The organism is Anaerobacillus sp. CMMVII (assembly GCF_025377685.1).
In the GTDB taxonomy this organism is placed as follows: domain Bacteria; phylum Bacillota; class Bacilli; order Bacillales; family Anaerobacillaceae; genus Anaerobacillus.
The window spans coordinates 1-57,671 of record NZ_JACEHK010000012.1 but is presented as its reverse complement, the minus strand read 5'-3'; the positions used below and the strand labels follow the sequence as shown (position 1 = coordinate 57,671).

Below are 57,671 nucleotides of genomic sequence, written 5' to 3'. Positions count from 1 at the left end.
GCTCAACTTTACATTGCTGATGGAGAATTAATTCATGGAAAAAAACTACGTATTCCTACTCAAGAAAAAATCATCTGCCATGGATTTGCAATTCAATCACGAGTAACAACAGAGGATCCAAGTAATAATTTTATGCCTGATACTGGTAAAATCATGGTTTATCGTTCTGGGGGTGGCTTTGGAGTTCGGCTCGATGCAGGTAACGGTTTCCAAGGTTCGGTAATTTCTCCATATTATGATTCTTTGTTAGTTAAATTATCAACTTGGGCCTTAACCTTTGAGGATGCAGCTTCAAAAATGTTGAGAAACTTACGTGAATTTCGAATTCGTGGGATTAAAACAAATATTGCTTTCTTAGAGAATGTTGTACAACATGAAAAGTTTTTAAATGGTGAATATAATACTTCTTTTATTGATACAACCCCTGAATTGTTCGTCTTTCCAAAAAGAAAGGACCGAGGAACAAAGATGCTTTCTTTTATTGGGGAAACGACAATTAACGGATATCCTGGCATTGAAAAAATGAAAAAACCTGTGTTTGATGAACCTGTTATACCAAAATTAAAGCTCTCTGACCCATATCCAAGTGGAACAAAGCAAATATTAGAAAAGCACGGTGCTGAAGGGGTCGCAAAATGGGTAAAGGAACAAAAAGAAGTACTACTAACTGATACGACTTTCCGCGATGCACACCAATCTTTATTAGCAACACGTGTAAGGACCCATGACCTAAAAAGAATTGCTGAACCGACTGCAAGAATGCTGCCAAACCTTTTCTCATCTGAAATGTGGGGTGGTGCAACCTTTGATGTAGCAATGAGATTTTTACACGAAGACCCGTGGGAACGTTTATTAACATTAAGAAAAAAAATGCCTAATTTATTATTACAAATGCTGTTCCGTTCATCTAATGCGGTAGGGTATACAAACTACCCAGACAACGTGATTAAAGAATTTGTACAAAAATCTGCAGATGCTGGAATTGATGTATTTCGAATTTTCGACTCCTTAAATTGGGTGCCGGGAATGACGCTATCAATAGAAGCAGTTCGTGACTCCGGAAAAATAGCTGAAGCGGCCATGTGTTACACTGGAGACATTTTAGATAATAGTCGTTTAAAATATGACTTAAAATACTATCTAGATTTAGCTAGTGAGTTAGAGCAATCCGGAGCCCATATTTTAGGGATTAAAGACATGGCAGGGTTGCTGAAGCCAGAAGCTGCCTACCGGTTAGTATCTACACTAAAAGAAACGATTTCAATTCCTATTCATTTGCATACTCACGATACAAGTGGAAATGGGATTTTCACCTATGCAAAGGCAATTGAAGCTGGTGTAGATATCGTTGATGTAGCTGTAGGTTCAATGGCTGGACTTACTTCGCAACCTAGTGCAAATAGTTTAATTTATGCTTTAACGGGTAGTGAGCGTCAACCAAACGTGAACATTGAAGCTATCGAGAAGCTAGGTCATTTCTGGGAAGATACGAGGAAGTTTTACCAAGGCTTTGAAAGTGGCATGGTGGCCCCTCATTCAGAGGTGTATGAACACGAAATGCCTGGAGGGCAATATAGTAATTTGCAACAGCAAGCGAAAGCAGTCGGGTTAAAAAGTCGTTGGGATGAAGTAAAACGAATGTACCGTACTGTAAATGACATGTTTGGTGATGTGGTTAAAGTGACTCCATCTTCAAAAATTGTTGGGGATATGGCGTTATTCATGGTGCAAAACAATTTAACAGAAGCAGATGTCTTTGATAGGGGAGAAACACTAGACTTTCCGGATTCAGTAGTAGAATTTTTCCAGGGGTATTTGGGTCAACCTTATCAAGGTTTCCCTAAGGATCTTCAAAAAATTATTCTAAAAGGAAGAGAAGAGATAATAGGAAGACCTGGTGAAAGCTTACCAGCAGTAGATTTTGAATTAATGAAAAGAGAGCTATTTGAGAAACTAAATAGACAGGTAACTGACTTCGATCTACTTTCATATGCAATTTATCCAAAAGTGTACTTAGATCATCAACGTTTTTATGAGCAGTTTGGTGATGTATCAGTTCTTGATACGCCAACCTTTTTATATGGTTTGCGCTTAGGGGAAGAAATAGAGGTTGAGATTGAACAAGGAAAAACGTTAATTGTTAAGTTAGTTTCGGTTGGGGAAGCACAAAAAGATGGAACTCGAGTGATTTATTTCGAATTAAATGGACAGCCAAGGGAAATCGTTATTAAAGATCAAAACGTTGAGACAACAGTCATTGCGAAAACGAAAGCCGATCAAGCAAATCCAAATCATATTGGAGCAACAATGCCTGGTACTGTTGTGAAAACCCTGGTTGAAAATGGGGATAAAGTTAAAAAAGGAGACCATCTCATGATCACTGAGGCAATGAAGATGGAAACGACAGTTCAAGCACCCTTTAATGGGGTTGTAAGTCGTGTTTACGTACAGAATGGAGAAGCAATTCAAACAGGCGATTTACTTATTGAGATACAAAAGTAACAAACAAAAAAACGGGCTCTTCAGCTCGTTTTTTTTGAAAGATAAGAATGTATAAAATTTCAACGTAATAACTGTCTAGCTCCACCGCCCAGCCCCTCGAGGTCAAATAACCTTCGAGAATAAAAGTGAAAGAGCACACTTTTTTTCTCGAAGAACATTTGCTAGTCGGGGCTTAACAGGGCGCTTGCGCTTTTCTTGTGTACTATAATTTAAATGAAAATTTTCTTTAAAAATAATTTTAATCCACCTAGTTTCAAATAATAGCGCCATTCTGTTACTTTCTTTAGGAATGAAGCAATTCGTCCTTTAACCCTTTTATTGTAGACGATTCCAGTAGCATTTTTTCTTCCTAATGACATTAGAGTTCCTCTATAAACATAGTTAAAAGGTTTTAGTGATTGTCCCCTAATAAGGGCAACAATGTTTTTAGCGCAGTGTTCACCTTGTTGAATTGCTATTTGGGCAGTAGGGGGCTCTTCTTTCCCATGAACATTGGTGAAAATACTGCTATCACCAATAAAGAAAACATTTTCTTCGTTAGGTACTTGCAAGAATTCATCAATTTTAACTCGACCGTTTACTACGTTGAACCCTGCTTCTGAAGCAATGTGGTGTCCTTTAATACCTACAGTCCAAACGATAGTATTGCCATACAGTTTTTCAGTAGAATTATTTAAAATTACACCGTCTTTTTCGCATTTAACAACTTTCTGGTTTTGTAGAATTTTTATGCCATATTGTTCTAGCACATAAAGTGAATAATTAATAATTTCAGGGTCAAATTCCCTTAATATTGTCGATCCCGCTTCGACACAAGTAATCTTTATTTTCTCCAAAGGCACACCGTACTTTTTAGATAAATAGGGAGCACTATAGGCTAGCTCAGATAGAAACTCAACACCTGTAAAACCACCACCGACAATAATAAAACTTAATAAATGATCATCAGGTTCTGAACTATAGGTCATAAACATACTTTCTATTTGTAACTTTAGTTGGTAAATACTATCAAAATTAAATATGAAATACGCGTGTTCTTTAACCCCAGGGGTTTCAAAAGTCTCTGGGACTGCACCGATTGCTACAACTAAATAATCATAATTAAGGGTTCCATTTTCCAAAAAGATTTTTTTATTATTCTTATCAATACCGATAACATTCTCTTGTTTAAATGTAACGATGTTTGTTTTAATGACTTCATGAATGCCAATTTTAATTTTCTCCGCATCCAAAGTACCTACAGGGGGTTCGTGTAATTTTGTTGTTAGATACTGATAATCTTTATTATTTATTAAGATAATTTCTGCCTCCTCTTTTTTAACTTCTTTTGCAGAGTTGTAGCAGTAATTAATCCCCCATACCCACCACCAAGAATAACAATTTTAGGCCTATTCATAGCTGCACCTTCCTTTATTTATTTTAATGAAAGGCTCTTTTCGTACTAGGGCTATTAAAAAATCAATTGGTCAAATAGTTATTTGTTCCCGTTAGACAAGTTGTAGGTTAGAAAAGATGCCTCTGAGACCTTGATAGATCTTGTCATTTCCACCTATTTTAAAAGCCCAAATCTTTGAGAACATACTCTACTTGAAAAACACTCCTATGCGAAAACAGCCTAATGAAAAGATTTAAGTTTGTGAAATTATTAACAAACTTTTTTCAATATATTCACGAAAGCAAGGTTTATGAACGGCTACTACTAACTTTTTTTTACATATATGAACAATATAGGAACTTTGGCTTATATCTATTGTCTGAAATGAAATTGAAGAATAATCTAAGATAAATAAAGATAAAAGAGAGGTGCTTTACTTGAAATTTGATTTAGTGCTTTTACATCCACCGAGTGTTTATGATTTCCGTAAGAAATCATTGTTAGTTGGGCCAATAAGTGATGTAGTACCATCTTCACCTGTCTTTGAAATGTATCCAATTGGATTAACAAGTATTGCTGATTATTTAGAAAGGTATGGATACCGGGTAAAAATAATAAATCTTGCAAATAGAATGCTATTAAATCCGAATTTTGACGTGGAAAAAAAGCTAAAAAAAATAAAAACAAAAGCGTTCGGTATAGATCTTCATTGGTTGCCACATGCTCATGGGAGTATAGAAATTGCTAAGTTAGTGAAGAAATACCATCCAGATAAACCGGTCTTTTTTGGCGGGTTGTCATCAACGTATTTTCATAAAGAATTAATTAAATCTCCTTATATTGATTTTGTGTTTCGTGGTGATTCTACAGAAAAACTAGTCCATCAGTTGATGGATCAATTAAAAACAGGTGAGGAAAACTACGAAATTATCCCAAATTTAACGTGGAAAAAAGATGATACTTATATATTTAATCCTCATACCTATGTGGCTGATAATATGGATGAGTTTGATATTCCTGGCTATCAATATGTTATTCGTTCTGTATTTAAGTACCGTAATTTTATAGATCCGCTCCCTTATGTAGATTGGTTAAAGTATCCAAACACTGCATTGTTAACTTCAAAAGGCTGTAATTTCAATTGTTTGATCTGTGGGGGTTCAAAAACATCTTATGAGTTAATGTGTAATAGAAGGAACATAGCGATGCGCTCACCAGAAAAATTGGAAAAGGATATTGTTTTTATTCAGAGGTTTAGCCGAGCCCCAATTTTTCTCCTCAATGATATCCGCCAAGGTGGGAAAGAATACGTTTCCGAACTCTTGAACCGATTCAAGCAAAGGGACTTAAAAAATGAGTTGGTATTTGAACTTTTTTATGCTGCAGGTGATGAGTTTTTTGGTGAATTAGATAAAGCATTACCTAAATACAGTATTGAAATTACTTTAGAGAGTCACGATGAAGAATTGCGACGCACCAATGGAAAATTTAATTGCACAAATGAGAAAGTTATAGAAACGATAAAATCAGCGCTAAAATATAACTGTTCGAAAATTGATCTCTTTTTTATGGTAGGAATTCCAGGGCAGGATTATGAAAGTGCTCTAAAAAATGTTGAATTTTGTGAAGAAATTCACTTGAAGTGTAATCAAGATACCAGATTGTCTTACTTTATAGCACCTTTGGCACCGTTTCTTGACCCAGCAAGTCCTGCTTTTGAGAATCCCGAGTTACATGGTTATAAAAAGTTTTGTCATACAGTTGAAGATCATCGAGAGGCACTTTTACAGCCGTCCTGGAAATATATGTTAAGTTATGAAACAGAATTTTTAACAAGAGATGAGATTGTTAGGGCAACCTATAATTCTGCCTTAGCTTTAAATTCTTTTAAGTTTAAATATAAGTTAATCGACGAGAAAACCTATGAGCAGGTAAAAACAAAAATTAATTATTCTTTGGAATTCATAGACAAGATTGATAGAATAATGGAATTGCCTGAAGAGCAGAAAACTTCTGCTTTGGAGGAAATCAAAAATGACGTTAGAGAACTGAACAGCTATAGTATTTGTGGTAAAGACGAACTAAAATGGGAAGTAAAGAAAAACTATGCCAATCCATTATCACTTACTATCGTTGGACTAGAGCTTCTTTTAAAAGATAAAATAAATTCATTAAAAAATATGAAGGAATATTTCAGTTAATTGAAGGTTGCATTACTAGATTATAGAATATGTACACGTTTACGGACTATAAGTAATAAATAAAATTATAGAAAATAAAATAGTAAGGGACAGAGGGTGTATGAACTCCTCTGTCCCTTTTTTTAGCGCGCTTGCGGCTTTTCTTAAGACTTTGATCTAGTTGCAAGCATCAAGAGATAACTTATAGAACCAAATAAGCAAGTAATAATAAATGCGTGGAGCATGGATGAAAATAAGCTCATTGCTGTAAAAACTACATAAGCACCACTTAGTACTTGGATGGTTACAAGTATAAAAGAGATTAGTACGGTATAACGTAGTGCAATTTCTTCTTTATAGTGTCTGTATACATGGACTAATAAAGCTAAAATAACTAGAAACATCACAGCAGCAGCAACTCGATGCCCAAACTGAACTGCAATGTTTCCTCTTAGTGGAGGAATAATTTGCCCATTGCATAGTGGCCAACCTGCACAAGCGAGACTTGAGTCGGTATGACGAACTAGAGCACCAGTATACACAACGATATATAAATATGTGAAAACAAAATAGATGAAGCTCCTGAACTGTGTGGTGATCTTAGTCGCACTTACTCTCGAGGGTTTCCCTTCCTCAAAGACGAGGATGGTTAGTAATAGGACACTTGCAAAAGACACTAATGAGAAACCAAAATGGAGAGCTAATACTGCTGAGGATTGTCCCCACATGACCGCGGCTGCACCTAACAATCCTTGGAAGATAATGAATAAAACTGCAATAATTGCCAAAAATTTTGTTTCACGAACGTGAGGTAACTTTCTCCACATCCAAATTGCTAGAATAATAACCATAATTCCTAAAATACCGGAAACAAAGCGATGACTATATTCAATAATCGTTTCTAGTGTAGTAATTGACTCTGGTATCACTTGTCCGTGACATAGTGGCCAAGAATCACCACAACCTTGTCCTGATTCTGTCTTCGTAACTAAAGCACCTTGGAGTAAAACGATAATCATTCCAATTGTGGTTAGTATGGAAAATATTTTTAAATTTTTATTCAAATTGTTCACCTAACCTTTAGTAAATATGAATTTTACCGTGTACATTGGTCCTTCTCATTTTAAGAACAAAACGGTAAAATGTCAATTTCTATTAGTAAGCATATTATTACCATTATTAAATTAAAAATGTTATTATCTAGGTACAAAAACAAAATTGGAAAATATAAGTGATGAAAATCACAGCATTATCATTTATAATGTGATTATTAAGTTGGTTAACACTAAGAAAATGTTATTTAAGTTGTTTATAGAATAAATAATACATGCTATAATAACTCCTTGAGTGTTTATGACTTTCTCATTTATAGTTTTTCAGTTTTATAGTTTATGGAGGTGAAGATCGTTGAATAAAACTGTATTAGAAGGAGCAAAGGTCCTTGAATCCTCAATTGCTAATACAAATACTTCAAACGTGACTTGGAGGGACTTCCTTGCCTTAACTAAAGTTGGCATTGTTATGTCTAACATGATTACAGCCTTTGCGGGTATGTTTTTAGCAGCTTACTATATGGATATACAATTGTTTGCAAATTTACATCTTGTTATTTTCGGTCTCTTAGGATCAGCATTAGTTATGGCTGGAGCATGTAGTTTAAATAACTATATCGATCGAGATATTGATCACCTAATGGAGCGTACTGTTGATAGACCAACAGTTACTGGGAAAATTCCAGAAAAGCAGGTGTTATTATTTGGGCTACTATTATCTGGTATAGGAATGTTATTTTTATTACTAGCATCCTTAACAGCTGCAGTAATAGGACTTGTAGGACTAGTTTTTTACGTTGTTATCTATACGATGTGGACAAAAAGAACGACATCATTAAATACAATTGTTGGTAGTGTTTCAGGGGCAGTTCCACCATTAATCGGGTGGGCAGCTATTGATCCAGGCTTACATTCGGTTGCGTGGGTACTATTTCTAATAATGTTCATCTGGCAACCTCCTCACTTTTTGGCTTTAGCAATGAAGCGTTGTGAGGAATATCGAAAAGCTGGGATCCCTATGCTTCCAGTAGTATCAGGCTTTGCAGTAACTAAACGTCAAATGGTTTTATATGTTGCAGCACTTATACCAATTTCACTGCTCTTATCACCGACGTTTGGTCCTGTATATACTACAATTGCAGCATTGCTAGGTGGCGGTTGGTTAGCACTAGGAATTGCTGGCTTTGTAATGAAGGATGATATGAAATGGGCTAGATTAATGTTTGTTTATTCATTAAACTACCTAACAATTATCTTTATCCTTATGATTGTTCTCCATGTTGTTTAGACATAAATAATCAAAATAAAAAAAGGGGAGGTTTACAACTTTGATGAAACAACTTAGCAGACTACTCCCGTTAACAGCACTCTTGTTGTTGCTTGCGGGCTGTGGTGAAGTGAATTTAACGGCTCTTGATCCTCAAGGACCAGTCGCAGAGATGCAATTATCACTAATTAAGCTTAGTCTTTACGTAATGATTTTTGTAATTGTGGTTGTGTTTGCTATCTTTGCATTTGTTCTTTGGCGTTATAGAGAGAAGCCGGGTGACACACATATTCCAAAACAAGTCGAAGGTAATCACACTCTAGAAATTATCTGGACAACAGTGCCAATTATCTTACTAATTATTATTGCAATCCCTAACGTCATGGACACGTTTACATTAGCAGATGTTGAACCTGACGAAAACTCAATTACGGTGAACGTAACAGGACACCAATTCTGGTGGGAATTTGAGTATCCAGATCATAATGTAGTCGCTGGTCAGGATATGTACATTCCAACAGGTACTAAAATTATTGTTAATCTTGAAGCTTCTGATGTCATGCATTCATTCTGGGTTCCGGCATTAGCTGGTAAACAGGATAATGTTCCTGGTATTACCAATGAAATGTGGATTAAAGCAGAAAACCCTGGAATTTATAAAGGGAAATGTACAGAGCTTTGTGGTGAAGCACACTGGTTAATGGATTTCAAGGTTATTGCAGTTGAACCTGAAGTTTTTGAAGCGTGGGCAACAAACATGAGTCAGCCAGAGCAAGAGCCTGCAACACAGGTAGCGGAAGCTGGCCGTGAAGTATTCCAAGCTAGCTGTATCGGCTGTCATGCTGTAGGTGGAGTTGGTGGGAATCCGGCTGTAGGTGGTCCTGATTTAACAAACTTTGGTGAAAGAACAGTAATTGCTGGATTTTTAGAATTCAATGATGAGAATTTGGAAGAATGGATTCGTTTTCCGGAAAAAACAAAACCTGGTAATAAAATGCCGGCGTTTAATCACTTAAATGATGAAGAAATGAAAGCTTTAATCGAATATATGAAGGGCTTAAAAGTCCTAGACTAACCGAGAGAAAAGGAGGTAAATATATTGTCGAACTCAGTGGCTATGAAAAAAAGCGCACTTTGGGATTGGCTAACAACGGTAGACCATAAGAAAATTGGAATTATGTATTTGGTTGCCGGTGCATTTTTCTTCGTGTTAGGTGGACTTGAAGCCATGTTAATACGAATTCAGCTAATGTTCCCAGAGTCAAACTTTGTTAGCGCGCAAGCGTTTAACGAGCTAATTACAATGCATGGTACAACAATGATCTTTTTAGCTGCTATGCCATTATTATTTGGGTTTATGAACTTTATTGTACCTTTACAAATTGGTGCAAGAGACGTTGCATTCCCATTCTTAAATTCGCTAGGTTTTTGGTTGTTTTTATCTGGTGGAATCTTGCTTAACCTCAGTTGGTTCTTTGGGGGAGCCCCTGATGCAGGTTGGACAGCATACGTTCCATTATCTAGTGCAGCATATGCAAGTACAGGTTTAGATTATTATGTACTTGGTCTACAAATTAGTGGTGCAGGAACATTAATCGGGGGGATTAACTTCCTTGTAACGATTATTACAATGAGAGCACCAGGCATGACAATGATGAAAATGCCTTTATTTACTTGGAGTACGTTTGTAGCTTCAGCACTAATTTTATTCGCATTCCCAGCTTTAACAGTTGGTTTATTCTTACTAATGTTTGAACGTCTATTCGGCGCTAACTACTTTATTGTTGAAGCGGGCGGTAACGTTGTTATTTGGCAACATTTATTCTGGATATTTGGGCATCCAGAAGTGTATATCTTAGTTTTACCAGCGTTTGGTATCTTCTCAGAAGTACTATCAACTTTTTCGAAAAAACGCTTATTCGGATACAGTGCAATGGTCTTTGCGACGTTAATTATCGGTTTCTTAGGATTTATGGTGTGGGCGCACCATATGTTCACAGTTGGTATGGGTCCTGTAGCTAATGCAATTTTTGCAGTAGCGACGATGGCGATTGCTGTTCCGACAGGGATTAAGATCTTTAACTGGTTACTGACACTTTGGGGTGGAAGAATCAGTTTTACAACAGCGAACTTGTTTGCTTTAGGATTTATTCCTTCATTCGTACTTGGTGGAGTTACTGGCGTAATGCTTGCTACATCAGCAGCTAACTACCAGTTCCACGACACGTACTTCGTAGTAGCTCACTTCCACTATGTAATTATTGGTGGTGTTGTGTTTGGTTTATTCGCCGGTACTTTCTACTGGTGGCCAAAAATATTTGGAACAATGCTTGACGAGAAATTAGGTAGATGGTTTTTCTGGTTATTCTTCATCGGGTTCCATTTAACGTTTTTTGTTCAGCACTTCCTTGGTCTTATGGGAATGCCAAGACGTGTAGCTTCATATTTAGATGGTCAAGGCTTAAACGACTTAAACTTTATTAGTACGATTGGTGCATTCTTTATGGCAGTTGCTTTCATCTTACTTCTTGTAAATATCTTTGTTTCAAGAAACAACAAAGCTGTTAGTGACCCATGGGATGGTCGTACGCTTGAGTGGGCAACTTCAACACCAGTAAAAGAATACAATTTTGCACAAACGCCAGTTGTACGTGAGTTAGACGCTTTATGGTATGAAAAATCAAAAGGCAATAAGAGATTACCTGTTGCAGAACCACTAGGTGAAATCCATATGCCAAATGGCTCAATTCTACCATTAATCATGTCTATCGGTTTGTTTATTGCAAGTTTTGGATTTATTTATCACACGTATGTAATTTCAATTATAGGACTTGGAATTACATTTGGTTGTATGTTTGTCAGATCTGTAAAAGAAGATCATGGATACCATATTCCTGTTGATCAAATTGAACCAGATAAGGAGGTAAGATAATATGGCTCATGTACATCATGAAAGTGGCGTACTACCTCCAAATCCTGAAAAGGCAACTCTTGAAGGGAAAAATAAATTCTTAGGGTTTTGGTTCTTCTTAGGTGGAGAAACAGTTCTTTTTGCAAGTTTATTTGGAACCTATTTAGGATTGCGTAATGGTACTGCAGGAGGTCCATCTGCTGCCGATTTATTCCACTTACCATTAGTATTTGTTGCAACAATGATTCTTTTAACAAGTAGTTTAACGAGTGTTTTTGCAATGATTGCGATGAAAAAGGGTAATTATAAAGGGATGCTCATTTGGATGTGGGTAACAGTTGCTTTAGGTTTATCATTCCTTGGGCTTGAAATTTATGAGTTTTATGATTATCTTAATAATGGCTTAGGATTTACGACTAGTGCATTTGGTTCTGCGTTTTACACATTAGTAGGTTTCCATGGTGCCCACGTTGCGTTTGGTGTAAGTTGGATTATTACCCTATTAATTCGTTACCGTAAAGGTGGTTTAACGTTAACTAATGCTCCTAAATTCTATTTAGCTAGTCTTTATTGGCACTTTATTGACGTAGTATGGGTATTCATCTTCACAGTTGTATATTTAATGGGAATAGGAGGATAGATGAATGGGATCAAATCTTAATTCAAATGAACCTCAGATCAAACTTTCAACAAGTGAGAAGTTAAAGCTTGAGCGGGAAATGAAACATCAAATTATTACATTTGCCTTAATGATTTTCTTTACAGCATTAGCTTTCTTAGCGATTGCAAGTGATATCATTCCTGCATCATTCGCGGTACCATTTATTTTAATTCTTGCTGCTGTTCAGGTTATTTTACAACTATACTATTTATGCACTTAAACCAAAAAGGCCATGAATGGCCAAATGCATTCATGTTATCAGGGATTGTAATTATCATTCCTATGGTAGCAGCATTAATGCTACTTTAGGTGTAGTAAAATTCTAATCTGTATATCAAAGAAGAAAGAGAAAGCTGACTACATTTTAAATGTGTCAGCTTCTTCTTTATGAGTGTAAAGGTAGAGTGAATAGTTTAGTGTTATCGAAGTAAACTACGAAGCAAAACTAAAAATGCACTGTAAATATGTTCGAAATATGTCAAACTCTACATGTGGTGTGACGAAAATCACATGGTAAAATAATAGTGGATAATTGACGGAAGGAGGAGTCGGATTTGTTATTGCCATTAATAAGTACAATTTTTATTGGAATTAGCGCTGTTTTTGTAGCTTTAGGATGGGTTACAGTTGCAAGAAGAAAGATAGAACAGCATAAAAAGATGATGTTCCTAGGAGCCCTATTTGCGACCATCTTCTTTATTACGTATGTAGCAAAAACTGTTTTTGTAGGAAGTACTGCTTTTGGTGGTCCAGAAGAAGTGAAAATCTACTACACGATCTTCTTGATTTTTCATATTAGTCTTGCAACTACTGCGGCAGTTTTAGGAATTATAGCGCTTGTTTCAGGATATAAAAATAATTTAAAGTTGCATCGTAAGATAGGGCCTATAACGTCTGTCATATGGTTTTTTAGTGCTTCTTCAGGAATTGCTGTGTATTTTCTGCTGTATGTGATCTATCCGCCTGGAGAAGTTACAAACGTCTTTAGAGCTATTTGGGGTTTTTAAGATTGTAGGAGATGTATGCATACTCCATGGAAGGCGGTTATGTAGTTACTATGGAGTTGGACAAGTTATTTATAAGAAAAAGGTCTGGCATCTTGCCAGACCTTTTATATTTTGAAGTTTAATTTAATTATACCTGCTTCTTCGCAGAGGTGAATAAAATAACGACAAGAGGTCCGACGATAAAACCAACGACGCCTAATAATTGCAAACCAATATACATTGCAATTAATGTTGCAAGCGGAGACAAACCGATTTGATGTCCCATTACTTAGGCTCTACTGTTCGTCTAATTACCAAGAGAATCGCAGCAAGAATAAGTAATTGTGTAGCTAGAGCCGTGTTACCAGCAATTAGATGATAAATAGCCCAAGGAGCTAAAATAGCAATGGATCCAATCAGTGGAATAAAGTCGATAATCCAGATGATAAATGCCATTAATAACGCTACTTCAGGTATGATTAACAAGAGCCCAATTAATGAAACGATAAAAATAATAATACTCACTAAAAACTGTGCTTTAATAAATCCAAATATCACATAAGAGAGTCTAGAACTCATAAATTGGACTTTGTCTTTGGTTCTATCAGATAAGTGAGAGAAAATTTGCTCTTTTAGTTTCGGTAACTCCAATAAAAATAAATAAAGAGCAATTAAATAAACAATAATTGAGACTAAATATGCAGGTATTTTTGTAATAAGAGAAGTTACATCTCCTACAATGTTCCTGCTACTTGCTGTACGTCTTAACGTCATAAAAGATTGTTCGACATAAATACTAATTTCATCTGTTAGATTTTTTGGAATATCTTCAAACTTATCGTTTATATTTGCTTCAAAATCCCACCAGGCATTATGAACATGCGAAATGTAGGTTGGTAGATTTTTTACAAAATAGTCAGCTTGGGTGATAGCTTTTGTGGTAATTAAGTAACCAGTCAAGCCTATGAAGCATAAAAATATCATAAACACAATGAAAACCGCAAAGCCTCTTTTGACTTTAATCTTCAATACAAAAAAGTTAACAATCGGAGCTAAGAGCAACGCAGTTACTAGTGCAGCGATAATTGGGACTGAGACCGGTAAAATAAAATACCCCACAATTAAAATTACTAGTATTGTTGTAAAAATAATAATGTTTTTCTTAGATAATAAAGCGGCCATTTTAAACTCCTCTCATACAAAAACAACATATCTTTATTATATTATTTATTTAAGTAAATTTACAGTGAAATGTCTAGAAACGTTATCGTTATATGAACAATTTGTTAAGGAGGGATTTTTATGTTAGAAATGAGCTTGGAAAAAGGTGAATTATCGATTGTAGATGAGGTCATCAAAATAATAGCAGAAATTGCGCTAACTGAAGTTGACGGCGTTACGGTATGTTCGTCATCTATAAAAGGGAAATTACTGGAGAAAGTAAAGATCGGTAAAAATGCTATCAAAATTCAAACTAATAACGGTAAGTTCACAATTACTATGCAAGTTGGGATTGTTTTACGGAAAGAACATACCAAAAACAATTCATGAACTACAACAAATCATTAAAAACCATGTAGAATTATTTACGGGCTTTCCTGTCGAGGAAGTAAACGTAATTGTCAATCAAATAATAAATGAGGCATAAAAAGGCGTATGAACTAAATAGCTCATACGCTTTTTTTATTTTTAGAACTTTATTATTTTAATAAAGTAGCAATTTGTTCTAGCTTCTTATTACATTTGTCTAAAATATGTTTTGGGAATTTTTCGTCAGCATATTCCACACCGTGTGGGTAGTAATGTTTCCCAAGAATAGGATCTAAAATTTAATTACGGAATACGGAGATGGAATTTCACCTTTAACAGCATAAGCTTGCACTCTTAAGTAATAGACATCTTCATTTACTAAATCGTCAAATTTATAGTCAAATGTTACGCGTTCATAGTCCCATTGTCCAGCATGAACAAAGCCTGCTTCAGCTAATACATGCTCGGCTTCAGAAAATTCAACTTCTTTACCTGTTAAACCTGTTTCTTCAAATTTCATATATAACCCTCCTATTATGTAAGCTAGCCTATTTAAATATGATAGTATGAAAAGAAAGAAGATGCAATTAAAATGACTGTATGTAAAAAAAAATGATTGAATTCAGAACAAAAAGGATGAGAAAAATGACAAAAAAGATATTTGAGAATGATCCTTATATGAAAGAATACACCGCGATTTTCAAAAATTCAAAAATGATAAACGATGAAAAGTGGTTTTCATTTGACCAAACCATTTTTTATCCAGAAGGCGGTGGTCAGCCTTCTGACTATGGTGTGATCGATGATAAGCCAGTATTAGATGTTCAACTTATTGGTGATGAAATTTACCATAAAATAGATGGAACCATTGAAAAAAAACGGATAAAAATGAAGGTTGATTTCGACCGCCGATTCGACCACATGCAACAACATACAGGACAACACCTTTTGTCAGCTGTCTGGCTTGAGTTGTTCGAAATTAAGACAGTTTCTTTTCATTTAGGAAAAGATGTTTGTACGATCGATCTAAATACAAGTGATTTGAAAAGTAATCAAATCTTAGAAGTTGAACGAAAAATTACCCAATACATATTTGAAAATCGACCTATTGAAACATATGTCTTACCTTATGATGAAGTAGAGCAAGAGAAATTATCCAAATTAAAAGAAACTCCCGCATTTGTACGATTTGTTGAAATTGAGGGGATTGACAGGTCTACATGCTGTGGCACTCATGTAACAATGTTAGGAGAGTTAGGTTTAATAAAAATTCTCGGTTGGGAAAAGTATAAACAGAATGTGCGTTTGTCCTTCGTTTGTGGATTAAGGGCATATACATATTTTCAAGAAATCTTCTCCGCCGTAACAGAGGTTAGTAAAAAATTAAATGTTTCTCCATCATTAGTGGCCGAAAGATTTTCTAACTTTCATCAAGGACACCAACTCCTAAAAAAGAATTATCAAACACTTTACGAAAAGGAAATATATCATGAGGCTGAAAGCTTGATGAACTTAGGGGAAGAAGTAGTTGAATATAGTTGGGAAGACAGGCCACTTCAGGAAATGAAGGATTTGGCAAAAATTGTGATCGAAGGTGGCAATAGAGTCGTTATTTTTCAAAATATAAAGCAAAAAACGTGGATCTTCGCATCCTCTAGCTCCCAATTATTTAATGTAGCGACGTGTATTCAGCTATTGAAGGAAAACGTTGGCGGTAAAGGAGGAGGAAATCCAGTTTTTGGACAATGGATTGGTGACGTTAATAAACCTGAATGGCTAAAAATAAAAAATAGCTTATTGCAGAACTCAATAAATTAAAAATCGCTTTATTAACGAAAGGAATATTTATAAAAATGTATCATGAGGACATATTAAGTAATGTATGTAATAATTTTTTAGGAGGCTTTAATATGAACCATGTACGTGATGTTATGACTTCAAATGTAGAGTATTGTACACCATTAGATAACGTTTATGAAGTCGCAGTAAAAATGAAGGATTTAGACGTTGGAGCTATTCCTATTTGTGAAAACGATCATTTATTAGGAATGATTACTGATCGAGATATCGTTATTAGAGGGGTAGCAGAAAAACGTCCCAATTCTACGAGAGTTACCGATATTATGAGTGAGCACTTAATAACTGCAGATCCTGGCATGAGTATTGAAGAGGCTGCAAATCTAATGGCTAAACATCAAATTAGACGATTACCAATTGTAGAAAACAACCGCTTAGTTGGTATTTGCTCATTAGGTGATTTAGCAGTAAACGACGGATCTGACGATGAGGCAGGATACGCTTTATCTGAGATTTCAGAAAGCCCACAGGTTCACCATTAAAATAATAGTAAATACCACCCAAATACGGGTGGTATTTTATTTTTCTAAGAAAATTCTCGAAATAACCAATTTATTAGCATAAAAAACTTGCAGGAAAATACATATATAGAGAAGAACAATGTTTGTATAAAGCTGTTTTCTAATAAATGTTGCTTTTCAACTATGCATCATAGGGTATAACACAAGGTTTGGTGGGCATCTTTTCTTCAAACTTGTTAGTTGACTGAGTAAGGCAAGTTACTGAGTCAACACATAAAGCTAGTGAATAGCAACAAAGTTTACGAAAAGAGCCTTTAATAAAGATATGCAGAATAATACGTAAAATTTCTTCACAGAGAGGAGAACTACATGAGAAAAATAGGGTATGGATTGTTTTTCATCTTTTTCTTCCTAGCAATCACTTTATTTTATGCCTTTTTTATGGACAAGCTACTGCAGAATGAAAACGAAAATGCCTTAATAAAGGGGGATATTGTTGAGGAAGATGAATTACCATTCTTTGTGCCTCAACCTGAATTAAGTGCTGAGCAAAATGATACTTATTTACATGAGGATGGCCTTCATAAACTAATTGGTAAGGATGTAGATTCCCTTGTACAATTGTACGGTGAACCAAGTAGGGTGGACTTATCAGCCTATGATTATGAATGGTGGATCTATCCTAAAGAAAATAGCTATATTCAGGTAGGGGTGGAAAACGATCGGATTGTCACTATTTATTTTATTGGAAACGATTTATTGGCCGCACCATTTATTATTGGACAAACATATGAAGAGTTAGAAAAGATGTTTCAATTTCGAGAACAAGTTTCATTTAATGTCTTAAATAATTCATATCAGTTTAATCTCTCGGAAGACGAACTTTCTACAAGACCACTTTTGCAAGTGGACCAAATCTTCATACAGTTATACTTTGATACATTTACACAAAGCTTATCTGGGATAAGATACCTTGACGGTAAAACGTTAGTAAAACATCGACCATATTCTGTAGTGTACCGAGGCGAATTAATCGAACCTAAACAGCTTACAGAACAGGAATGGCGTCAGGTTGAAAGCGGATCGTCAAAACAAATATTAGATATAACAAATGAAATTAGGAAAAGACATCAGCTTGGTGAGCTAGAATGGGATGAAGAAACGTCTATCGTGGCATATCAGCATAGTGAGGATATGAAAGTGAATGATTACTTCTCTCACACGTCTCCTATGTATGGCGAACTTAAGGATCGCTTAAAGAAACAAGGCATCTTCTACCAGCTAGCCGGGGAAAATATTGCAGCTAAATATGTAGACTCAATTGCTGTCGTTGAAGGTTGGTTAAATAGCGAAGGGCATCGAGTAAATTTATTACACGAAGACTTCACTCACTTAGGCGTTGGTGTTTATGAGCGATATTATACTCAAAACTTTATTACTCCATGGTAAGTGTAGGGGCCTTTTCGTAACCATTGTGGGTTTTATGGTCTAATTATAATAAGGCACGAATTCAGGCAGTTTTTATGCTTCCATCTTAATCCTTTTCGTTCTTAGCTTAGGTTCGCAACACTATTTTCCTTTTGCCCTAATCCGAACTTAGCTTAGGTTCGGAAAACTTTCCTTCTTCCAGCCCTAATCCATTCCGAACTTAGCTTAGGTTCGGAATGATTTCCTTTTTCAAGGCCTAATCCATTCCGATAGGTTCGGAGTTATTTTGGCGACCTAATAATAAAAAAGCTCCCAGTTGCAATCGCGATTAAACTATTTTTGTCATTATATACTTTTGCTTCACAGACATAAATTGATTTGCCTTTATTGAGAATTTTCGCAATACAGATTAATTCATCACCAATTCCTGGTTTTACATAATTCAGTTTTAGTTCTGTTGTTACGGCCGTTTGATGCTCAGGTAATGACTGGTGGACTAATGATCCCATAGCAATGTCAACTAAAGTTGCAGTAATTCCTCCATGAACAATATTTAGGGGGTTGTGTATTAAGGGACGAATAGGAATACGAACTTCATAGTCACCATCTTCGAGGAAATTACTTTCTACTTTCATTAGTGCTGATATATAAGAACGAAATTGACCATCTTGCTTTTCTTTTGCCGCTTTGAGAAGCGATGCAACAACATCAAGCTCCTCAGAGGAGGCATTCGCCAATAAATAGTTAACATCCTCTATTAACTTTTGTTTGTTATTCATCTTTGAAACCCACTTTCTATAAAATGAATTCATACTAAAAATAAATTAAAAAATAGGCGCACACATAGCTAGGCGCTTTTGTATGATGTAATAGAACTAACTAGATGAATTTCAGCTGTATTTTTTTAGAGGAGGTGCTGTTATGAGTAAGAAAACTGCATTACACCCATCTGTACAACAGTTTAAACAATTTGTTAAGAAACATCCACTATTAATTAAAGACGTTAGGGAAGGGAAAAAAACTTGGCAAGAATTCTATGAAGAATGGACACTTTTTGGTGAAAAAGATTCGATATGGGAAAAATATCGCAAAGTTAGTGCAGAGCATGGCGATGAGGAAGATCTAGAGGAAGAAGGCGAAAAAGCAACTAATGAAAGTCAAGGTTCCCAAGTTGGTGACTTACTATCGATGTTAAAATCGATTAACCTAAATGATATTCAAAATCATGTTCAAAATTTAAGTGGAATGATGGCAACGGTCCAAGGTTTATTACAAACCTTCCAGTCAAACCCATCGAATCAAAGTGGGCAAGGCCAACAACAACAAGGTCAGTCGAACCAACAAACTCCTTTTAACTTTCGTCAATTCTAAAAAGGTACGTGAAAAGGGGCTTAAATGATGAGACAAGAACTTCATATGTATATTAATCAGCGCCCAGAAATAAGGCAATTCGTTCGGCATAATCCATTGTGGTATCGATATTTATCGAGAGATCCACAATCATTATCTAAATTAGAAAATGAAGTAAAAGTTTATTACGGCAAGACATTTCCGCAAAAATTAGATCGGTTCCAATCAAACTTAAATATGGCAATGATGCTCTTAGAGATGGTTCGAGGGATGGGATCACCAAAATAGGTAGATGGATATTGCATTCATCTACCTATTTTTCTTTTCTTTATTGATCGTAGATGAATTAGGATAAATAAGGATAAATTAGGCAAAACTTTAACTATGATTATTTTAGAAAAGGATGAGGGTAAATGGCTAAATTTATTTTTACCATTTTAGTAATGTCTTTAGGTATTTCAAATGGTTTCTTTAGTAATGGGGAAATAAATGAGGTAGCGACTAGAACAATACCATTTGATGATGAATATGAGCTTATGATTTCAAATTCTGACGAAATGGGCGATCGACTGACTATTAAGTATGAGGTGAAAGAGAAAGATATTTATGTAGAATGTCTCGTCCAAAACTTTCGCTTCAATAAGGAAAAAGCGGGAACGGAAAAACAAGAAGGTGAAGGCCATGTACAATTATATATAAATGATCGTAAGGTTGATTCTATTTTTACACCTTCGTTTATTATTAAGGCTCTACCAGCAGGGACATATAAGATTAAAGTTGAGCTAGTACATAATGATTATGCTCCTTATGGTATTTTTAAGGAATTTGAAATTGAATTATAAAAATACTCTGAAGAAAGACTTGTCTTGGAAAGTTCACATACCTTTATCTTCAGGGGTTGTTCAATCATTTTACGTCATGTGTTAGTCATAGTGAACTTTCATGACTTATAGAAAGCGGAGCAATAAAGCTTACGAAAGAATTCTTAGAGTAGAATTAATTGATCGAAAGAGGGTCTTCCTATGCTTTTTAATTATGATAATCCATTAGTTGTCCAAAAGGATGGAACTATTATTGTTGAAGTAAATCATAAACAGTTTCCAATCATTCAGCCAATGTTATCGCAAATGGCGATTCTAGAAAAGGCTACTCTTTCTACACATACTTATAAATTATCACCTTATTCAATATGGTCAGCTCAAACCCAAGGCATTCAAGTAACTGAAATTATCAATTTTTTAGATGAATATTGTAAATTTCCTTTAGCACAAGCAGTTGTCCAGTACGTTGAAGATCAATATCAACGTTCAAATTCGATTCACATGGAGAAAAATCAAGGCAATTGTGTCATTATTTTTAAAAATGAGCAAGCACAACAGTTATTATTAAACGATCATACAATTAAAAAGCTTGTTACTAAAGAGAACGAGAATTGGTATTTCCAAGAAAAACACCGTGGAGAGATAAAAGCTCACTTTTCGAAATATGGCTATTTTATCAATGACCAAATTGGGTACGACAAAGGGCAGCAATTAAATATTAATATTTCAAAAACTGTTAATTTACGCCCTTATCAAGTAGAAGCTATCAAACATTTTTATAAATCTGGACAGGCGCTCGGCGGGAATGGCATTATCGTTATGCCATGTGGTTCTGGAAAAACAATTGTTGGTCTTGGAATCATGGAAAAAGTTAAGGAAGAAGTGCTCATTATCACTTCTAGTGAAACATCAATGAAACAATGGCAAAGAGAAATTTTAGAAAAAACCAATTTAAAGAATGAAGACGTTGGAATATATAGTAGTTCGTTGAAAGAAGTAAAACCAATAACGATTGCTTCGTACCAGATGATGGTCTATCGAGATCTTGAAACAAAACAGTTTATTCATTTACCTTTGTTTAACAAAAGAAATTGGGGGCTAATCATTTATGATGAAGTACATCTATTACCAGCTCCAGTATTTCGAACAACTGCTGGTATTCAAGGTAAAAAAAGATTGGGATTAACGGCTACTCTTGTTAGAGAAGATGGCAAAGAAGAAGAGGTATATAGCTTAATTGGTCCAAAGCAATATGAAGTTGGTTGGAAAGGGTTAGAAAATAACGGCTGGATTGCTAAAACATTGTGCAAAGAAATACGCATTGACTTGTCAGAACAAGAGCTTCAGCTATATTTTGAAAGCAATCAACAACAGCAATTTAAAATTGCATCAACGAACTCCTCGAAAGTAGAGGTCATCAAACATTTGTTAAAACAACATGTTGGACAACCTACACTTATCATTGGGCAGTATATTGATCAATTAGTCGATGTGGCAAAAAGACTTAAATTACCAATGATTACAGGGAAAACACCACAGAAAGAGCGAGAAGATCTTTATGAGAAGTTTAGACTAGGAGATATATCTGTTCTTGTTGTAAGCAAAGTAGCAAATTTCGCGGTTGATTTACCAGATGCTCAAGTTGCCATTCAAATATCTGGAGCGTTTGGTTCTAGGCAAGAGGAAGCACAAAGGGTAGGTAGAGTCCTCAGACCGAAGCAAAATCATAATGAAGCATACTTCTATTCAATCGTAACTAGAAATACGAAAGAGGAGCACTGTTCCGGGCACCGCCAACTATTTATGTTAGAGCAAGGATATACGTATGAGGTGGAAGAGTGGTTATCATAAGTTTAGAGCAATGTATAAAAGTTTTACAAGAGGAAGTTAAACAAAAAATCTTCGAAAAGCAAAATGAAGTTTGTCCAAACGATAGGAAGAACAATTTAGAGGAACGGTTATTTGACCTTGAATTTCGAAAAATGCTGCTTACGAATTTAAGTGAAGTTGAAAAAAAATATTTGCCATTGTTTCTGAATAAGTACAGTTTTTATTTAAAAAATAATTTAAGCCAAGAGCAAACTGTTTCTATCGAAGAGAAGCTTGCTCTTCTTTTGTTACGTCAAAAGGGAATTGTTTATAAAATGTCTGACCACAAACAGAACCAAACCTTTATAATTCCAGTGGAGTTCGTTGAAGCTTATTTTGAGCTTACGTTTCAACTAGAAGTCCAAGAAAAACTTTCGCAACCGCTGTCTGGGAAGCATTATCTTTATTATTTATTTGAGATAATATTTCTGATTAAAGATAAGACCATAAGACGTAACGGAGAATTAGGAATCCTAAAGGAAAAATTCTCAGAATTGATAAACTGGGAAGTTCTTGTTAAGTTTTTGATTAATGAGGGTTTAGTCATTGAGGAAAAACAAGAGCTTGTAGTTTTAGACCAAAAATGTCATGAGTTCTTTCAAAAGCCATCTACGGGTATCAAAAGGCAGTTAACTACGTTTATTTTATTGGAGAGTTTTAAAGATCCATTTGCAAGTCACTTTATATTGTGGACTTTATTCTCAGGGCTTAAAGTAACAAAACAAACAGCGATGGTCCACTATCTAAAAGAAAAGGGACACTACTTAGAAAGTGTATTTGTAGACATCATTAAGCAATTAACCTTGCTAGACATTATTTCAGTAACGGAAGATGTAATTATATTACCAAGTGAAGAGTTAGAAGAAGTTCAAGGGATGGAAGCTGGAATTTTAGAGTTTTTAGTTCCTATAACGGTAAAAAATGAGGCGCTTTGGATTTTTAGAAATTGGGGTCAATTTAAACATTGGGACATAATGATCCAAATTTCTATGACGAATAAAACGATAAAAAGAGCGCTAATCCAGGGACTTGATGTAAATGATTTATTCACTCATTTACAAAAATATCTACCGGAAATGGTTATTAATAAATGGGAAATAACGTTGAAACAATGGCTAATAGAAGGGAAACCAATAATAAAAAAAGAAGAACTTGTCTTTTATTCTTTAACTGAGAGATTGCACCTGAAATACATTGAGGAACATTGGTTACATTGGTGGGAAAAAACAACAAACGGTATCGTTATCGAAAAGAAAAACATGCGTTATTTTGAAGAAGTATTAAATAGGCTTGCAGTAAATGTTATTTGCAAAAAGGAAGAAAAATTTAGTGATCAAAATATTGAACTTGTGATTATTAATGAATTTCCGGAATTAACGATGGTTTTACCAGAAGTAGAAAAATTACCAAAACAATGGTTTGTTTTAACAGCATATGAAGAAAGGACAATTCAACGCATAGTAAAACAAGCAATTCTTTTACAGCTTTGGTTACAAATAGAAACTAAAAAAAAGGAACTAATTAAGCTTTTCCCTGAAAAACTTACAAATACTAACGGTAGATATGATGTCATATCTAAAGATAAAGTCAAGTTTGGCTTTAGTGAAATTGTGAAACTTTGTGTTATTCATCCTCTAAAAATTTAATTTTTTACTGAAGTCAAAATCAAAGGCTCTTTTCGTAAACTTGTGGATTTATGGTCAATCATTCATTAAATAATCGATAGTTAGAAAAGATGTCCCGGAGACCTGGATAGGTTTTGTCATTACACCAATCTTTAGAAAATAGCCAAATCAAAAATATTAGAGAGGATCAAGCTTATGATAGTTAGGTTTGGATATGTTGCAATGAGTGTGCATTTAAAAAATGCTTCACCTTCGCAAACAATGACTGTAAAACAATTTGAGCAAATTCAAGACAAAGAAGCTGCAATTAGAAGGTTAGAAAGGATAGCGGTATCCAATTTAGAAAATTGCTACCGACTTTTGAAGCATAACTTAGCCCATGACATTACGTTTTTTCGACTTTCCTCTAAACTAGTACCGTTGGTTAACCATCCGCATACTGTTGGTTGGAAGTACGAGGAAGCAATTTCCTCATTGTTAAAGAAATCGGGGAATTTATTTCAAAACATCAAATGCGTGTTGGATTTCATCCCGACCATTTTGTAGTCTTAAACAATTTAGATGAGGAGTTATTAAATCGCTCCTTACATACGCTCCTATATCATTATAAGTTATTGAGTGGCATGGGGATTGATCCAAGACATCGATGTGTTCTTCATGTCGGTGGAGCCAAAATGGAGTTGTTAATGGTTTAGAGGATTTTGTGGAAAATTTCGAAAAAATCCCAAAAGTACTTCAACAGATGCTGATTTTAGAAAATGATGATACCGTGTTCCACATAGAAGATGTTTTATATTTAGGAGAAAAGCTTCAGATCCCTGTTGTTTTCGATATTCACCATCATGACATTCATCATCCAGAAGACTATTCGCTACAAGATATATGGGGACGTGTTGTGCAAACGTGGAATCATAGCCCACTCCCGGTGAAAATTCATGTTTCATCTCCGAAAGAAGGGAAAGATGATAAACGTCATCATGACTTCATTGATGTTACCAGACTTATGAGCTTTTTAAACGATATTAAAGGAACCGTTGATCATGTTGATGTTATGATTGAGGCAAAAATGAAAGACGAAGCACTAATACAATTAATGCAAGATCTAAAAAAACGAGCGGATTGCTCGCTTATATCAGAGGCAAGTATTAAATTATAGTAGCGTCAAAACTCGCAATCTGGAAATGAACATGTTATAATTTATTACTTGAGGAGGGTTACTATGATGACAACTGTTACGCAAACAGACATTCTTGCACAATCATTTACTTTAGCAGAAATGATTATACAGTCACAGCAATTTAAGCAATATGAAGCTGCTAAAAGCGCTCTCCGAAGAGATATTGATGCACAAGAAATGATTTGGGAGTTCAATAAGCGAAAAGATGAATTTGAAGAAGTTCAGAGATTCGGTAAATATCACCCGGATTACAGTCGTGTTTCGAAGGAAGTGCGAGAGTTAAAGCGTAAATTAGACTTATATGAGCCAATTGCGCTATTTAAGAAATCAGAAAAGGAACTAGAGGAACTATTAAATGAAGTTAGTTTGATTGTTGCTCATTCAGTTTCTAAAACCATAAAAGTCCCAACGGGTAATCCGTTTTTTGACTCAATGTCATGCAGTGGTGGCTGTGCTTCAGGTGGCGGCTGCGGTTGTAAATAAATAGGTAATCCACTTAAAGGGGAAATTCCCAAGATATTATTTGTTTATACCTAGTATTTTAGAAGATATTATTGAAGTATTAGGTACCTCATGTTAGACTGAAATTGGTTAATGTGAGAAAAAAGGAGAAAATGGAAATGATAGGAAACCGTATCGGTCTAGCAGTATGGCTTCATTCTTTAAAATATGTAAGACAAATGAGGAAATACGGCAATGTTCATTATGCATCAAAGCGAATGAAATACGTTGTCTTATATTGTGATGAATCAACCATTGACGATACGATTGAACGTCTTGAATCATTGCATTATGTTAAATTAGTTAGCAAATCAATGCGTCCTTATTTAAAAACAGAATTTCAAAATGCACGTCCAGATAAAGCAAAAGAATATGATTATAAAATGGGTATTTAACTATAAAACAAGGCTGACCATATGTGTTACAAATGGTTAGTCTTTTCTATTTAAGGCTCTTTTTAACATTTTGGCTTTGTGGTAATTCAATAAAATATTCGATATTTCTGCGTTTACAACCTTCGATGTTAGAAAAGATACCCTATGACCTTGATAGATCTTGTCATTTTTCCATAAAAGCTTCACGCTAAGCGTGAGAGCCATACAAGTTTGGCTACGACAAAAAAACTGAAAGCAAATCTCTCAGAAAAGATGATAATAAAAGAAAAAATCCTCGTAGGTTTACCTACGAGGTGCCTAATGGCAAAAACAAAAAAGTTTCATTTTCCGTTTTTGCACAAGGCTATGGGAGAGGAGAAACCGGAGGAAGAACTTATGGGGAAACGTAAGCCTTCTCCGCGGTTGTCAGCAACACGAGATATTCATGTTGCTATTTTTATTATCACCATTGCGACTTGTTCTATACATCAGCTATCTTATTTAGAATTTTCTATTTATTTGAACGAATGTCATAATTACCTTAATCGACCTATATCAGTCTAAATGCAGTTGCGAATGGTTTCTACGCACCTACATTTAGAACTTAGTAGCGATAATAATGAATTATGAAATTCATTGATTTATCGAACAATTAATGGTAAATAGTTAAGCTTTTTCATCTTTTATGGTAGGATAGGAAAAGATATTGTCAAATAACTATGTCATAGTTTAAATTTTTTGAAAGAGGATGGTATTAAAACCGGGCCTTTTCTAAAATAAGGGTGAGTGAAAAAGAAATGAGAGTAATATCAGGTACGTGTAAAGGAAGACCATTAAAAGCAGTACCAGGTCAAACGACCCGACCTACTACAGATAAAGTAAAAGAGTCAATTTTTAATATCATAGGTCCATATTTTATTGGTGGACAAGCATTAGACTTATATGCAGGTAGTGGTGGTCTAGGTATTGAAGCGATAAGTAGAGGAATGGAAAGAGTGGTTTTTGTTGATCAAAATCCTAAAGCGATAGAAATTGTCCAGCTTAATCTAAAAGCCTGTCGCTTCGAAGCTCAAGCGGAGGTGTATCGCAATGATTCAAGAAGAGCCTTAAAAGCCATTGTGAAAAGAGAGCTTACATTTGATTGTATATTTCTAGATCCACCTTACGCAAAGCAGCAACTTGAGGAGGAAATCGCTTTTATATCTCGCAATCAGTTGCTAAGCGAACAAGGCGTAATTGTAGCTGAACATGATGCTTCGCTTACCTTAGCTGAGACTATTGAACTAATCACTTGTGAAAGACGAGAGCAGTATGGTGATACAGCGGTGTCAATTTATAAATTAATGTAGAATGTAAAATGCTTTCAAGTAAAACTTCGAAGCTTATCTTACAAAAAATTCTAAGTTAATCATTTTCCATTCAACATTACATAAAAGGGGGATTACAATGGCTAGTATTGCAGTTTGCCCAGGAAGTTTTGACCCAGTTACATTAGGGCACATTGATATTATTACTAGAGGAGCAAAGGTTTTTGATAAAGTGATTGTTGCAGTATTAAATAATCGTAGTAAACAACCACTTTTTACAGTTGAAGAAAGAGTCTCTTTACTTAAAGAAGTTACAAAAGATTTACCTAATGTTGAAATCGACAATTTTAATGGCTTGTTAATTGACTATGTTAGAGAAAAAGAGGCAAGTGCAATCATCAAGGGGCTAAGAGCTGTTTCTGATTTTGAATATGAAATGCAAATGGCTTCGATAAATCGGAAGCTTGATGAAGATGTTGAAACGTTTTTTATGATGACTAACAATAAATTCTCTTATTTAAGTTCTAGTATTGTTAAAGAAATAGCAAAATACAATGCCCCTGTAGGAGATCTCGTACCAGAAGTAGTCGAGAATGCCTTAAAAGTAAAGTTTTCTAAGTTAAAGTAAAAAACAAAGAGGTGGACAATTTGTCGACCTCTTTCTAGCATGCCTTATTTTTCGCATAGATTGTTGTTTTTCAATTAATAAGTAATGAACTTGAACCACTTAGGTCTCGGGGCATCTTTTCTAACTTACGATTTGTTTAACTGGGAAAAATATCTGTTTATGCGCCTGATTTCTTTAAAATTGCACAATGTTACGAAAAGAGCCTTTAGATAAGAGTGCATAACCATTTTAGTACTTGATGATTAGTGCAAGCACTCAAGGCAAAGTTGCATGTAGTAACTCTAGAAGTAACACATGTTTGAACGAGGTCAGTAGCTTTTGTCAGGGCAGGTATTCTTATCCAGAAAACTTTTTAAAAGTTAGAACGATATAAACCATCAATGTTACAAGGGTTATCATTGGACCAAATCTAATTAGAGAATTCCAAAGTTGTTCAAATATGCTATAGGTTTGAGCCTGTAAGAAAACGGGGATAGCATTGTTGTTATCAACGCTCAATTGTTGATTTACATATAAGGGTTTCCATAATAGAACCGTTAGGCAAGCGGCAAATACACCATGGAATATTCTTGCAATAAAAAATGGTTTAAATCTAATATCTGTTTCAGCGAGAATACTAGCTACTTGAGCCTGAACAGAGAAACCGCTAAAAGCTAAAATGAAACTAGTTATCACGACCTGTTGAAAGAGTGATGCAGCGCTAGTTTGACTCGCCATTTGACTACCTAACGTGATTTCAAAAATACCAGACAAGAGAGGTAAACTTAACTCATTTGGTATCTGGAAAAATGCTAGAATAATTGTTACAAATAATGATAAAAACGTTGTAATGTCTAATAAGCTTAGTAAGCGATTTAGAACTGAGAATAAAATAATAAATCCACCGATCATTAGTAAAGTAGAGACAGATGATTGAACCGCATCACCTAATATTTTTCCAATTGGTCTGCCGTCTTTTAGGCGTTCTTGATGAAGCATATGAAGAGCCGCTCTCAAAGAGAGTTTATTTTTGTTGTCTTTATGATTCGTTTCTTCCTTTGTCCTCCCATGGAATCTCATGAGCAATCCGACACAAATATTACCTAAATAGTGTGACAATGCGAAAACAATGCCAAGTGCAGGATTATGAAAAAAGCCTACTGCAATAGCTCCAAAAATAAATAGAGGATTTGATGAATTGGTGAATGATACTAGTCGCTCGGCCTCAATCGCTGTTAACTTATTTTCTTGTCTTAATCTTGCTGTCAGTTTGGCTCCAGCAGGATATCCTGATGCTAGGCCCATTGCCCAAACAAATCCACCTACTCCTGGTACTCGGAAAAGAGGACGCATGAGAGGTTCTAATAGGCTCCCAAGAAAGCTCACCACTCCAAATCCAATTAAAAATTCTGAAACAATAAAGAAAGGTAATAAAGAGGGGAATACAACATCCCACCACATCGTAAGTCCGCGCATTGAAGCTTCAAAGGATTCCTTTGGAAAAACCATTAACGAAGCAGCCATAGTAGTTGCGCAAAATGCAAGAATAATTGTTTTTAATTTTGAGGCGTTCAATGGCCTTGCCCCCTTGAGAATTTATGTATAGATACATGTCCTACTATTCAATATACGTATACAGGATCAAATTAGACCATATGATTTTATGAAGAGGAAACTGCTCGTAAGGAGTTTTTTATGATCATTTCATGAAATCATTGGAGGGAGAGCTGTGGACGGACCGAAGATTGGTTTAGCTTTAGGTTCTGGTGGAGCAAGGGGATTTGCTCACATTGGTGTAATAAAAGTTCTCGAAGAGGCAAATATACCGATACATTATATTGCTGGTAGTAGTATGGGGGCTCTCGTAGGAGCTTTTTATGGTGTAGGTTATACACCAGAACAAATGATAAAGATGGCAATCCACTTTCAAAGGAAATATTATTTAGATTTTACTGTTCCAAAGATGGGATTTATTCTAGGGGAAAAAGTGAAACAACTTATTAGAATATTAACGAAGAATAAAAAAATTGAAGATTTAACTCCTGTTCTCACGATTGTTGCCACAGACCTATTAAAAGGAGAAAAAGTCGTTTTTAAAGAAGGAGACATTTCTACGGCGGTAAGAGCTAGTATCTCTATTCCAGGTATTTTTGTTCCTGAAAAGGTTGGAGATACACTTTTAGTTGATGGAGCAGTCATTGATCGTGTTCCAGTCTCAGAGGTGAAAAAAATGGACGCTGACATCGTCATTGCTGTTGATGTGTCCTACTTTGAAGTCGAGCCTCAGATTAATTCGATTTTTGATGTCATCATGCAAAGCATGGACATAATGGAGAGAGAAATGATTCGCCATCGCGAAATAGAAAGTGATATTATGATAAAACCAATAATAAATCATCATAGTTCTACAGCTTTTAAATCTATTGAAAAAATAATTCAGCAGGGTGAAGATGCAGCACAAGAAAAGTTACCAGAAATTCAGCTCTTGTTAAAGAATTGGAAGGAGAAGTGAAATGGCAACGACGCAAAAATTTCCATCACTAAAAAAACGATGGATTGTCCTAATTGTTTTTGTTCTCATAATTAACTTTTATCAATTACCTTACTATTTTACGAAACCAGGTGATGCTCAAGTATTAGACTCTGTGATTGAAGTAGATGGTGGTTATGAAGATAAGGGAAGATTTATGTTAACAACCGTTAGAATGGGGAAGGCAAATGTCATCAATTATCTTTGGGCTAAATGGAGTGATCAAAGAGAGCTTATACATGAAGAATTCGTTCGACGTAGCGGTGAAACTGATGAAGAATATCATCACCGTCAACTAATGATGATGAGTTCATCACAAGATATAGCTACGCTTGTTGCTTATAACAAAGCAGGTAAAGAAGCTTACTATACTAATTTCGGTGTGATAGTTACAGGGAAAATTGAAAACATGCCAGCTTTTGATTTGTTGGAGTTAGGCGATTTAATTATTGCTGTTGACCAAAAGGAAATTACAACTGTCGATGAGTTATTAGCACAAGTTGGAGATAAGCAAAAAGATGATCTAGTTACGTTAACTATTTTTCGTGATGGTGCTAATAAAGAGGTCGACCTTTATGTGACGTCATTTCCTACAGAAATAGATCCTTCTGGAGAGAAGGTAGGTATTGGCATCACACAACCTGTAACTAAGCGTGAGCTTACTGTTAATCCTAAAATTACTATTGATACAAATAAAATAGGAGGTCCCTCAGCAGGATTAATGTTTAGTTTGGAGATTTATAATCAGCTGATTGAGACAGATATTAGTAAAGGTTACGCAATTGCTGGAACAGGGTCCTTAAATGAAGAAGGTGAGGTTGGCCGTATTGGTGGAGTAAAACAAAAGGTCATTGCAGCAAATCGTGCAGGCGCTGAGTATTTCCTTGCGCCTAATGAATTTGGTTCTCCCACATCCAATTATCTAGATGCAGTAGAAGTGGTCAAATCGTTGAAAACAACTATGAAAATCATTCCCATTGATACATTTGAACAAGCACTTGAGTTTTTAGAAAGCCTAGAACCAAAATAATTGATAATTAGTAATTAATAATTATTAATTACTAATTATCAACACACAAACCTTACAGAAGAATTGGTGGGTGCGAATATTCCTCTTTTATCAACTTATTTTGAATGATTGGGTCATAACCTAGTGAATAGCAGGTTGCGACCCTTTTTTCGATATCAAGATACGGATGCTTGTGTTTTGATACCGTAGAGATAAGGGGAATTTCCATTTCCTTTTTAAAATGATTGATATACTCTCGACCTTGTTTTGTCATACCTAATACTCGGATATAGGGTGCATAAGTTAGATGTTGCATCTCGACTTTTGTAGTGTTTGTTAAGATGTGTAAACAAAATCTCTGCAATCTTGTCCAAGTGTATCTCTTTGTTTTTAGTTTTTCCATTAGTTCTTGAAAAGAGGATGTATCTTTAATAGCCTGCAAAATACGATTTTCAAGTCCTTCTTCAGCCTCATAGACAGCTGCTAACTGTTCGACAGAAGCTGTTAAGACTTTGTACTTTAAAAATGGAAATAAACGTTCCCAGTGTTGGAAGCTACCAAATTTAACTTTGTAGCTTAGAAGTTCCTGATAGGTGTATTGGGGAACAACATGTTTGATTGCCTCTAAGTCGTTCTTCTGCTTAATCAAAGACTCTCTAATACTTGTAGCACTTGCTATCGTTTCGTTAGAGATGTTTTTATCGTGATATTGTGCGGTTGTTCGTTGTATTGTAAAAGGCTTTATTTTAGAACCGATTTTATAGATTGCTTTCATATAATGATAGCCTAAAATGTTATTGGGCTTTGATAAATCCAAGACGGTTTCACTATTTTCTAATTTTTTGAATGCTAAAGCTAATGCTTTTGGATAACTGTAGCCATCTTTTAAGGCATCTTGGAGGAATATGGTATAGGAAGTTTCATTTTCATCTAAAAAAGATACAAGCTGTTGAAATTGTTCGATATCTCCTGCTTCGCTACCGAAACAAATCGAGTTCACTCCAAAATTATCTAGGATCGAGATTGCCCCTTGAGCAAATACTTCTGCTTGTTGCGTTGCAAAAACATAGGGCAATTCTAAGACAATATCAACTCCAGTTGCCAGGGCCATCTTCGTTCGAGACCATTTTGAAACTAATGCTGGTTCGCCTCGCTGTAAAAAGTTACCACTCATCACAGCAACAACAAGATCTGCGTTTGTCTGTTTTTTCGATTCGTTTACATGAAGGGCATGTCCATTATGAAAAGGATTATATTCTACTACAATGCCTGTAATATTCATTTCTTGCTCCTTCCAACTTTTATTATGAAGAAAATTATACAAAAATAACTAGGTGAAAGTCTAATAAATCTATTTCAATTTATAATAGTAATATGGTAGAATTCATTTTATCTAGCTTAAATATGCCCATAACTTGTGCTCGGCTAAACTTTATTTATTAATATTTGAATAAGAATTCGTAATTAACATCATAAATAAAGAGAAATAGTGTAAAGAAGAAAGGTTGACAAAATATTATTCGAAGGCTATAATTACCTTTGTTGTCTTGAGGTGAAAACAATGAAATGGTCAGTTCAGCAACTAAATACGCTTAAGAGTAAGGGAATAAAAATTGATGAAATGGTTGACGTAAGTGAATTAAAAAAGTTAACCAAGAAATCCGAGATATTTCACAAGTACATGTCACAGGTGAGGCAAGTTTTTCAAACCATTCGGTAACATTTTTACTTGATGTAGATGGAGAAATGACTTTACCTTGTTCAAGAACACTTGTAGATGTATCATTTCCTTTTCAAGTTCAAACAGCGGAAACGTTTAAACTCCATGATTGGATAGGGTTTGATGATCATGATGATGAAATACATGAACCTGAGAACGATACAGTGGAGTTACTCCCTTATATTAAACAGGCTATCCTATTAGAAATTCCTATGCAAATTTTTTGTGAAGGGATAGAAGGTGAAGCTCCCCCTAAGGGTAATGATTGGGAATTATTGACAGAAGAAACAAAAAAGAACGCATTGATCCGCGTTTAGCGGATTTAGCTAAGTTCTTTGATGACAAGTAATGTGTTTAAAAATGTAAGTATCCGGCAATTCCGGCCTTCATTTTAACATATTTTATCACAGTTGAAGGAGGTGGGAATCATGGCAGTACCTTTTCGTAGAACGTCAAAAACTCGTAAAAACAAGCGTCGTACACACTTTAAGTTAGAGGTACCAGGAATGGTAAAATGCCCAGAGTGCGGCGAATTAAAACTTGCTCACCGCGTATGTAAAGAGTGTGGGTCTTATAAAGGAAATGAAGTAGTAAGTAAGTAAGTAATATTTTTGAGAAAAACAGGAAGGTAACCCCTTCCTGTTTTTCTTTTTTGAACTCTCTTTTCTAAAACATTGCTCCTGCGGTTACTCGTCGCACAAAAAAACTTGTTGCTTTTTAACCTAAAATAATTTGATAAATTCCTTAGGATGAAGATATCACCCAATAAATTAAGTTAGAAAAGAGCACTACTTACTAAATAAGTAGTGAAATCTTGTGATTTTAAGAAAGCAACAAACTTCGCGAAAACAGCCTTTCTAAAAGATTGTCGTTAATAGCTTTTAGGTCGTAACCAAGCGATGCTTGGTTCTTCACGCTTTGCGTGAAGTTTTTGATACCAAACTATTCACTCATTAATAATTAATATGTTCCTTATTTTCTTATATTTTGGTTGAACAAAGACAGGCCTTTCGTTGACTTAATTGTTTGTTAAACTATGTGAAAGCTCTATCTATTTAAATCTACATTTTATATTGTTTTTTGATGTATAATTAGAAAAATCTGATATTGAGGTGTGGATAAGGATGGACAAGGTTCAATTAACAATTCATAAAGAACAAGCGTGGATTACATTTAATCGACCGGAAAAAAGAAACGCAGTGATTACGATGTCATTGACCTATTAAATGAAAAATTAGATATTGTCAAATCTAGAAACGATGTGAAAATTGTTGTTTTAACAGGTGCAGGTACCGATGCGTTTTGTTCTGGTGGTGATCTGTCTATTTTTCATCATATACATACCAAAGGAGAAGCAAAAGAGATGCTTCTCAAGATGGCTAAAGTTCTCCATAAACTCTTTTTCTTTTCTAAACCGACAGTTGCTTACTTAAACGGCACTACAGTCGGAGGGGGTTGTGAAATTGCTACTGCGTGTGATTTTCGAATTGCAGAAAAGAAGCTAAAAATCGGTTTTATTCAAGGGAGGCTTGGTATTACAACTGGATGGGGAGGATCTACCTATTTAATGGAGAGGTCAATAAACAAGACGCACTTCAAATGTTATTATCAGCGGAATTAATTGACGAAGTTGAAGGTGTGAAAAAGGTTACATACAAAATATTTATAGTAGAGAGGAATTTGAGGGGTGGCTCTCCTTGTTTACGAGGCAACCTCTTGGAGTTTTACTGGCATACAAGCAACGGTTTTTAGCGCAATATGATCAAGAAGTTATGTACAAACGAGTACTAGATGAAATAGAAGATTGTTCTACCTTATGGGAAAGCCCAGAACATGATGAAGCTGTGAAGCGCTTTATGACTAAGTGAAAATCCTAAATTAGGACGAGCGAACTTGGACTGAATAAATCGTATTAATTAGGTAATAATTCCTTAATAGATCAAAAGAGTCTATCTTTTCTAGTAATTGCCATAAAGATAGTAAAAAAGGATTTTTATTGGAGGGATTAGATGTCTATCGTTCGTCAAGATGCTTGGACTAATGATGAGGATTTAGTGTTAGCGGAGGTTGTTTTAAGGCACATACGAGAAGGAAGTACGCAATTAGCTGCATTTGATGAAGTTGGGGAACGTTTGTCAAGAACTTCGGCAGCCTGTGGGTTTAGATGGAATTCAACAATTCGTAAAAAATACGAAGCTGCAATCGCTATCGCGAAAAAACAGCGGAAAAATTTAAAGAAAACGAAGTTAGATGATGCTACGAATGGATCACCAGTTGAACTCTCAAATGAGATAGCTGAAGAGATCAAACCAACGCTTGAAATTGTAAAACAAGATGTACAGGACACTGAGCAGTTAACGATAGATAAAGTTATAGAATTTTTGGCTTCGCAAAAAGAAGCGCTTAGCCTAAATGAGAATTTAGTTGATAAAAATAAAGAACTAACAGAAAAGCTTGAACAAGTTACGAATGAAAATAACAAGCTTGTAAAGGAACTTTCAGCTCTGCAAACAAATACGATGTAATGAAACAAGATTATAAACTACTTATTGATATTATGGATCGAGCGAAGCAAATGTCAGTAGCTAAAGGATAATATTAAATTGAAGTTTTTAAAAAGGTCTACTATACTAATACACAAACAAAATAGTAAGAAGGATCGGCACCATTATGGGCCGATCCTTTGTTAATTTTCAAAAATATATGTTACTCTTTCTCACTAACGCCTTCTGGGAACCATACATAAGGGTTCTCTCCACGATCTCTTTCTTGATGATATGTTAATGCGTTAAAGCCATTTTTGTCCAAAAATCATCTGAACGTTGGCGAGCATTTGTTTTAACAGGTAATTTAAAGCTCTTTGCAAATTAACCAGTGCTTCACCTAGACCTTTCCCACGATATGGCTCAAGAACTTCGAGTTTCCAAAGCTCAAAATAATCTTGTGGAGGTTCAAAGTAAACGTCGTATTTTTTATCAATTCGATATAAACTCATCCTAGCTACAAGGGAGTTTCCGTAATAAATACCGTAAAAAGGAGATTCGCTATCATCCTCAATGATATTTGCGCGTAAATCCTCCTTCATTGATAATTCTTGTGAGCCGTATTCGCGAAACTTTTCAAATTCTTCTAGAGTCTTATAATTAACAAGTAAACGTTTAACCTCAAAGTGTTCCATAACCATACCTCCGTAAGATCGCTATTTATATTTTTTAAAAATTCTTGTCCTCTTTATTTTACTATAAATTCAGAGCGGAGATATCAATAAATTTTAATTTTTTGAAAAATATATTTTATTTAGAGGGAATTATTACATTTTTGTTGGGTTTCTTCGCTTTGCATATGCTAATATTTAAATGTGGTCATTTATACCTACAAAGAGAATAAGTGTTTACTTATCTAGTTGAGAGAAAAGAACTTATGCTATTTATACAATCCTATAAAATAAAGGTGGAGTTTTCTTGAAAAGAGTAGGGATTATAGGTGGGGGAGCCGTCGGTTTGCTTTTAGCTGGATATTTGTGTAGAGCGAATTTTGATGTAACCGTTTATACGAATACAAAAGAGCAGGCGGATCAATTAAATGTTCTTGGTTTAACTTTACGAAGTAACTTCATTGATTATCATCTACCTGTCAAAAGTGAGCCCTTTGCTGATTTAAATCAATTATCTGCAGATTATCTTTTTATTGCTGTAAAACAATACCATCTAAAACAACTAGTTCCGAAGTTACTATTACTTCCTGGAAACATAAACTCGATTATTTTTATGCAAAATGGAATGGGGCATCTAAGCGAATTAGAGAAATTTCGTGAGAAAGTTGATAACCTCTTAGTAGCGATTGTAGAACATGGTGCTATGAAGGAAGCACAAACTTCTGTTTCTCATACTGGTGTTGGTGAAATGAAAATTGGCTTTTATCAAAAAGGGGAGTTCTCACAAATTATATGGGACAAGCTAAATGCTGTTGATTTTCAGTCGCTGTTTATAAAAGTTGGTTAGAGATCATGGGAAAAAAATTAGTTGTTAATGGTGTAGTCAATCCACTCACAGCTATTTTTAAAGTGACAAATGGTGAGTTGCTGACTAATCCTTATTATTTCCAACTGATGCGTAAAATTTTTGAGGAAATTTCCTCGGTTTTTAGTTGTAACGACTTAGAATGGCAACGTATCATCGAGGTGTGTAAGAAAACTTCTCAAAATCGCTCCTCAATGCTTAGCGACATTGAAGCGAAAAGAGAAACTGAAATAGAAGCGATTACGGGATATATCTTAGATAAAGCGGCTTTGCAGAATAAAGAACTTCCCTTAAATCAATTTATTTATAATAGTATAAAGGGCTTAGAATATCAAAGGAAGGAGGAAATAAGGTGAGTGAAGCTTTGGCTTGGTTAGTAGCGACTTTTGTAACGCTACCGATTTTTACGTTTTACATTATTTATATTATTACTGTTAAGACAACGAAAAATAAAAAGAAATCACTGAAACTAGCCGTTGATGTCTCAGCATGTTTTTTTATAATCGCAGTATATTTTATCGCGTATGAAATATGGTCTAAATCTTTATTGTGGGTAATTATTATATTTATCCTTATCGTAGCGATGATTTTTACAATTATTCATTGGAAGGTTTCAGATGATATTCAATTTGGAAAATTGCTGAAAGGTATTTGGAGGTTTAATTTTCTCTTGTTTGTTATTTTTTATTTAGTACTAAGTGCATATGGATTGTTTATTAGTATTTATCTAGTTACATAGATAATGTTAATCATTGGCGAAAATGTACTGAGTCTGCTATACTCTAAATTATTTCAGGAAAAGATTTTCAAGGGGAGGTGTATGCAGATTGTTACTAGAAGAATGTCAATTAAATCACTCAAAATTAATGAAGGATTACCTAAATAGCGTTCAACCTCTACAAACATTTTTTGATTATTCTTATAAAAATCAAGGGCATTACTTTGAGCGCCAAATGGAATTGAAGCAACGAAGTTTTCAAAGAGAGGCTCTTACTGAACATTTATTAGAATATAATAAGAAATATCATTGTTCTTCTGAAACTGTAACGAACATTGAAAAGTTATTAGATGAGAATGCAGTTGCTGTAGTAGGTGGCCAGCAGGCGGGAGTTTTAACCGGTCCTCTTTATACAATACATAAAATAATTACAATTTTAAAGCTAGCAAAAATCCAAGAAGCTAAGTTATCTGTACCTGTAGTTCCTGTGTTTTGGATTGCTGGTGAAGATCATGATTTTGATGAGATTAACCATATCTATAGTGTTGGGTCAGGGAAGCTTCAAAAGCGTAGGGTTAATCAAGAAAATAACCGAAAAAGATCTGTATCTGACCTTGAGTTAGATAAAGAAGCGATCAAGGATCTAGTTTTAAACGTCATGGTTGATAGTAACGAATCAAAAAATACAGGTGGATTGTTAAAGGAAATAAATGATTCTATTTTAACAAGTGAAACCTATGTTGATTTCTTTAGTTCTTTAATCCACAAACTATTTAAGCGTAGTGGGATTGTCTTGATCAATTCTCATCATAAACAGGTTAGGACGTTGGAAATTCCTTTTTTAAAAGAGCTTGTTGAAAACAATCGTTTAGTAAATGATTGTTTTCTCGATACTGCAGATTCTCTGGTGGACAATGATTATGGTGAGCCTATCGAACGTACTGAAAACAATGCACATCTTTTTTATCATTTTCAGGGGACAAGACTACTGTTAGAACGAAATAATCAAGGTTTATATATAGATAAACAACAGTTGTGTTCATTTACAAAAGAAGAATTACTGTCTTTAATTGAACAAGAACCAGAGAATTTTAGCAATAATGTTGTGACAAGACCTCTGATGCAGGAGTTTTTATTACCTGTATTGGCTTTTGTAGCCGGTCCGGGCGAAATAGCTTACTGGGCTTCTTTAAAGAAGGTATTTCATTTATTTGGGTATAAAGTTCCACCTGTAGTACCTAGACTTTCAATAACTCTTGTAGAGCCTCAGATTGCCAAATGGCTTAACGAAGATGGTTCAGCTGTCGCTGGTGTCGTAAGTGAAGGGCTTGGTAATATCCGGAGAAATATAGAGTTTTGGGAGAAAAAGGCTAGTATTGATGAAACGGTTCAGAAAGTCTTAAGTGAGGTGGAGAAAGCCCACAGACCTCTACGAGACCTTGTTATTCAATATGATAAAGGTTTAGAACAGCTTGCGCATAAAAATGAACAAATCATTAAAAAGGAAATTGCGTTTTTAGCACAAAAAGTAGAAAAAAGTGTTCGACAAAACTATGATCACCAATGGTTAAAATTTGACCTTATTGAAGCCAATATTCGTCCAATTGGTGGACTCCAGGAACGGAGTCTGAATATCGTTAGATACTTAAATGACTATGGTTTGGATTTTGTTGTTAAGTTAGCGGAACTACCATTTGAGTTAAACGATAACCACAAACTAGTTTATTTAAATTGACAAATAACGAGACTAATTTTAATCATTAATAAATAATGCCGAAAAAAATCCTGTTATGATTGCAGGATTTTTTTTTATTACCAAGAATTTTAAAAATTGAGTGGTAGAAAGTGGGGGAATGTGGTATTTAAATGTATAAAGTGGGGGAGAGGGGGAACTTCACATGTTTATGGGGGAATATCATCATACGATTGATGAAAAAGGAAGGATGATCATTCCTGCCAAATTTCGTGAAGAATTAGGCCCTAACTTTGTGATTACAAGAGGATTAGATCAGTGTTTATTCGTTTATCCTGAAAGTGAATGGAAGCTATTAGAACAGAAATTAAAAGCTTTACCGTTTACAAAAAAAGATGCTAGAGCTTTTACACGCTTTTTCTTTTCAGGAGCAACGGAATGTGAATTAGATAAACAAGGAAGAATTCTTGTTTCACAGCCATTGCGTCAATATGCAAGTTTGGAGAAGGAATGTGTTGTCATTGGTGTTTCCAATCGTGTGGAGGTATGGAGTAAGTCCACTTGGGAGGAGTACTTTGCTCAATCTGAAGATTCCTTTAGTGAAATTGCAGAAGGAATTGTTGATTTTGATTTATAAGTTTTTCGATAATCGAGGGTTCGTGTATTTGATTAGTAAACAAATTGGTCAATGTAGGATAAACAGCTCTCATTTGTTGCAACATAGAAAAAGTACATATCCATAAGAAGGTGTTTATTATGTTCGATCACATTACAGTTTTAAAGGAAGAATCCGTAGCTGGATTAAATATTAAGCGAGATGGCATTTATGTAGACTGTACTCTTGGGGGGGCAGGCCACTCAGAATTAATCTTGTCGCAATTATCAACCGAGGGACATTTATATGCTTTGATCAAGACGACATTGCTATTATGCATGCGAAAGAAAAGTTGTCAGAATACGAAGGTCGATTTACCATTATTAAAAGTAATTTTCGTTATTTAGTTCATGAATTAAATCAGCGTGGTGTTGAACGTGTAGATGGTGTACTTTTTGATCTGGGAGTATCATCTCCACAACTAGATGAAGCAGATCGAGGTTTTAGCTATAATCATGATGCTCCATTGGACATGCGAATGGATCAATCTTCACCACTAACCGCAGAAGAAATAGTTAATGAGTGGTCTTTTCATGAACTAATGCGGATTATTTCCAAATATGGTGAGGAGCGTTTTGCAAAACAAATTGCCCGGAAAATAGAAGCTTATCGAAATCATAAGCGTATTGAAACGACAGGGGAATTGGTTGAAATTATTAAAGACGCCATTCCGGCTCCGGCAAGGAGAACGGGTGGACATCCTGCAAAACGAACATTTCAGGCGATACGTATCGCTGTCAATGATGAACTTCAAGCGTTTGAGGATGCCGTTAAAGGGGCTATTGAGATTACCAAAGTTGGTGGTCGAATTGCTGTCATAACGTTCCACTCGCTAGAAGATCGTATTTGTAAAAGTGTTTTTAAGGAAGCTAGTACTGGTCCTGAAATCCCAAGGAATATGCCAGTAATTCCTGAAGGATACGAACCTATCCTAAAATTAATTACAAGAAAACCGATTGTACCGTCGGATGATGAGGTAGATGCAAATAAGCGGTCGCGCTCTGCAAAACTACGAATTGCTGAAAAACAAAAGGAGGTTTGATTGAATGAGCAATCTTGCAAGACAGCTAGAGAGAATTCAAATCATGATATTACTACGAGCAAACAAAAAGATCCAAGAGTTAAAAGTCGGATTACAAGCGGTGAAAAGTTTTTGTACTTCACAACGATTATTGGAGTTGCCTTTGCTGCCTATTTAATCATTTCAACCTATGCTTCTATCTACATAACAAATAGTGAAATTCATGCCCTAGAACGCTCAATTAACAACCAAGTTACGAATAATGAAGCACTACAGTTGCAAGTAACTGAACTTTCTGCGCCTGATCGGATACTACAAATTGCAACAGAACAGCTTGGGATGACGTTGAACGATAAAAATGTAAAGGTTGTGCAAAACTAGTTCAAATTTGGACTAGTTTTTCACATATAATAGGTGATCATCTTGGCTACTTTTAAATTTAATAAAATGAATGTTAGAGCAGTGGTGTTACTTGGTGTATTTATTTTACTATTTTCTTTATTATTTACTAGAATTGGGTATATACAGGTGAATAAGAGTGTGAACGGGCAGGAGCTCCAAACAATCGCCGAAAACCGCTGGACAACAAAACAGATTGTTGAAGGAAAACGTGGGACAATTTATGATCGATTTGGTGACGCACTTGCTGAAGAAATTCCATCATACACACTTGTTGCGATATTAGATAAAGACTCTAGGAATCGTGTTGAGGACCCAAAAGTAACAGCAGAGAAATTAGCACCTATTGTTGAAAGAAGTGCTGAAGATTTAGAGAGGCTACTTTCGGTAGATGGTCGTTTCCAAGTAGAATTAGGTATAGGGACAAAAAATTTAAGTTTAGAGAAAAAACGAGAAATTGAAGACCTAGAACTTAAAGGAATTACGTTTAGAAAAGAGCCCCGACGTTATTATCCTAAACAAACTTTTGCCTCACACGTCATTGGTTATACTGAACGAGATATGTCTAAAGCAAGGATGGGACTTGAGAGTAGTTTAAATGAACTGTTAGAAAAAGAAGATGGTTTTGTTCAATATTTAAGTGACCGTAAAAGAATTAAACTTCCAAATATTGAAGAAACCATTGAAATGCCGAAAAATGGATTTGATGTTTATTTAACCCTTGATGCGAACATCCAAATGGCTCTTGAGCAGGTCATGTCGCAAGTAGACGAGCGTTATAAACCAGAACGTATGATGGCAATTGTTGCAGATCCAAAAACGGGTGAAATTCTAGCAATGAGTAACAGACCAAGCTTTAATCCAAATTTTTATGAAGAAATAACAAATTATACGAATTTTGCAGTCTCATCTCGCTTTGAGCCTGGTTCTACAATGAAAATATTCTCGCTAGCAGCAGCAATTGAGGAAGGAGTATACAATGGCGAAGAACTCTTTCAATCTGGTAGTTATCAAATCGGTGGACGTAGAGTACGTGACCATAATCAAGGTTTAGGTTGGGGCAAAATCCCATTTGATGAAGGTTTTCAACGTTCTTCGAATGTTGCTTTCTCAATTTTAGCTATGGAGAGGTTAGGACCCGAACGTTTATACGATTACTTAGACCGATTCGGGTTTCGAAATCCAACAGGAATTGATCTTCCTAATGAAGCTAGTAGTTTAATTGCTGATTCGTACTTAATTGATGCGGCTACAACAGCATTTGGGCAAGGGTCAGCGATTACACCAATTCAACAAATTCAAGCTGCCACTGCTATAGCAAATGGCGGTAAAATGATGAAACCTTATATCATTAACAGCATCGTTAATCCACATACAGGCGAATTGGTAAAAACCACTGAACCAACGATTGTAGGTGAACCTATATCAATTAAAACAGCAGAAAAAGTATTGGAATTAATGGAGACTGTTGTTACCTCACCTGCAGGAACAGGTAAGCCGTATTATATTGAAGGATTTGAAATAGCAGGTAAAACTGGTACTGCTGAAATATCAAATCCGGAAGGACCAGGCTATCTAAGTGGCCATGGGCAATATATTTATTCATTTATCGGCGTTGCCCCTAAATCTAACCCACAGCTTATTGTTTATGTTGCTGTAGATCGTCCAAAAATTGAGCTTTATGAACAAGGTTCAGCTCCGGTTTCACAAATCTTCACATCGGTGATGAAGCATAGTCTTCAATATTTAAATATCTCTCCAAATGCTCATTCGAGTAATGGTGGGTATATCGATGAAGGGTCCCTTATTGTAGATTTTACGGGCAAGGATGTTGTTAGTAGTAGATCTGAATTGGCAGCTATAGGTTTAGATGTTCATATCGTTGGTTCAGGAACTAAAATTGTATCTCAAGTCCCGACTAGTGGAACGATGCTTTTACCCGGTGAGAAAATAATTTTGCAAACAGAAGGAACTTCCTTTACCATGCCCGATATTGTAGGTTGGTCCTTACGTGATGTAATGAAACTAGCTCATCTTTTAGATTTAAATGCTAATTTCATAGGAACTGGTTTCGTTGTAAAACAGAGTATACCTGCAAATCGTAAGTTAAACGAAGGTGACTATCTTGTTATTGAATTAGCTGCACCTGATACTATAAGCGAAGAGGACTTTTTGGGTGAAGAAGATGAGGATGACGATAAAGTAACCACGGAGTAATAAAGGACAAGTGGTCTAAATCTAATCGTACAAGCATAAAGTGAAACAAGCCTACAAATGTACCTAAGATAAGGGGGATATAGTTGTGCGTGTTTCAAATGTTACTGTACGAAGACGTTTAGTTTTCGTGTTATCTTTCGGTTTATTATTCTTTTTTGTAATTGTGTTAAGACTGGGATATGTCCAATTTGCACTGGGAAATGATTTGACGGATCGAGCTGAGGATTTATGGAGTCGTAATATTCCATTTGAGGCAAATAGAGGTGAAATTCTAGATCGCAATGGAATTCCGTTAGCAACGAATGTTAGTGCACCATCAGTATTAATCGTACCAAGGCAAATTAAAAATCCTGCAGAGGACTCGCAAAAGTTAGCAGATGTTTTAAGGATGGATCATACGAAAGTTTACGGGTTACTTACCAAAAAGGAATCAATCGTCCGTATCAACCCAGAAGGTAGAAAAATTAGCAATCAGCTAGCAAATGAAGTTCGTGCCCTTGGTATCCCGGGTGTCTACATTGCTGAAGATAATAAGCGCCACTATCCTTTTGGGAATTATTTATCTCACGTTCTAGGTTTCGCGGGTATTGATAATCAGGGTTTAACAGGTATTGAACTTTATTATGATGAGAAGTTAAGTGGCCAAAAAGGCTATGTGTCCTTTTTTTCTGACGCCAAAGGACGCAGGATGCCAAATTTAGCAGATGAATACACACAACCAGTCGACGGTTTGGATCTGAAATTAACCATTGATACAAAGGTACAAACCATCATTGAACGGGAACTTGATATTGCAGAAGCTATTTATAAGCCAGACGGTGCAATTGCCATTGCGATGAACCCTAATACAGGTGAGATATTAGGTATGTCTAGCAGACCAGACTATGATCCAGAAAATTTCCGAAACGTTCCACCTGAAATTTATAATCAAAACAAACCGGTTTGGATGCAATACGAGCCAGGGTCGACGTTTAAAATTATTACCCTTGCGGCGGCACTTGAAGAAGGCGAGGTAGATCTTGAAAAGGATACATTTAATGATCCAGGTTTTATTGAGGTCTCAGGACATCGTCTTCGCTGTTGGAAAAAAGGCGGACATGGACATCAAACGTTTTTAGAAGTTGTTCAAAATTCATGTAACCCAGGTTTTGTTGTGTTGGGTGAGCGTTTAGGTAAAGATCGTTTGTTTGATTATATCGAAAAGTTTGGGTTTGGAGAAAAGACAGGTATTGATTTACAAGGTGAAGGTAAAGGGATATTATTTAATCGTGACCGTGTCGGCCCGCTTGAACAAGCAACTACAGCTTTTGGTCAAGGTGTGGCAGTAACTCCGCTCCAACAAGTTACTGCTGTTTCGGCAGCGATTAATGGAGGGTATTTGTACACTCCGTTTATAGCTAAGGAATGGATAGATCCAATGACAGGAGAAACACTAGATTTCACTCAACCAGTTACTAAGCGAAGAGTCATCTCAGATGAAACGAGTGCTTTAGTTCGTTATGCTCTTGAAAATGTTGTGGCCAAAGGTACCGGAAAAGGTGCATTTGTCGAAGGTTATCGTGTAGGTGGGAAAACGGGTACTGCCCAAAAAGCGCAAGGTGGTCGCTATTTAGAAAATAATCATATTGTATCATTTATTGGTTTTGCCCCTGCAGATGATCCTCAAATTGTCGTGTACGTTGCAATCGATAATCCAAAAGGGACAGTTCAATTTGGTGGTGTTGTGGCGGCGCCTATTGTTGGGAAAATCATTGGTGATAGCTTAAGGGCCATGGGAATAGAAAAGCGAAAAGATCAGATAGAGAAAGAACGAATTTGGTCTGATCAACCTTTAGTCGTTGTACCAGATTTAGTAGGAAGAACGAGACGAGAAATAAATGAATCCTATTATGAATTGAAATTAGATATTAGTGGTGAAGGAGACATAGTATTAGCACAATCCCCAGATCCGGGTCTAAAAGTAAATCAATATTCCACAATCCGAATATTACTAGGTGACAAAACGGTAAGTGAAGATTAAAATGAATCTATGTGTTTTTGAAAGCTAACATAGGGACTAAGCGTCCCTATGTTAGTGAATTTAAATGTTGAATTTTCAATTTTGTTTTAAAGTTGAAACCAAAATTAAAAATTCAACATTTAATAGTAAAAGTAGAGTTTAAAATCTACTTTTATAAGTTACGATAGTAAGTAAGCAAACGATTGTGAGGTAAGTATTATGAAAAAACTAGATGAACTTATTAGCAGTTTATATGAATATAAAAAAACTGGCTCTACGAATCCTACTATTACGTCAATTGAAATGGACTCCCGGCAGGTGAAAGACGGAAGTCTATTTATTTGTGTTGAAGGATATACAGTAGATGGACACGATTACGCGGTGCAAGCTGTTGAGAATGGAGCGGTTGCTATTATCTCGCAAAAACCATTAAATGTAGATATTCCGGTTGTATTAGTTAAAGATACAAAGCGGGCAATGGCTATAGTCGCTAATTTCTTTTATGATCATCCGACAACAAAGTTAAGTCTAATTGGTGTGACAGGGACGAACGGGAAAACGACAACTACCCATCTAATCGAAAAGATATTGAATGATACGAACAAAAAAACTGGATTAATTGGCACGATGTATATGAAGATTGCTGATGAAACGTTTGATACAAAAAACACCACTCCGGAATCATTATCGTTACAACAAATTTTTGCTGAGATGGTTGACAGAAGAGTTGACACGGCCATTATGGAGGTATCAAGTCATGCGCTTCACCTAGGGAGGGTCAGGGGCTGTGATTTTAATATTGCCGTTTTTACAAATCTCACACAAGACCATCTTGATTACCATGAAACCATGGAAGCCTATCGAAATGCCAAAGGATTATTATTTGCTCAATTAGGAAATACCTATTCAAATCAAAAACTGAAAATAGCTGTTTTAAATGGAGATGATCCAGCTTCTCTTGAATACGAAAAAATGACTTCGGCACAAGTTGTTACATATGGAATTGATCGTGAATGCGACGTTAAAGCAACGAACATCCAAATTACTGCGCAAGGAACATCATTTGAGGTGATTGCTTTTGGTGAACGAACGTCTGTGCAATTAAAAATGATTGGCAAGTTTAGTGTCTATAATGCTCTAGCGGCAATGACAGTTGGTCTAGTTGAAAATGTCCCCTTATCAGCAATAATTGACTCATTAGAAGAAGTGGAAGGAGTCTCAGGTCGTTTTGAACCTGTTGATGCTGGACAAAGTTTTACGGTAATCGTCGATTATGCTCATACCCCAGATAGTTTAGAGAATGTTTTGAACACTGTACGTGAATTTGCAAAAGGAGAAATTCATGTTGTCGTCGGATGTGGTGGTGATCGTGACAAAACAAAACGACCACTAATGGCAAAGATTGCAAGCGAACTTAGTGATTTTGTGATATTAACTTCAGATAACCCACGAAGCGAAAATCCAGAGCAAATCATTGCCGATATGGAGTGTGGGTTAACAGATGCAAGTGATCACACGTCGCTTGTTGATCGTAAACAGGCTATTCAATTTGCTATAAAACAGGCGAAAGAACATGATGTAATTGTGATAGCAGGCAAAGGGCATGAGACATACCAAATCATCGGGAAAGAAACGAGCTTTTTTGATGATCGAATTGTAGCTCGTGAGGCGATAAAGGAGATGTTGAAAGGTGAGCTTTAATATCCACTTAGTCAAAGAAATTGCACTAAATTGTCATGGTACTGTGGACGAGGATATGAGAATTGATGAAGTTTTTATTGATAGCCGAAACGCAGTGGAAAATGGTTTATTTATACCTATTATAGGTGAGCGTTTTGACGGACATTCTTTTTTACAGGGTGCGATTGAAAAGGGTGCAATTGCTGCTTTGTGGGAAGACGGAAAAAAACTACCTGATGGGTTGGATGAAAGCTTCCCAATATTTTATGTGAAGGATACCCTAAAGGCATTAGAGCAACTGGCAAAGAAGTACTTGCAAAAAATCGCACCTAAAGTGATTGGTGTTACAGGAAGTAATGGAAAAACAACTACGAAAGATCTAATTGATGCAGTTTTATCTACATCTTTTAAAACTCATAAAACAGCCGGAAACTACAATAATCACATTGGGTTGCCTTTGACGATTTTGGCTATGCCAACTGATTGTGAGGTTGCTATTCTTGAGATGGGTATGAATAACTTTGGTGAGATATCTCACTTAAGTAACCTAGCTAAGCCTGATTTGGCGATAATTACGAACATTGGTGAATCACATATCGAGCAATTGGGTAGTCGCGAGGGAATTGCCAAAGCGAAATTAGAAATTGTTGATGGGCTAAAAGATAAAGGCGTTTTGATTATCGATGGTGATGAACCTTTGTTAACCAACAAAGACCATTTATCCGTATTAACATGTGGTTATGGCAGTGCTAATGACTTTCAGATTACAAATGTAGACCAATCAGCCGATGTGACTAATTTTTCCATTAATAATCAGGAACAATATACCCTTAATTTACTAGGGAAGCATAATATTAAAAATTCAACATATGCAATAGCTGTAGGTAAATATTTAGGTATAAACGAGCATAGGATTCAAATAGGTTTAGAAAATTGTGTCCTAACTGGAATGAGAATGGAGAAAAAACAAGGAATTAATAACTCTACAATTATTAATGACGCATATAATTCTAGTCCTACATCGATGAAAGCGGCAATTGAAACCATAAAACAACTACATGGTTTTAAGAAAAGAATTCTAGTGCTTGGTGATATGTATGAGTTAGGGGAAGATGAGCGAGAGCTTCATCGCTCAGTAGCAAATGTAATTTCTTCACCAATTACTCATCTTTTCACAGTAGGTGAACTAGGAAAATGGATTGCGGAGGCATTATTAGAGCATAACAACGATAAAATAGTAGTAAGCTCGTATAAAACAAAAGAAGATGTAAAAGAAAATTTATTACCTTTATTGGATAATGGAAGTATCGTTCTTATTAAAGCTTCACGAGGAATGAAGTTAGAAACGATCACCAAAGACCTATATAGCTAGGAAAGGGGGATTGGGTTATGCCTGAGAAATTAATGGTTATTACACTAGTTGTTTCATTTTTAATATCAGTGATATTGTCTCCGATAATTATTCCCTTTTTAAGGAGATTGAAATTTGGTCAAAGTATAAGGGAAGAAGGACCTAAATCTCACCAAAAAAAGAGTGGTACGCCTACAATGGGTGGAGTTATGATTTTGTTTTCAATTGTCATTACGACATTGATTATGGTGGGACAATTTGACAGTCTTTCAACGGAGATTTATTTGTTGCTATTGGTAACAGTTGGTTTTGGTCTTTTAGGATTTTTAGATGATTTTATAAAGGTAGTCTTAAAACGAAATCTAGGTCTAACTTCAAAACAAAAATTAGTTGGTCAGTTAATTATCGCTACTATCTTTTATATCGTGATTAAACAGTTAAACTTTTCAACCGTAATAGCGATTCCTGGAACAGATGTAGGTATCGATATTGGAGTATTATATTTAGTATTAATCGTTGTCATGCTTGTCGGTGCTTCTAATGCCGTCAACTTAACAGACGGCTTAGATGGTTTGCTTGCCGGAACAGCGGCTATCGCTTTTGGAGCATTTGCAATTATTGCCTTTAGTGCAGAACAAATGGATATTGCTATGTTTTGCGCGGCGGTGGTTGGTGGCGTGCTAGGATTTTTAGTTTTTAATGCTCACCCCGCAAAAGTATTTATGGGAGATACTGGTTCTCTCGCTTTAGGTGGAGCGATTGCTGCAGTAGCTATTTTAACAAAAATGGAAATTTTACTGGTGATTATTGGTGGCGTTTTTGTAATTGAAACCCTTTCTGTTATCATTCAAGTAATTTCCTTTAAGACTACAGGGAAACGTGTATTTAAAATGAGCCCCCTGCATCACCATTATGAATTGTCTGGATGGTCTGAATGGCGTGTAGTCGTTACTTTTTGGCTAGTTGGGCTAGTATTTGCAGTACTAGGAATTTACTTAGAGGTGTGGATGTAGAGATGAAGAATACTACGTATTTTAACGGTAAAGTAATTCTGGTTGTTGGCCTAGCTAAAAGTGGTTTAGCTGCTGGTAAGCTTTTACATAAGCTTGGAGCTGAAGTAATTGTCAATGATTACAAGCCATTAGCAGAAAACCCACAGGCTCTTGAACTTCAAGAACTTGGTATTGAGGTGATCTGTGGCGGACACCCTTTAGAAATTATGGATAGAAAATTTGATTTAGTTGTAAAAAACCCAGGAATTCCTTATTCTAACCCTTTAATTCAAAAAGCGTTGGAAAAAGGAATTTCTGTCGTGACAGAAATTGAAATAGCTTCAATCATATCAGAAGCTGAAATGATCGCAATAACTGGTTCAAATGGTAAAACAACCACAACAACTCTTATTTACGAAATGCTAAAGGAAAGCAAAAGAGTTCCTTTACTCGCAGGAAATATTGGTACAGTTTCTTGTGAAGTTGCAGAAAATGCAACGGCTGAGAATATTCTTGTTACAGAAGTTTCAAGTTTTCAGCTAATGGGCACTAGAGAGTTTCACCCGAAAATTGCCGTTTTCTTAAATTTATTTGATGCTCACCTAGACTATCATGGAACGAGAAACGATTATGGATTAGCTAAAGCAAAAATCTTTGAAAACCTAACTTCAGTAGATTTCTGTGTCGTAAATGAAGATGATCTAGAAGTTATGATGCTATCTGAAAAAGCATTAGGTACAAAAGTTCTCTTCTCTGTTAAGAAAAAAGTCGAGAATGGAGCTTATATTGAAAATAATTGTATTTATTTCCAAAACGAAGAAATCATTTCATTAGAAAAAGTTGTTCTTCCTGGTGCTCATAATTTAGAAAATATTTTAGCTGCTATTTGTGCTGCCAAGTTAGCTGGCGCTACTACTTCACAAATTGTTGAAGTGCTTTCCACCTTTGCAGGTGTAAAACATCGAACCCAATTTGTAACAGAGATTAATGATCGGAAATTCTATAATGATTCTAAAGCAACAAATATGTTAGCAACAAAGGTTGCTATTACAGCTTTCACGCAACCTGTAATTCTTCTTGCAGGTGGTTTAGATCGTGGAAATGAATTTGATGAATTAATTCCTGACTTAAAAAAGTTAAAAGGAATCGTTCTATATGGTGAAACTGCACCGAAGCTTGAACGAGCAGCCGTGAAAGCAGGGTTGACATTTATCAAAATCGTTAATAATGTTACCGAAGCAGTGAATTTGGCTTATCAGTATTCTGAGAGTGGCGACGTCATATTACTTTCACCCGCGTGTGCTAGTTGGGACCAATTTAAAACATTTGAAGAAAGAGGAGAGACCTTTATTGAAGCAGTTTATAAATTAGCAAAATAAAGGACATGTTTTCCTACCCGAGGCATAGATATAGGTAATAGGGGCTTGCCCAAATTCAAAATGAATGAGGTGTTCCATATTGCCTAAAACGAAATCTACACCAGACTTTGTTTTAATTATTACAACTCTAGCTTTGCTAACTGTAGGTATGATTATGGTTTATAGTGCTAGTGCTGTTTGGGCAACATATAAGTTTGATGATTCATTCTTCTTTGCGAAACGACAGTTGTTCTTTGCAGGACTAGGGGTTATAGCTATGTTTACAATTATGAATGTTGATTATTGGGTTTGGCGTAAACATGCAAAATTGATTGTAATCATTTGCTTTATTTTACTTATTATTGTTCTTATCCCCGGTGTAGGATTAGTGAGAGGTGGGGCCCGAAGTTGGTTAGGGGTTGGTGCTTTTTCTATTCAACCTTCGGAATTTATGAAATTTGCAATGATTGCTTTTCTTGCAAAATATCTATCTGAAAATCAAAGAAAATCACCAAATTTAAGCAAGGTTTACTCCCCTCGCTTTCGTTAGTCATGTTGGCTTTCGGGTTAATTATGCTTCAACCAGATTTAGGAACTGGTGCTGTTATGGTAGGCACCTGTATTGTCATGATCTATGTATCAGGAGCAAAGACGAGCCACTTTGTTGGTTTAGGGTTGCTAGGTTTAGGTGGACTTGCTGCATTAATCATCTCAGCACCGTATCGTATAAAACGGATTACTTCGTTTTTAGATCCATGGTCAGATCCATTAGGAAGTGGATTTCAAATTATCCAGTCATTGTATGCTATAGGTCCTGGAGGTTTAATGGGGCTAGGTTTAGGGGAAAGTCGTCAAAAGTTTTTTTACCTTCCTGAACCGCAAACAGACTTTATCTTTGCCATTCTTTCTGAGGAGCTCGGCTTTATTGGAGGTACGTTTGTTATTCTATTGTTTAGTATTTTACTTTGGCGGGGGATCCGTGTGGCCCTTGGTGCCCAAGATCTATTTGGAAGCTTGCTCGCTATTGGTATTATCGGTATGATCGCTATTCAAGTGATGATTAATATTGGTGTTGTTATTGGTCTCATGCCAGTTACAGGCATCACCTTACCATTTTTAAGCTATGGTGGGTCATCACTAACCTTAATGCTTGTTGCAGTTGGAGTATTGCTGAATGTTAGTAGATATGCAAGATATTGAGTGTAATGTAGAATTAAGAATGTAGAATTTTTAGAGAGTTAGCTCCGAAGCTTAACTTTTAGCACTTTACATTTTACATCCTACATCGTACATGTTAGATTTTACTTTCGCCCTAAATAGTAGGGCTTTTTTCTATTTAAATGTGATATTTACTAGTAATTTAAGATATAATGGAGAGATGAAAAGATTTTCTTTTCAAATGGAGGTGCGTGTATAAATGAAAGTTATTGTTAGTGGTGGCGGGACAGGTGGACATATTTATCCTGCATTAGCTCTTATTAAAGAAATTAAGAAAACAGAACCAAATGCGGAGTTTTTATATATAGGAACAGAAAAGGGGCTAGAAAGCACGTTAGTAAAAAGGGAAAAAATTCCCTTTAAGACTATTAATATTACCGGATTTAAACGGAAATTGTCACTTGATAATGTAAAGACAATCATCCGGTTTTTTCAAGGTGTTTCCCGCTCAAAGCAATTAATCAAGGAGTTTAAACCAGACATTGTTATTGGAACTGGAGGTTATGTTTGTGGGCCTGTTGTTTATGCAGCAGCAAAATTAAAGATTGCAACGATTGTTCATGAACAAAATAGTGTCCCCGGTTTAACAAATAAATTTTTAAGCAAATACGTCGATAAAGTAGCTATTTCGTTTAAGGAATCACAATCCTTTTTCCCAAAAGAGAAAGTTGTATATACTGGTAACCCTAGGGCAACTGAAGCAGCAATCGTGGCTGAAAAAGATCGTTTAACTGAGATGGGGTTAAATAGACATAAAAAAACAGTCTTAATAGTTGGTGGTAGTAGAGGTGCTAGACCAATTAATGAGGCTTTCTTAAATGTTTTAAAGGAAGCAGCAACTAGAGACTATCAATTTTTATATGTTACTGGAGAAGTGCATTATGACAATGTTATGGCAAAAGTAGAGGAGCAAGGCAACCCAGCTAATATGAGAATTGAACCATTCATTCATAATATGCCAGAAGTCCTTAAAAATGTTGATTTAATTGTCGCACGTGCAGGGGCTACAACTTTAGCCGAGATAACTGCCATCGGCTTGCCAAGTATATTAATTCCGAGTCCGTATGTAACGAATAATCACCAAGAGAAAAATGCTAGAGCTTTAAGTGATCATGGTGCTGCGGTTCTTAAATTAGAAAAAGAAATGTCAGGAGACATTTTGTTAAAGGAAATCGACAATATATTACTTAATGAAGCGAATTGGCAACAAATGCATAAAGCTGCTTTAAAACAAGGTATGCCAGAAGCAGGAAAAAACATGTATGAATTAATGAAGCAACTTACTTAATAGAGGCTCTTTTCGTAATAGTGCTACTTCTTGCAAGTTGAGAAGTGTAAAAATCAATTACGTGCTAACATTTTTATTAGCTTGACCTATTCAATTTAGGTGGCTAAGCCAACAACAAAAACACAACAAATCAATGTTCAAATAGTTTTTTAAAAGAATGGAGGATAAATATGGAGCGACTTCTTAAAAGGCTAGAAGAAGCTAATGTCGGCCTATTAAAGGAAAATGAGCTTTTGGCTAACCATACAACATGGAAAATTGGCGGCCCAGCCGAGGTTTTAGTTATTCCTAAAGATATTGAGGGTTTAATTACTACCCTTCAGCTCGCAAATGAAAGTAAAGTACCCGTTTTTATAATTGGTCGGGGATCAAACCTTTTGATTTCAGACGAAGGGATTAAAGGGGTAGTTATTAAGATTAGCGATGCTATCGACCATTTAGAAATAAATGGAGAAGAAGTTAGGGTGGGGGCAGGTTTCTCTTTAATTAAACTTGCTACCCTATTAAGTAAGCAGGGATTATCCGGCTTAGAGTTTGCAGGAGGCATTCCCGGTTCGGTTGGTGGTGCTGTTTTCATGAATGCTGGTGCACATAAATCGGATATTTCAAACATATTACAAAAGGCTAGAGTTCTTTATCCTGATGGTACTGTGAAATGGTATAGTAACACAGAGATGGAGTTTTCCTATCGAACTTCTAGACTACAAAGAGATCACGGTATTTGTTTAGAAGCCATTTTCCTTTTGCAGAAAGGAAACAGAGAAGAAATAATTGCTGAAATTCAAAAGAATAAGCAATATCGGAAAACTACTCAACCTTGGGACTATCCATGCTGTGGGAGTGTTTTCCGTAATCCTCTCCCTCATCATGCTGGAAAGCTAATTGAAGATGCAGGATTAAAAGGATACACAGTCGGTGGAGCTCAGGTTTCAACAATGCACGCCAATTTTATTGTGAACGTTGGCGGTGCAAAAGCAAGTGATGTATTAAATCTAATAGATCATATTAAAAAAGAAGTATATCGAAAATTTCAAGTTGAGATGGAAACTGAAGTAGAATTAGTTGGAAATTGAAGTGTGTAAAAACTTATAATTTATGGTACATTTAATTGTAATATAATTACTTTTAGCAAAACGGCATATTAATGTATGCCGTTTTGAAGTATTTCAAAGTAATTACTTGTTTACAAAACAGATAGAAGCTAAGATAATATTATATTGTTGCTATGTAACATGAAGTGTACTACTGAAAAATCTGATTTTCATCATTGGAAGGATAAACCTAAAGTTTTACGACGAGTGACAGGAGTATAAGGACTTCAGTCTCATTTATAATAAGTTAACATAGCTTACAATGGAGGAAGGCTGTTATGGATCAAAAAAAGGTGATAACCCTTGAAGATCGAATTCCAAAGCTTAGAATTCAACGAAAACAACGCTCAAATAGACGGCTAATATTCTATCTTTCATTCTTTTTCGTATTATTACTTACAGTTATCTATTTCCAATCATCATTAAGTGATGTTAAGAATATACGAATTGATGGCAATCGTTATGTATCTGATGAGACAATTATTACTGTTAGTGGGCTTAACGAAAGGACAAGCTTTTGGGGAGTTAATAAGGAATTGATAGAGGGGAAATTAAGAGAGTTGCACGAAATCAACGATGTCATGATTGAGCGCATATTTCCGAATACTCTGCAAATTAAAGTGAATGAATATGCAAGAGTAGCGTACTTAGTTGTAGATGGGAAAAACCATCCAATCTTGGAGTCGGGTATGATACTTGAGGAGGAAAAGGCTGTCAAGCGCTTTCCTACAGACGCGCCTTTATTAATTGGATGGAGTATAGATGAGGAATTAGCAGAAATGGCGGCAGAATTAAGTAATTTACCTGAGAGTTTAATTCATCGAATTTCAGAAATTTATTTCACACCTGTACCAGAAGATCCTTTAAGAATTACTCTCTACATGAATGATGGCTTTAAGGTTAGTTCGACTGTGCGACATTTTTCTCAAAAAATTGCTTCTTATCCCGCAATTATTAAGGAATTAGATCCAAATATTAAAGGGATTATCCATATGAAAATGAATCCTTATTTCGAACAATTTGATAATGAGGAGGAACAAGAAATTGAAAGTGAAGGGTAATCATGTCGTTCTCTCTGTTATCTTAATTATAACGGGTTTTATTCTTGCGCTATCGTATCAATTTGCTAATGAAACACCGAATAGTCAAGTCATTACCGAGAGACAATGGAAAAAAGAAGATGAATTACGAAACCAGGTTTTGTTTGAACAATCTGTAAACCGGAATTTATCTGAAGAATTACGAGCTATCCAAGCAGAAATTACTGCGATTGAGGAAGAAATAGCCTTCCAAGAACGTACTTATTTTAATCTAGTAGAAGATCTTGATAAACTTCGTATGGCAACAGGTAGTGTGGGTGTGAAGGGACCAGGTATTGAGGTTACGTTAACGGATGCCCATTACGTACCGGAAGGAGAAAATCCTAATTTTTATATTGTTCATGAGTTTCATATTCAAACAGTTATTCATGAGTTATTGGTAACTCAAGCTGAAGCAATTGCTGTAAATGGTCAAAGAATCTCAAACAGATCGTATATACAGTGTGTTGGTCCTGTTATACGGATTGACGGTAATACTTCTTTTGCACCTTTTGTTATAACTGCTATAGGAGATCCTGATAAGCTACATGACTCCTTGCATTTACCTGGTGGTGTACGGGATCAATTACTCTCTGATCAAATTGAAGTGAAAATTGAAAAGAAGGACTTGATTATCATGGATCCTTATTTATCAGAGAGAGGGTGAAACCAATGAAGGATAGGATGATCATTTTTGCAATTGTAACAACAATCATTGGTTTTATGGTCGCGATTCAATTTAAGACAACAAAGGAACCTGTAATCCGAGATACCCGAGATATATTACAGCTACAGCAAGATCTCAGGATTGAGAAAGAAAGACAGCAAGAGTTGAATCAAGAGATAGAAAAAACAGTTTTTATTACTAAGTCAGCTACAGGAAAAAGAAAACTTAGAAGATGTAATGATCGATGCATTAAATGGCTTAAAGGAACGAGCCGGGTTGACCCCAGTTAGTGGGGAAGGGATTATCATTGAAATTAAACCAATGTATACTGACTTCGGTTACGTACCCCAACAGGTTCCACCTCATTTATTAAGGATCTTAATTAACGAGTTGAATATATACAATGCAAAAGAAATCGCAATCGGAAACCAAAGGTTTATTTCTACATCAGCAATTCGAGATGTAAATGGTGTAACGCATGTTAACGCTAGAAGGATTCCAAATTTACCTTTAAAGGTAAAAGTACTAGCAAATGATGCAGAAAAGCTTCATCATGAGATGATTGTCTCCCAATCTGTAGAGTATTTTGCCATTGAAAATTTAAGTTTAACTTCTACACCAATTAATTTCACGACGGTACCTGGATACGATCAATCGTTCAGAATCCGTTATTTACAGCCAGTAAAGGAGGAAGTCATAACATGTGGTTGCCAGTTATTGGGCTACTTATAGGTCTTCTCCTGGGTTTTGGACGGAGTTTAGAATACCAGATGCATATACAAGCTACTTGTCGATAGCAGTACTCGCAGCTCTGGATACGCTATTTGGAGGAATAAGGGCCCATTTACAAAATACGTTTGAAGAAAATGTCTTTGTTACCGGTTTTTTCTCAAATATCCTTTTAGCTGCAAGTTTAGCTTTTCTAGGTGTTCATCTTGGTGTAGACTTATACTTAGCTGCAATCTTTGCTTTTGGAGTTCGTTTGTTCAATAATATTGCAGGTAATTAGACGAATTCTTCTATCAAAATGGACAGCAAGACAAGAAAAAGAAACTGAGTCATAGAATTAATTAGAAATGTAACATTATTTTCAAAAAAATTATGTAAAAAAAAGGGGAATGAAAGG

General features: G+C 35.6%; 52 protein-coding genes and 9 pseudogenes (1 of these 61 running past the window's edge). 53 read left to right on the top strand and 8 right to left on the bottom strand.

The features are described from left to right. Positions 1 to 2,502, top strand: partial view of a pyruvate carboxylase gene (gene pyc, locus H1D32_RS16330; RefSeq protein WP_261179341.1) — the 3' portion only. The gene continues 948 nt to the left of window position 1, outside the view; 2,502 of the gene's 3,450 nt are visible here — the last part of the coding sequence; the start codon falls outside the window, past its left edge; the stop codon is at positions 2,500 to 2,502. Between the two features lie 209 nt (positions 2,503 to 2,711). Here the strand turns inward: pyc and H1D32_RS16325 are convergent, their stop codons facing one another. Then, a complete protein-coding gene (locus H1D32_RS16325; RefSeq protein ID WP_261179388.1) occupies positions 2,712 to 3,794 on the bottom strand; it encodes an NAD(P)/FAD-dependent oxidoreductase in 1,083 nt (360 codons plus the stop codon). 520 nt (positions 3,795 to 4,314) lie between these two features. On the opposite strand from H1D32_RS16325, the gene H1D32_RS16320 reads away from it, so the two are divergent. After that, positions 4,315 to 6,078, top strand: coding sequence for a TIGR04190 family B12-binding domain/radical SAM domain protein (locus H1D32_RS16320; protein WP_261179340.1), 1,764 nt, complete (start codon positions 4,315 to 4,317; stop codon positions 6,076 to 6,078). A gap of 143 nt (positions 6,079 to 6,221) precedes the next feature. Here H1D32_RS16320 and H1D32_RS16315 read toward each other — a convergent pair whose 3' ends face one another. Beyond that, positions 6,222 to 7,130 (bottom strand): COX15/CtaA family protein, encoded by a 909-nt coding sequence (locus H1D32_RS16315; RefSeq protein ID WP_314733430.1) that lies wholly within the window; start codon positions 7,128 to 7,130, stop codon positions 6,222 to 6,224. 334 nt (positions 7,131 to 7,464) lie between these two features. Between H1D32_RS16315 and cyoE the strand changes: the two genes are divergently transcribed. From cyoE to H1D32_RS16285, 6 genes are all read left to right on the top strand, one after another. After that, positions 7,465 to 8,397 (top strand): heme o synthase, encoded by a 933-nt coding sequence (gene cyoE, locus H1D32_RS16310; protein ID WP_261179338.1) that lies wholly within the window; start codon positions 7,465 to 7,467, stop codon positions 8,395 to 8,397. Positions 8,398 to 8,440: 43 nt separating this feature from the next. Continuing rightward, positions 8,441 to 9,451, top strand: coding sequence for a cytochrome c oxidase subunit II (gene coxB, locus H1D32_RS16305; protein WP_261179387.1), 1,011 nt, complete (start codon positions 8,441 to 8,443; stop codon positions 9,449 to 9,451). A 42-nt stretch (positions 9,452 to 9,493) separates the two neighbouring features. Continuing rightward, positions 9,494 to 11,308, top strand: a complete 1,815-nt coding sequence (gene ctaD, locus H1D32_RS16300) for a cytochrome c oxidase subunit I (RefSeq protein ID WP_261179386.1) — start codon at positions 9,494 to 9,496, stop codon at positions 11,306 to 11,308. 1 nt (position 11,309) lies between these two features. Beyond that, positions 11,310 to 11,927 (top strand): cytochrome (ubi)quinol oxidase subunit III, encoded by a 618-nt coding sequence (locus tag H1D32_RS16295; protein WP_261179337.1) that lies wholly within the window; start codon positions 11,310 to 11,312, stop codon positions 11,925 to 11,927. Positions 11,928 to 11,931: 4 nt separating this feature from the next. After that, positions 11,932 to 12,168, top strand: a complete 237-nt coding sequence (locus H1D32_RS16290) for a hypothetical protein (protein ID WP_261179336.1) — start codon at positions 11,932 to 11,934, stop codon at positions 12,166 to 12,168. A gap of 334 nt (positions 12,169 to 12,502) precedes the next feature. Then, a complete protein-coding gene (locus tag H1D32_RS16285; RefSeq protein WP_261179335.1) occupies positions 12,503 to 12,955 on the top strand; it encodes a DUF420 domain-containing protein in 453 nt (150 codons plus the stop codon). A gap of 127 nt (positions 12,956 to 13,082) precedes the next feature. Here H1D32_RS16285 and ytvI read toward each other — a convergent pair. Continuing rightward, positions 13,083 to 14,116: pseudogene (gene ytvI / locus H1D32_RS16280) on the bottom strand (sporulation integral membrane protein YtvI). 120 nt (positions 14,117 to 14,236) lie between these two features. On the opposite strand from ytvI, the gene H1D32_RS16275 reads away from it, so the two are divergent. Continuing rightward, positions 14,237 to 14,485, top strand: a complete 249-nt coding sequence (locus H1D32_RS16275; protein ID WP_261179334.1) for an Asp23/Gls24 family envelope stress response protein — start codon at positions 14,237 to 14,239, stop codon at positions 14,483 to 14,485. Further along, a complete protein-coding gene (locus H1D32_RS25490; RefSeq protein WP_396126224.1) occupies positions 14,442 to 14,582 on the top strand; it encodes an Asp23/Gls24 family envelope stress response protein in 141 nt (46 codons plus the stop codon). The genes H1D32_RS16275 and H1D32_RS25490 overlap by 44 nt, the downstream gene beginning before the upstream one ends. A gap of 52 nt (positions 14,583 to 14,634) precedes the next feature. On the opposite strand, the pseudogene H1D32_RS16270 reads toward H1D32_RS25490, so the two are convergent. Beyond that, positions 14,635 to 14,984: pseudogene (locus H1D32_RS16270) on the bottom strand (YugN family protein). Positions 14,985 to 15,109: 125 nt separating this feature from the next. On the opposite strand from H1D32_RS16270, the gene H1D32_RS16265 reads away from it, so the two are divergent. From H1D32_RS16265 to H1D32_RS16255, 3 genes are all read left to right on the top strand, one after another. Then, the gene (locus H1D32_RS16265; protein ID WP_261179333.1) at positions 15,110 to 16,282 is read left to right on the top strand and encodes an alanyl-tRNA editing protein; all 1,173 of its coding nucleotides are present in this window, start codon (positions 15,110 to 15,112) and stop codon (positions 16,280 to 16,282) included. 92 nt (positions 16,283 to 16,374) lie between these two features. Then, entirely contained in the window at positions 16,375 to 16,803 is a 429-nt protein-coding gene (locus tag H1D32_RS16260; protein WP_261179332.1) for a CBS domain-containing protein, read from the top strand. Between the two features lie 348 nt (positions 16,804 to 17,151). Beyond that, a complete protein-coding gene (locus tag H1D32_RS16255; RefSeq protein ID WP_261179331.1) occupies positions 17,152 to 18,231 on the top strand; it encodes a CAP domain-containing protein in 1,080 nt (359 codons plus the stop codon). Positions 18,232 to 18,491: 260 nt separating this feature from the next. On the opposite strand, the gene H1D32_RS16250 is transcribed toward H1D32_RS16255, so the two are convergent. Further along, positions 18,492 to 18,989 carry a PaaI family thioesterase gene (locus H1D32_RS16250; RefSeq protein ID WP_261179330.1) on the bottom strand — a complete coding sequence of 166 codons (498 nt, stop codon included), beginning with the start codon at positions 18,987 to 18,989 and terminating at the stop codon, positions 18,492 to 18,494. Between the two features lie 142 nt (positions 18,990 to 19,131). Here H1D32_RS16250 and H1D32_RS16245 point away from each other — a divergent pair, with 142 nt between their 5' ends. The 12 genes and pseudogenes from H1D32_RS16245 to coaD all read left to right on the top strand — a co-directional run bounded on the left by H1D32_RS16245 (position 19,132) and on the right by coaD (position 27,862). Further along, entirely contained in the window at positions 19,132 to 19,581 is a 450-nt protein-coding gene (locus H1D32_RS16245; RefSeq protein WP_261179329.1) for a YlbD family protein, read from the top strand. Between the two features lie 24 nt (positions 19,582 to 19,605). Continuing rightward, a complete protein-coding gene (locus H1D32_RS16240) occupies positions 19,606 to 19,848 on the top strand; it encodes a YlbE-like family protein (RefSeq protein ID WP_261179328.1) in 243 nt (80 codons plus the stop codon). 125 nt (positions 19,849 to 19,973) lie between these two features. After that, on the top strand, positions 19,974 to 20,402 hold the full coding sequence (locus tag H1D32_RS16235; protein ID WP_261179327.1) for a hypothetical protein: 429 nt from the start codon (positions 19,974 to 19,976) through the stop codon (positions 20,400 to 20,402). Between the two features lie 180 nt (positions 20,403 to 20,582). Continuing rightward, a complete protein-coding gene (locus tag H1D32_RS16230) occupies positions 20,583 to 22,232 on the top strand; it encodes a DNA repair helicase XPB (protein WP_261179326.1) in 1,650 nt (549 codons plus the stop codon). Further along, positions 22,220 to 23,896 (top strand): hypothetical protein, encoded by a 1,677-nt coding sequence (locus H1D32_RS16225; protein WP_261179325.1) that lies wholly within the window; start codon positions 22,220 to 22,222, stop codon positions 23,894 to 23,896. Before H1D32_RS16230 ends, H1D32_RS16225 begins: the two co-directional genes overlap by 13 nt. Positions 23,897 to 24,070: 174 nt before the next feature. Continuing rightward, positions 24,071 to 24,570: pseudogene (locus H1D32_RS25485) on the top strand (hypothetical protein). Positions 24,571 to 24,578: 8 nt separating this feature from the next. Next, positions 24,579 to 25,031 (top strand): hypothetical protein, encoded by a 453-nt coding sequence (locus H1D32_RS25480; protein ID WP_396126223.1) that lies wholly within the window; start codon positions 24,579 to 24,581, stop codon positions 25,029 to 25,031. 63 nt (positions 25,032 to 25,094) lie between these two features. Further along, positions 25,095 to 25,535: a YlbF/YmcA family competence regulator gene (locus H1D32_RS16215; RefSeq protein WP_261179324.1), complete on the top strand. Its 441-nt coding sequence runs from the start codon at positions 25,095 to 25,097 to the stop codon at positions 25,533 to 25,535. Between the two features lie 137 nt (positions 25,536 to 25,672). Continuing rightward, positions 25,673 to 25,948 (top strand): YlbG family protein, encoded by a 276-nt coding sequence (locus H1D32_RS16210; RefSeq protein ID WP_261179323.1) that lies wholly within the window; start codon positions 25,673 to 25,675, stop codon positions 25,946 to 25,948. Between the two features lie 300 nt (positions 25,949 to 26,248). Further along, complete coding sequence (locus H1D32_RS16205; protein ID WP_261179322.1) at positions 26,249 to 26,491, top strand: hypothetical protein; 243 nt, start codon at positions 26,249 to 26,251, stop codon at positions 26,489 to 26,491. Between the two features lie 233 nt (positions 26,492 to 26,724). Beyond that, complete coding sequence (gene rsmD, locus H1D32_RS16200) at positions 26,725 to 27,276, top strand: 16S rRNA (guanine(966)-N(2))-methyltransferase RsmD (protein ID WP_261179321.1); 552 nt, start codon at positions 26,725 to 26,727, stop codon at positions 27,274 to 27,276. A 97-nt stretch (positions 27,277 to 27,373) separates the two neighbouring features. After that, positions 27,374 to 27,862 carry a pantetheine-phosphate adenylyltransferase gene (coaD, locus tag H1D32_RS16195; protein WP_261179320.1) on the top strand — a complete coding sequence of 163 codons (489 nt, stop codon included), beginning with the start codon at positions 27,374 to 27,376 and terminating at the stop codon, positions 27,860 to 27,862. A gap of 336 nt (positions 27,863 to 28,198) precedes the next feature. Here coaD and ylbJ read toward each other — a convergent pair whose 3' ends face one another. Continuing rightward, complete coding sequence (gene ylbJ, locus H1D32_RS16190) at positions 28,199 to 29,416, bottom strand: sporulation integral membrane protein YlbJ (RefSeq protein WP_261179319.1); 1,218 nt, start codon at positions 29,414 to 29,416, stop codon at positions 28,199 to 28,201. A gap of 154 nt (positions 29,417 to 29,570) precedes the next feature. Between ylbJ and H1D32_RS16185 the strand changes: the two genes are divergently transcribed. Both H1D32_RS16185 and H1D32_RS16180 read left to right on the top strand, forming a co-directional pair. After that, positions 29,571 to 30,353 carry a patatin-like phospholipase family protein gene (locus H1D32_RS16185; protein WP_261179318.1) on the top strand — a complete coding sequence of 261 codons (783 nt, stop codon included), beginning with the start codon at positions 29,571 to 29,573 and terminating at the stop codon, positions 30,351 to 30,353. 1 nt (position 30,354) lies between these two features. Beyond that, positions 30,355 to 31,401 (top strand): SepM family pheromone-processing serine protease, encoded by a 1,047-nt coding sequence (locus H1D32_RS16180; RefSeq protein WP_261179317.1) that lies wholly within the window; start codon positions 30,355 to 30,357, stop codon positions 31,399 to 31,401. Positions 31,402 to 31,453: 52 nt separating this feature from the next. On the opposite strand, the gene H1D32_RS16175 is transcribed toward H1D32_RS16180, so the two are convergent. Further along, positions 31,454 to 32,662: a nucleotidyltransferase gene (locus H1D32_RS16175; RefSeq protein ID WP_261179316.1), complete on the bottom strand. Its 1,209-nt coding sequence runs from the start codon at positions 32,660 to 32,662 to the stop codon at positions 31,454 to 31,456. Between the two features lie 279 nt (positions 32,663 to 32,941). On the opposite strand from H1D32_RS16175, the pseudogene H1D32_RS16170 reads away from it, so the two are divergent. The 5 genes and pseudogenes from H1D32_RS16170 to H1D32_RS25050 all read left to right on the top strand — a co-directional run bounded on the left by H1D32_RS16170 (position 32,942) and on the right by H1D32_RS25050 (position 35,696). Next, positions 32,942 to 33,449 (top strand): annotated as a pseudogene (locus H1D32_RS16170) (YceD family protein). Between the two features lie 79 nt (positions 33,450 to 33,528). Further along, positions 33,529 to 33,702 (top strand): 50S ribosomal protein L32, encoded by a 174-nt coding sequence (gene rpmF / locus H1D32_RS16165; RefSeq protein WP_071309869.1) that lies wholly within the window; start codon positions 33,529 to 33,531, stop codon positions 33,700 to 33,702. Positions 33,703 to 34,361: 659 nt separating this feature from the next. Continuing rightward, positions 34,362 to 34,721 carry an enoyl-CoA hydratase/isomerase family protein gene (locus H1D32_RS16160; RefSeq protein WP_261179315.1) on the top strand — a complete coding sequence of 120 codons (360 nt, stop codon included), beginning with the start codon at positions 34,362 to 34,364 and terminating at the stop codon, positions 34,719 to 34,721. Positions 34,722 to 34,797: 76 nt separating this feature from the next. After that, the gene (locus tag H1D32_RS16155; protein WP_261179314.1) at positions 34,798 to 34,968 is read left to right on the top strand and encodes a hypothetical protein; all 171 of its coding nucleotides are present in this window, start codon (positions 34,798 to 34,800) and stop codon (positions 34,966 to 34,968) included. Positions 34,969 to 35,109: 141 nt separating this feature from the next. After that, a pseudogene (locus H1D32_RS25050) lies at positions 35,110 to 35,696 on the top strand (RsfA family transcriptional regulator). A gap of 110 nt (positions 35,697 to 35,806) precedes the next feature. Here the strand turns inward: H1D32_RS25050 and H1D32_RS16145 are convergent. Continuing rightward, positions 35,807 to 36,278: pseudogene (locus tag H1D32_RS16145) on the bottom strand (N-acetyltransferase). A 283-nt stretch (positions 36,279 to 36,561) separates the two neighbouring features. Here H1D32_RS16145 and H1D32_RS16140 point away from each other — a divergent pair. The 21 genes and pseudogenes from H1D32_RS16140 to H1D32_RS16040 all read left to right on the top strand — a co-directional run bounded on the left by H1D32_RS16140 (position 36,562) and on the right by H1D32_RS16040 (position 57,609). Continuing rightward, positions 36,562 to 37,101: a 2-dehydropantoate 2-reductase N-terminal domain-containing protein gene (locus H1D32_RS16140; RefSeq protein ID WP_261179313.1), complete on the top strand. Its 540-nt coding sequence runs from the start codon at positions 36,562 to 36,564 to the stop codon at positions 37,099 to 37,101. 5 nt (positions 37,102 to 37,106) lie between these two features. Further along, a complete protein-coding gene (locus H1D32_RS16135; protein ID WP_261179312.1) occupies positions 37,107 to 37,475 on the top strand; it encodes a ketopantoate reductase C-terminal domain-containing protein in 369 nt (122 codons plus the stop codon). Continuing rightward, entirely contained in the window at positions 37,472 to 37,858 is a 387-nt protein-coding gene (locus tag H1D32_RS16130; RefSeq protein WP_261179311.1) for a DUF3397 domain-containing protein, read from the top strand. Before H1D32_RS16135 ends, H1D32_RS16130 begins: the two co-directional genes overlap by 4 nt. Positions 37,859 to 37,946: 88 nt before the next feature. After that, the gene (gene bshC, locus H1D32_RS16125; protein WP_261179310.1) at positions 37,947 to 39,572 is read left to right on the top strand and encodes a bacillithiol biosynthesis cysteine-adding enzyme BshC; all 1,626 of its coding nucleotides are present in this window, start codon (positions 37,947 to 37,949) and stop codon (positions 39,570 to 39,572) included. A 163-nt stretch (positions 39,573 to 39,735) separates the two neighbouring features. Then, positions 39,736 to 40,167, top strand: coding sequence for a division/cell wall cluster transcriptional repressor MraZ (gene mraZ / locus H1D32_RS16120; RefSeq protein ID WP_261179309.1), 432 nt, complete (start codon positions 39,736 to 39,738; stop codon positions 40,165 to 40,167). A 119-nt stretch (positions 40,168 to 40,286) separates the two neighbouring features. Then, a pseudogene (gene rsmH / locus H1D32_RS16115) lies at positions 40,287 to 41,227 on the top strand (16S rRNA (cytosine(1402)-N(4))-methyltransferase RsmH). Continuing rightward, positions 41,228 to 41,587 carry a cell division protein FtsL gene (gene ftsL, locus H1D32_RS16110; protein WP_261179308.1) on the top strand — a complete coding sequence of 120 codons (360 nt, stop codon included), beginning with the start codon at positions 41,228 to 41,230 and terminating at the stop codon, positions 41,585 to 41,587. It begins immediately after the preceding pseudogene. Between the two features lie 42 nt (positions 41,588 to 41,629). Further along, complete coding sequence (locus tag H1D32_RS16105; RefSeq protein ID WP_314733429.1) at positions 41,630 to 43,822, top strand: penicillin-binding protein; 2,193 nt, start codon at positions 41,630 to 41,632, stop codon at positions 43,820 to 43,822. Between the two features lie 85 nt (positions 43,823 to 43,907). Then, a complete protein-coding gene (locus H1D32_RS16100; RefSeq protein WP_261179307.1) occupies positions 43,908 to 45,842 on the top strand; it encodes a stage V sporulation protein D in 1,935 nt (644 codons plus the stop codon). Between the two features lie 198 nt (positions 45,843 to 46,040). Continuing rightward, positions 46,041 to 47,522: a UDP-N-acetylmuramoyl-L-alanyl-D-glutamate--2,6-diaminopimelate ligase gene (locus H1D32_RS16095; RefSeq protein ID WP_261179306.1), complete on the top strand. Its 1,482-nt coding sequence runs from the start codon at positions 46,041 to 46,043 to the stop codon at positions 47,520 to 47,522. Continuing rightward, a complete protein-coding gene (locus tag H1D32_RS16090; RefSeq protein ID WP_261179305.1) occupies positions 47,512 to 48,873 on the top strand; it encodes a UDP-N-acetylmuramoyl-tripeptide--D-alanyl-D-alanine ligase in 1,362 nt (453 codons plus the stop codon). Before H1D32_RS16095 ends, H1D32_RS16090 begins: the two co-directional genes overlap by 11 nt. A 17-nt stretch (positions 48,874 to 48,890) precedes the next feature. Beyond that, positions 48,891 to 49,865 carry a phospho-N-acetylmuramoyl-pentapeptide-transferase gene (mraY, locus tag H1D32_RS16085; RefSeq protein ID WP_261179304.1) on the top strand — a complete coding sequence of 325 codons (975 nt, stop codon included), beginning with the start codon at positions 48,891 to 48,893 and terminating at the stop codon, positions 49,863 to 49,865. 2 nt (positions 49,866 to 49,867) lie between these two features. Continuing rightward, positions 49,868 to 51,223 carry a UDP-N-acetylmuramoyl-L-alanine--D-glutamate ligase gene (gene murD / locus H1D32_RS16080; protein ID WP_261179303.1) on the top strand — a complete coding sequence of 452 codons (1,356 nt, stop codon included), beginning with the start codon at positions 49,868 to 49,870 and terminating at the stop codon, positions 51,221 to 51,223. A gap of 64 nt (positions 51,224 to 51,287) precedes the next feature. Next, positions 51,288 to 52,402, top strand: a pseudogene (gene spoVE / locus H1D32_RS16075) (stage V sporulation protein E). Positions 52,403 to 52,619: 217 nt separating this feature from the next. Further along, a complete protein-coding gene (gene murG, locus H1D32_RS16070; protein ID WP_261179302.1) occupies positions 52,620 to 53,708 on the top strand; it encodes an undecaprenyldiphospho-muramoylpentapeptide beta-N-acetylglucosaminyltransferase in 1,089 nt (362 codons plus the stop codon). Positions 53,709 to 53,878: 170 nt separating this feature from the next. Beyond that, entirely contained in the window at positions 53,879 to 54,781 is a 903-nt protein-coding gene (gene murB, locus H1D32_RS16065) for a UDP-N-acetylmuramate dehydrogenase (protein WP_261179301.1), read from the top strand. 296 nt (positions 54,782 to 55,077) lie between these two features. Next, positions 55,078 to 55,860 (top strand): cell division protein FtsQ/DivIB, encoded by a 783-nt coding sequence (locus H1D32_RS16060; protein WP_261179300.1) that lies wholly within the window; start codon positions 55,078 to 55,080, stop codon positions 55,858 to 55,860. Continuing rightward, complete coding sequence (locus H1D32_RS16055) at positions 55,850 to 56,545, top strand: DUF881 domain-containing protein (protein ID WP_314733434.1); 696 nt, start codon at positions 55,850 to 55,852, stop codon at positions 56,543 to 56,545. Before H1D32_RS16060 ends, H1D32_RS16055 begins: the two co-directional genes overlap by 11 nt. A gap of 5 nt (positions 56,546 to 56,550) precedes the next feature. Continuing rightward, entirely contained in the window at positions 56,551 to 56,835 is a 285-nt protein-coding gene (locus H1D32_RS16050; RefSeq protein ID WP_261179298.1) for a hypothetical protein, read from the top strand. Continuing rightward, complete coding sequence (locus tag H1D32_RS16045; protein ID WP_261179297.1) at positions 56,783 to 57,277, top strand: DUF881 domain-containing protein; 495 nt, start codon at positions 56,783 to 56,785, stop codon at positions 57,275 to 57,277. The genes H1D32_RS16050 and H1D32_RS16045 overlap by 53 nt, the downstream gene beginning before the upstream one ends. Beyond that, positions 57,247 to 57,609 (top strand): annotated as a pseudogene (locus H1D32_RS16040) (small basic family protein). The gene H1D32_RS16045 and the pseudogene H1D32_RS16040 overlap by 31 nt, the downstream one beginning before the upstream one ends. Positions 57,610 to 57,671 lie beyond the last annotated feature (62 nt).

Coding starts and splice junctions, on each gene's coding strand:
- coxB (WP_261179387.1), top strand. CDS start 8,441: ATGAAACAACTTAGCAGACTACTCCCGTTAACAGCACTCTTGTTGTTG.
- ctaD (WP_261179386.1), top strand. CDS start 9,494: ATGAAAAAAAGCGCACTTTGGGATTGGCTAACAACGGTAGACCATAAG.
- H1D32_RS16295 (WP_261179337.1), top strand. CDS start 11,310: ATGGCTCATGTACATCATGAAAGTGGCGTACTACCTCCAAATCCTGAA.
- H1D32_RS16290 (WP_261179336.1), top strand. CDS start 11,932: ATGGGATCAAATCTTAATTCAAATGAACCTCAGATCAAACTTTCAACA.
- H1D32_RS16275 (WP_261179334.1), top strand. CDS start 14,237: ATGTTAGAAATGAGCTTGGAAAAAGGTGAATTATCGATTGTAGATGAG.
- H1D32_RS16265 (WP_261179333.1), top strand. CDS start 15,110: ATGACAAAAAAGATATTTGAGAATGATCCTTATATGAAAGAATACACC.
- H1D32_RS16260 (WP_261179332.1), top strand. CDS start 16,375: ATGAACCATGTACGTGATGTTATGACTTCAAATGTAGAGTATTGTACA.
- H1D32_RS16255 (WP_261179331.1), top strand. CDS start 17,152: ATGAGAAAAATAGGGTATGGATTGTTTTTCATCTTTTTCTTCCTAGCA.
- H1D32_RS16250 (WP_261179330.1), bottom strand. CDS start 18,989: ATGAATAACAAACAAAAGTTAATAGAGGATGTTAACTATTTATTGGCG.
- H1D32_RS16245 (WP_261179329.1), top strand. CDS start 19,132: ATGAGTAAGAAAACTGCATTACACCCATCTGTACAACAGTTTAAACAA.
- H1D32_RS16240 (WP_261179328.1), top strand. CDS start 19,606: ATGATGAGACAAGAACTTCATATGTATATTAATCAGCGCCCAGAAATA.
- H1D32_RS16235 (WP_261179327.1), top strand. CDS start 19,974: ATGGCTAAATTTATTTTTACCATTTTAGTAATGTCTTTAGGTATTTCA.
- H1D32_RS16230 (WP_261179326.1), top strand. CDS start 20,583: ATGCTTTTTAATTATGATAATCCATTAGTTGTCCAAAAGGATGGAACT.
- H1D32_RS16215 (WP_261179324.1), top strand. CDS start 25,095: ATGATGACAACTGTTACGCAAACAGACATTCTTGCACAATCATTTACT.
- H1D32_RS16210 (WP_261179323.1), top strand. CDS start 25,673: ATGATAGGAAACCGTATCGGTCTAGCAGTATGGCTTCATTCTTTAAAA.
- H1D32_RS16205 (WP_261179322.1), top strand. CDS start 26,249: ATGGCAAAAACAAAAAAGTTTCATTTTCCGTTTTTGCACAAGGCTATG.
- rsmD (WP_261179321.1), top strand. CDS start 26,725: ATGAGAGTAATATCAGGTACGTGTAAAGGAAGACCATTAAAAGCAGTA.
- coaD (WP_261179320.1), top strand. CDS start 27,374: ATGGCTAGTATTGCAGTTTGCCCAGGAAGTTTTGACCCAGTTACATTA.
- H1D32_RS16180 (WP_261179317.1), top strand. CDS start 30,355: ATGGCAACGACGCAAAAATTTCCATCACTAAAAAAACGATGGATTGTC.
- H1D32_RS16175 (WP_261179316.1), bottom strand. CDS start 32,662: ATGAATATTACAGGCATTGTAGTAGAATATAATCCTTTTCATAATGGA.
- rpmF (WP_071309869.1), top strand. CDS start 33,529: ATGGCAGTACCTTTTCGTAGAACGTCAAAAACTCGTAAAAACAAGCGT.
- H1D32_RS16135 (WP_261179312.1), top strand. CDS start 37,107: ATGGGAAAAAAATTAGTTGTTAATGGTGTAGTCAATCCACTCACAGCT.
- mraZ (WP_261179309.1), top strand. CDS start 39,736: ATGTTTATGGGGGAATATCATCATACGATTGATGAAAAAGGAAGGATG.
- H1D32_RS16095 (WP_261179306.1), top strand. CDS start 46,041: ATGAAAAAACTAGATGAACTTATTAGCAGTTTATATGAATATAAAAAA.
- mraY (WP_261179304.1), top strand. CDS start 48,891: ATGCCTGAGAAATTAATGGTTATTACACTAGTTGTTTCATTTTTAATA.
- murD (WP_261179303.1), top strand. CDS start 49,868: ATGAAGAATACTACGTATTTTAACGGTAAAGTAATTCTGGTTGTTGGC.
- murG (WP_261179302.1), top strand. CDS start 52,620: ATGAAAGTTATTGTTAGTGGTGGCGGGACAGGTGGACATATTTATCCT.
- murB (WP_261179301.1), top strand. CDS start 53,879: ATGGAGCGACTTCTTAAAAGGCTAGAAGAAGCTAATGTCGGCCTATTA.
- H1D32_RS16060 (WP_261179300.1), top strand. CDS start 55,078: ATGGATCAAAAAAAGGTGATAACCCTTGAAGATCGAATTCCAAAGCTT.
- H1D32_RS16050 (WP_261179298.1), top strand. CDS start 56,551: ATGAAGGATAGGATGATCATTTTTGCAATTGTAACAACAATCATTGGT.
- H1D32_RS16045 (WP_261179297.1), top strand. CDS start 56,783: ATGATCGATGCATTAAATGGCTTAAAGGAACGAGCCGGGTTGACCCCA.